The following is a 55,877-nucleotide window of genomic DNA, read 5'->3' as shown; positions in this document are numbered from 1 at the left end:
CGCCTGCCGGGTCAGGGCCTCGCGGGCCTCGCGGGCGTCGTGCCACAGCTGCAGGCGGTGGTAGCGCCCGGCCGCGTCCGCCGGGTCGTTGATGGCCCGCCAGGCCTGCGGCGCCGACTCGGCCAGCGCCGCCCCGATGTGCGAGACGACCAGGGCGTCCAGGTCGAGGCCGCCGATGTCGTCGATCCCGCGGTAGGCCAGCGTCTCGAACCCGGCGCCGGTGTGCTGCACGACGCTCGCATCGAAGGTGCCCGCACCCAGGTCGTAGACCACGAGGCTCTGCCCGGCGGCGACCCGGTTGCCCAGGACCGCGGTGAAGTAGGCGGCCGCCGCGACCGGCTCGGCCAGCAGCACCGGCGCGGGCAGCCCGGCCAGCCCGGCCGCGTCCACCAGCACCCGGCGCCGCGCCGGGCCCCACGCCACGGGGTGCGTGAGCGTGACGCGGTCGACCGGGCCGCCGGTGACCCGCCGGGCTTCGGCGGCGACTCGCTGCAGGGTCGCCGCGACGAGCTCCGCGACCGTGTGGACGCGGTCGCCGAGCAGCACGTCGAGCTCGTCGATGCGCCGCTTCGGGTTCGGCTCGAACCGGGCCGGGTCGGCGCGGGCGGCCCGCTCCGCGTCGCGGCCGACCAGGAGATGGCCCTCCGCGGTGGCGAACACCGCCGAGGGCAGCAACGGTGAACTGTCGAAGAGCAACGTCCGGCTTCGCCCGTCGGGCCATCGCAGCACCGCGACGGTATTGGAGGTGCCGTAGTCGATGCCCAGATGAATGCCGGTCACGCGCAGGAACCTTAAGCCACACGCCAGGTCGCTACATCGGCCGAACCGGCGCCGTCGATGGCATTGCCGGGCGGGGCATTCCGCGGTCTGCGGGCTCTCTTCCGCGCTCTGCCCTCGCAGTTCCGGACAAAACGCGGATACTGGACATGATCGCAGAAGGCTGGACTTGAAACATCCCGGGAGTAACGTGCCGGGGATACGAGAGGGGTGCCATGCTCGATCGGTTCAACACCCTCCCGCCCGAGGCGGCGGAGGAAGCCCTCCTCGCCTGCTGCGCGGCGCCCGGCTGGGCCGCCCGCGTCGCCGCCGCCCGGCCGTATGTCACCGAAGCCGACCTCGTCGTGGCCGGCGTCAATGCGTTCGACGAGCTCGGCTGGGGCGAGCTGCGCCAGGCCCTCGCCGCCCATGCGCGCATCGGGCACCGGCCCGACGGCGACAGCACCGATGCCGCCTGGTCCCGCCGGGAGCAGGCCGGCGTGCAGGGCGCGGTGCGCGAGCTGGACGAGGTCAACGAGGCGTACGAGCGGCGCTTCGGGCACCTGTTCCTCGTCTTCGCCAGCGGCAAGTCGTCGGCCGAGATCCTCGCCGAGGGCCGCGGGCGGCTGGGCAACGACGAGGAGACCGAGCGCACCGTCGTGCGCGGCGAGCTGCGCAAGATCGTGGAGCTGAGACTGGAGAGGCTGGCGGGCGCCGTATGAGCTTGTCGACCCACGTGCTCGACACCGCCCGGGGCATCCCGGCCGCCGGCGTGCCGATCCGGCTGGAGACCACCGAACGGATCTTCGTCGGCGACGGCGTCACCGACCTGGACGGGCGGGTGCGCTGGGACGACGTGGGCACCGGGCGGTACCGCATGATCGTCGACACGGCCGCGTACCTCGGCGCGGACGCGTTCTTCCCCGAGGTCGCGATCACGTTCACCGTCGCCGACGCCCGCCACCACCACGTACCACTGCTGCTGAGCCCCTTCGGCTACTCGACCTACCGGGGGAGCTGAGCGTGCCGGACTTCGAACTCGGGCCGAACCAGTACGGTAAGGCCCAGACCAGGCTCGTGCGCGTGCAGCGCGGGGCCGGCGGCGACCGCCTCACCGACCTCAACGTCAGCGTGGCCCTGCGCGGCGACCTCGCCGCCAGCCACCTCACCGGCGACAACGCCGCTGTGCTGCCCACCGACACGCAGAAGAACACCGTCTACGCCTTCGCCCGCGAGTTCGGCATCGACAGCATCGAGGCCTTCGCGGCGCGGCTGGCCGAGCACTTCGTCGCCTCGCAGCCGAGCATCCACGAGGCGCGGGTGTCCATCCAGCAGTACCCCTGGCAGGACGTCGACGGCGCGCACACCTTCCGCCGGGACGGCAGCGAGGTGCGCACCGCCACCGTCCACCATGGACACCACGGGACGCAGACCGTCTCCGGCGTCACCGGCCTCGTGCTGCTCAAGACGACCGGCTCGGAGTTCCACGGCTTCGTCAAGGACCGCTACACCACGCTGCCGGAGACCCGCGACCGCATCCTCGCCACCTCCGTCGACGCCACCTGGCGCGCCGCCGAGGGGCACCCGGACCCGGCCGCCGCCCGCGAGGCGCTGGTCGAGGCGTTCGCCGACACCCACAGCCTGGCGCTGCAGCAGACGCTGTACGCGATGGGCTCCCGCGTCCTGCAGCGCTGCCCCGAGGTGCTCGAGGTGAAGCTGTCCCTGCCCAACCGGCACCACTTCCTCGTCGACCTGGCCCCGTTCGGCCTGGACAACCCGGACGAGGTCTACTTCGCGGCCGACCGCCCGTACGGCCTCATCGAGGGCGTGGTGCGCCGCGCCGGCGTGGCGATCCCCGAGGAGGTCGTGTGGAGTTTCTGAGTCCGGCCAGCTGGGACGAGGCCCTCGCGGCGAAGGCCGCACACCCCGAGGCGGTGCCGATCGCCGGCGGGACCGACGTCATGGTGGAGCTCAACTTCGACCGCCGCCGGCCCGGCGCGCTGCTGGACCTCACGCGCGTCGCCGAACTCGGCGAGTGGGGGGCCGACGGGGAGCGGCTGCGCATCGGGGCCGGGGTGACGTACCGCAGCATCATCGACGAGCTCGGCGGGCGCCTGCCCGGCCTGGCCATGGCGGCCCGGACCGTCGGCTCGCCGCAGATCCGCAACCGCGGCACGATCGGCGGCAACCTCGGCTCGGCGTCCCCGGCCGGCGACGCCCACCCGCCGCTGCTGGCCGCCGGCGCCGTCGTCGAGGTCGCCTCCGTGCGCGGCGTGCGCCGCATCGCCGCGGCCGACTTCTTCACCGGCCCCAAGCGCAGCGCCCTGGCCGCCGACGAGCTCATCGCCGCCTTCCTCGTCCCGCCGGCCCCCGGCGCCCAGCAGTTCGCCAAGGTCGGCACCCGCAACGCCATGGTCATCGCCGTGTGCTCGTTCGCGATCGCCCTCGACCCGGCCCGGCGCGCGATCGGCACCGGCATCGGCTCGGCCGGCCCGACCCCGCTGTCGGCGCCCGAGGCCGAGGCGTTCGCGGCCGAGCTGCCGTGGGAGCGGCGCCTGCCGCTGCCCGACGCCGCCGTGCGCCGGTTCGGCGAGCTCGTCGCGGCCGCGGCCCGGCCGATCGACGACGTGCGGGGCAGCGCCGCGTACCGGCGCCACGCGCTGGGCGTGCTCGGCGGGCGGACGCTGCGCTGGGCCTGGGAGGAGTACCGATGCGGGTGAACGTGACCGTCAACGGCGAGGCGATGGCCGCCGACGACGTGTGGGAGGGGGAGAGCCTGCTGTACGTGCTGCGCGAGCGGCTCGGCCTGCCCGGCGCCAAGAACGCCTGCGAGCAGGGGGAGTGCGGCTCCTGCACCGTGTACCTGGACGGGACCCCGGTCTGCGCCTGCCTCGTGGCGGCCGGCCAGGCGCAGGGCCGCGAGGTGCGCACCGTCGAGGGCCTCGCGCCCGGCGGCGAGCTGCACCCGATCCAGCAGGCGTTCCTCAAGGCCGGCGCGGTGCAGTGCGGCTTCTGCACGCCCGGGCTCATCGTCGCCGTGCACGACCTGCTGACGCGGCAACCCGACCCCGCCGACGGGGACATCCGCGAGGCCCTGGCCGGCAACCTGTGCCGCTGCACCGGCTACGAGCACATCGTGGCCGCGGTGAAGCTGGCGGCCGCGCGATGATCGTCATCGAGGGCTGCGCGGTCGCCACCGTCGACGCCGCCGGCACCGAGCACGCCGACGGGCACGTCGTCGTCTCCGGCGACCGGATCGTCGCGGTCGGCGCCGGCCCCTACACCGGCGACGAGAGCGTCACCCGCGTCGACGGCCGCGGCTGCCTGGCCACCCCCGGCCTGGTCAACACCCACCACCACCTCTACCAGTGGGCCACCCGAGGCTACGCCCAGCAGGAGATCCTGTTCGGCTGGCTCACCGAGCTGTACCCCGTCTGGGCCCGCATCGACGCCGGCATCGTCCACGCCGCCTCGGCCGCCGGCCTCGCCCAGCTCGCGCTGTCCGGCTGCACCACGAGCACCGACCACCACTACGTCTTCCCGCGCGACGGCGGCGACGTGCTCGCGGCGAGCATCGACGCGGCCGCGACGGTCGGGCTGCGCTTCCACCCGACCCGCGGCTCGATGGACCTCTCGGCCAAGGACGGCGGCCTGCCGCCCGACGCCGTCGTCGAGGACACCGACGCCGCGCTCGCCGCGACCAAGGCGGCGATCGACCGCTTCCACGACCGCTCGCCGGGCGCCATGGTGCGCATCGCCGTCGCGCCGTGCAGCCCGTTCTCGGTCTCGCCGCGGCTCATGCGCGAGGCCGCCGAGCTGGCCCGCGCCGAGGGCGTGCGGCTGCACACCCACCTGGCCGAGACGGTCGAGGAGGAGTCGTACTGCCGGGAGGCCCACGGCTGCACCCCGGTCGAGTACGCCGACTCCCTCGGCTGGCTCGGCGACGACGTATGGCTGGCCCACGCCGTGCACCTCGACCCGCCCGCGGTCGCCCGCCTCGGCGCGACCGGCACCGGCGTGGCCCACTGCCCCAGCTCCAACGGCCGCCTCGGGGCCGGCATCGCCCCCGTCCGCGACCTGCTCGACGCCGGCGTCCCCGTCGGCCTCGGCGTCGACGGCGCCGCCTCCCAGGAGGCCGGTCAGCTCGGCGCCGAGCTGCGCCAGGCGCTGTACCTGGCCCGGCTGCGCGGCGGCCCGGCCGCGCTGAGCGCCCGCGAGTCCCTGGCCCTGGGCACCATGGGCGGCGCCCGCTGCCTCGGCCGCGCCGACGACCTCGGCTCGCTGGAGCCCGGCAAGCTCGCCGACGTCGCGCTGTGGGACCTCGGCGGGCTCGGCCACGCCGGCATCGACGACCCGGTCGCCGCCCTCGTGCTCGGCCCGGCCGCGCCGCTGCGGCTGCTGCTCGTCGGCGGCCGCGCCGTGGTCCAGCACGGCGTGCTGTCCACAGTGGACGAGGCGAGCCTCGCCACCGGGCTGGCCCGCGCGGCGAAGGAGCTGCGGTGAGCGTATCGACGAGGCAGGAGACCGCCGGCGGCATCGGCACGTCACCCGTGCGCCCCGACGGCATCCTCAAGGTGACCGGCGAGTTCGCGTTCTCCTCCGACCTGTGGGCCGACCGGATGCTGTGGGGCGCCACCCTGCGCAGCCCCCACCCGCGGGCCCGCATCAACGGCATCGACCTCACCGCGGCCCTCGCACTGCCCGGCGTGCACGCCGTGCTCACCGCCGAGGACGTGCCCGGCGCCAAGCGCTACGGCCTCGAGCACCGCGACCAGCCGGTCCTCGCCATGGGCCAGGTCCGCTACGCCGGCGAGCCGGTCGCCATCGTGGCCGCCGACCACCCCGAGACGGCCCGCCGCGCGGCCGCCCGCATCGCCGTGGACTACGAGGTCCTCGCCCCGGTCGTCGACGGCGAGGCGGCCCTGGACCCGGCCGCCGAGCGGGTCCACGAGGGCGGCAACCTGCTGCGGCACGTGCCGATCCGCAAGGGGCCGCAGGACGTCACCGCGGCGGTCGTCGTCACCGGGGAGTACGAGGTCGGGATGCAGGACCAGGCCTTCCTCGGCCCCGAGTCCGGCCTGGCGATCCCGGCCGAGGACGGCGGCGTCGACCTGTTCATCGCCACGCAGTGGCTGCACGGCGACCTCGGCCAGGTCGCCGACTGCCTCGGCCTGCCGCCGGAGAAGGTGCGGCTGAGCCTGGCCGGGGTCGGCGGCGCGTTCGGCGGCCGCGAGGACGTCTCCATGCAGGTCCACGCCTGCATGCTCGCGCTGCACACCGGCCGGCCGGTGAAGATGGTGTACTCCCGCGAGGAGTCCTTCTTCGGGCACGTGCACCGCCACCCCGCGCGGTTGCGGTACGAGCACGGGGCCGACGCCGGCGGCCGGCTCGTCTACGTGAAGGCCCGCATCGTGCTCGACGGCGGCGCCTACGCGTCCACCTCCATGGCCGTCGTCGCCAACGCCACGACGCTGGGCATCGGGCCGTACCGCGTCCCGTCCGTGACCATGGACGGCTACGCCGTCTACACCAACAACCCGCCCTGCGGCGCGATGCGCGGCTTCGGCGCCGTGCAGGCCTGCTTCGCCTACGAGTCGCAGATGGACAAGCTCGCCGCCGCCGTCGGCCTCGACCCGGTCGAGCTGCGCGCCCGCAACGCCCTCGAGCCCGGCGACACCATGCCGACCGGGCAGGTCGTCGAGGGCCCGGCCCCGGTCGCCGAGCTGCTGCGCCGCGTCCGCGACCGGCCCCCGTGCGACGAGGTCGACCCCGACCCGCGGGCGCGGCCCGGCGGCGTCGCCAACACCACCCACGGCGAGGGTGTGCGCCGCGGCGTCGGCTACGCCATCGGCATCAAGAACGTCGGCTTCTCCGAGGGCTTCGACGACTACTCCACCGCCCGGGTCCGCCTCGAGCTCGTCGGCGGCGAGCCGGCCGCGGTCGTCCACACCGCCGCCGCCGAGGTCGGCCAGGGCCTGGTGACGGTCCTGGCCCAGATCGTGCGGACCGAGCTCGGGGTGCAGCGGGTGACGGTGGCCACCGCCGACACGACGATCGGCAGCGCCGGGTCCTCGTCGGCGTCGCGGCAGACCTACGTCACCGGCGGCGCCGTCAAGGCCGCCTGCGAGGCGGTGCGCCGGGAGCTGCACCGCCGGGCCGGCGGCGCCGGCCTCACCGACCTCGTTGCCGCGCTCGCGGGCGGGCCGGTCGAGGAGACCGTCGAGTGGCGGCACCGGCCCACGTTCCCGCTCGACCCGGCCACCGGGCAGGGCAACGCGCACGTGCAGTACGCGTTCGCCGCGCACCGGGCCACCGTCGACGTCGACGTGGAGCTGGGGCTGGTGCGCGTGGTCGAGATCGCCACCGCGCAGGACGTCGGGCGGGCCCTGCATCCGCAGTCGGTGCGCGGGCAGATCGCCGGCGGCACCGCGCAGGGCCTCGGGCTGGCCGTCATGGAGGAGATCCAGGTCGTGGACGGGCTGATCCGCAACCCGTCGTTCACCGACTACCTGATTCCCACCATGCTTGACGTACCACCGATGCATATCGATGTCCTGGAGCTCGGCGACCCTTCGGCCCCGTACGGCCTGCGCGGGGTCGGTGAGCCGCCGACCATCTCCTCCACCCCGGCCATCGTCGCCGCGATCCGCGCCGCCACCGGTCTCGACCTGCGCCGCGTCCCCGTCCGCCCCGAGCACCTGACGGGCACCTGACATGGCGCTGCGCGAGCGCGACCTGGAGGAGCTGCAGGCCCACGCCGCCGCCGCGCCGTTCGTGCCGCGCTTCCCTGCCCAGCCCGTGCACACCGTCTACGTGCCGGCCGACCGGTTCACCGCCACGACGGTGCGCGACTGGGCGCAGGAGGCGCGCCACCTGGTGCGCGACCACGGCCGCCCGCCGTTCCCCGACGACATCGTCGAGATGGTCCTGGCCAAGCTCGTGCGCGAGCCGATCGAGGACGTGCGGGTCGACTTCGAGGACGGCTACGGCAGCCGCCCCGACGAGGAGGAGGACGCGCACGCCGCCGCGGCCGGCGCCGCCCTGCGCGAGGACCGGCCGCTGTTCTTCGGCCTGCGCGTCAAGAGCCTGGAGCCGGCAACGGTACTGCGGGCCGCGCGCACCCTGGATGCGTTCCTCGGCGCCCTCGGCCCCCCGCCGGCCGGCCTGCGGATCACGTTCCCGAAGGCGGGCTCGGCCGCGTACGCGGACACCGCCGTCCTGCTGTGCCGGCAGCTGGAGCACGCCCACGGCCTCGACGAGGGTCTGCTGCGCTTCGAGCTGCAGGTCGAGACCCCGCCGGCGATCCTCGGCCCGGACGGCCGCTCGCCGCTGCCGGAAATGATCGCCCGCGCGCACGGCCGCCTCACCGGCCTGCACTACGGCACGTACGACTACAGCGCCGCGATGGGCGTCGCCGCCGGCTACCAGAGCCTCGAGCACCCGGTCGCCGACCACGCCAAGGCCGTCATGCAGGTCGCCGCGGCCGGCACCGGCGTCGCGGTCAGCGACGGCTCCACCAACGTCATCCCGGCCGGCACCGGCGAGGAGGTCCACCGCGCCTGGGCCCTGCACGCCCGGCTGGTCCGCCGCAGCCTCGAGCGTGGCATCTACCAGGGCTGGGACCTGCACCCCGGGCACCTGGTGACCCGCTGGGGCGCGACGTTCGAGTTCTACCGCGACGGCGCCGAGGAGGTCGCCCGCCGCCTCGGCCACTACCTCGGCCGCCGGGTCCGCGGGCACCTCGACGAGCCCGCCACCGCCCGGGCCATGGCCGCGTTCCTGCTGCGCGGCCTGCGCTGCGGCGCCCTGCAGCCGGGCGACGTCCGGCACCCCCGCGACGTTCTGGAGGCCCTGTGACGTTCTCGCTGCGCTCCCGGCAGGTGTACCTCCCCGGCGGCCCGCGCGCCGCGACCGTCACCGTGCACGACGGTCGCATCGCCGCCGTCGCCGGCTACGACGAGGACGTGGCCGGCCCGGTCACGGACCTTTCGGGGCTGAGCCTGCTGCCCGGCCTCGTCGACACCCACGTGCACGTCAACGAGCCCGGGCGTACCGAATGGGAGGGCTTCGCCACCGCGACCCGCGCCGCGGCGGCCGGCGGCATCACGTCCATTGTGGACATGCCGCTGAACTCGCTGCCGCCGACGACCAGCGTCGCCGCCCTGCGCGAGAAGCAGGCCGCCGCCCGCGGCCGGTGCCACGTCGACGTCGGCTTCTGGGGCGGTGCCGTGCCCGGCAACACGGCCGACCTGCGCCCGCTGCACGAGGCCGGGGTGTTCGGCTTCAAGAGCTTCCTCGTCGACTCCGGCGTGCCCGAGTTCCCGCCCCTGGACCGCGCCGGCCTGGCCGCCGCCTTCGCCGCCGTCGACGCGCTCTTCGTCCTGCACGCCGAGGACCCGTGCGGGCTGCTCGCCCCGGACGCGTCGCGCGCCTACGCCGACTTCCTCGCCTCCCGCCCCCCGGCCGCGGAGGTCTCCGCGGTCGAGATGGCCCTCGCGACCGCCGCCGAGGCGGGGGCCCGGGTCCACATCCTGCACCTGTCCGCGGCCGACGCCCTGCCGGCGCTGCGCGGCTCCCGGGCCACCGCCGAGACGTGCCCCCACTACCTGGTGTTCAACGCCGCCGAGGTGCCCGACGGCGCCACCGAGTTCAAGTGCTGCCCGCCGATCCGCGACGCCGGCAACCGCGACCGCCTCTGGGCGGGCCTGGCCGACGGCACCATCTCCATCGTCGTGTCCGACCACTCGCCGTCGACCCCGCAGCTGAAGCGCCGCGACACCGGCGACTTCGCCGCCGCCTGGGGCGGGATCGCCTCGCTGCAGCTGGGCCTGCCGGCCGTGTGGACCGCCGCCCGGGAGCGCGGCTTCACCCTCGCCGACGTGGTGCGCTGGATGGCGAGCGGCCCCGCCGACCTCGTCGGCCTGCGACGCAAGGGCCGCATCGCGCCGGGCGCCGACGCCGACCTCGTCGCCTTCGACCCCGACGGCGCGTTCGTCGTCGACCCGGCGGCGCTGCACCACCGCCACCCGGTCACCCCGTACGCGGGCCGCGCGCTGACCGGGGTCGTGCACACCACGTGGCTGCGGGGCGTACCGACCGATGGCGAGCCGAACGGGGAGTTCCTGCTGCGATGAGTTTTACGGACCTGCCGGACCTGGCTGCGCGCGTCCTCGGGGGCGGCGTGGTGGACGCCAACGACGAGTTCTTCGCCGCCCGCGACAACCTCGTCAACCCGGAGCCGTCGACGTTCGAGACGTGGACGTACGGCCCGAAGGGCAAGGTGTACGACGGCTGGGAGACCCGTCGCCGCCGTACACCCGGCCACGACTGGGCGGTGGTCCGCCTGGGCGCGCCCGGGATCGTGCGCGGCGTGGTCGTCGACACGGCCCACTTCACCGGCAACTACCCGCCGCACGTCTCGGTCGAGGGCTGCGTGGCCGACGGCCACCCGTCCCCCTCGGAGCTGGCGGACGCCGAGTGGGTCACCCTCGTCGCGAAGTCCTCCGTCGAGGGCGACACCCGCAACCCCTTCGAGGTGACCCACCCGCACCGGGTCACCCACGTGCGCCTCAACATCTACCCCGACGGCGGCGTCGCGCGGCTGCGGGTACACGGCACCGTGGTGGCGGACCCGCGGCTGCTGTACGGCATGACCGTCGACCTGGCCGCCGCCGAGCTCGGCGCCGTCGTGGCCGGCTGCAGCGACATGTTCTACGGCTCGCCCGGCAACCTGCTGCTGCCCGACCGCGCCCGCCAGATGAGCGAGGGCTGGGAGACCGCCCGCCGCCGGCGCGAGGGCAACGAGTGGGTCGTGGTCCGGCTGGCCGCGCCGGGCCGCATCCGCCTGGCCGAGCTGGACACCACCCACTTCAAGGGCAACGCGCCCGGCTCCGCCTCGCTCACCGCGTCGACGGGGGAGCCGCTGCTGGCGCGGACCCGCCTGCAGCCGGACACGCGGCACCGTTTCCACCTGGACTCGTCGCCGGAGGTCGCCGAGGTCCGCCTGGACATCTACCCCGACGGCGGCCTGTCCCGCCTTCGCCTGTTCGGTGAGGCCACGCCGCCCGCGGGTACCGTTGGGGCGTGACCATCGCCGCCATCGACTCGGGCTTGTTCCGCCGGGTTCTCCGCCGGCACGCCGCAGCCGTGGTGGTCGTCACCGCACCGGGCCCCGCCGGCTTCACCGCGACGTCGTTCACGTCGGTGTCGCTGGACCCGCCGCTCGTCTCCTTCTGCGCCGCCCGCGCGGCCTCGACCTGGCCCAGCGTGAGCGCGGCCCCGGTGGTCGGGGTCCACGTGCTGACGGCCGGCCAGGAGCGCGTCGCCCGGGCCTTCGCCACCCCCGGCATCGACCGCTTCGCCGCGCACGAGTCCATCGGCGCCTGGCACGAGGGCCCGCACGGCGTACCGTTGCTCGACGGCGCGCTGGCGGTCCTGATCTGCCGCGTGGTCAACCAGGTCAAGGCCGGCGACCACGCCATCGTCGTCGCCTCACCCATCCACGCCGAGCACCACAACGACGCCGACGCCACCCCGCTGGTCTACCACGACGGCACCTACGTCGGGCTCGGCTGACCGGCTTGGCGGAGCTGCGCTACCCCGACCCGCCGCTGACCGACGGCACCGTCCTGCTGCGCCCGTGGCACCCGGCGGACGCCCGCCAGCGCTTCGAGGCCTTCTCCGACGAGCTGTGCCAGCGCTTCTCGTCCCCGCGGCTCGAGCCGACCACCGAGCCCGAGGTCGCCGCCGCGTTTGCCCGCAACGAGCAGGAACGCCTGGCCGGCACCGCGCTCAACCTGGCGATCGTCCCCGCCGACGACCCGGAGCGCATCTGGGGCGCGGCATCGGTGTACGACGTCGACCCGGTCCACGCCCGCGCCGCCGTCGGCTACTGGCTCGCCCCATGGGCCCGCGGCCGCGGCGCCGCCACCCGCACGGTGCGCCTGCTGGCATCCTGGACGTTCGGTACGCTGGCCGTGCAGCGCCTGGAGCTGACGTGCGCCCCGGACAACGCCGCCTCGATCCGCGTCGCCGAGCGCTGCGGCTTCACCCGCGAGGGCGTCCTGCGCTCCCACCTACGCTTCAAGGAAACCCGCCGCGACACGGTGATGTTCAGCCTGTTGCCGTCGGATAGCGCACGGTGACCGGAAAACCCGGCGATTTGGTGGGGTCGGGTAGGATGTGCTTTAGGAAGGAGGAGGCGCGCACGACCGTCCTCACCTCCTTCAGCTGAACTGATCCGTCATTCCCGCCGCGTAGGGCAGATCGATCACGAACCGGTGCGGCCGCCCGCGCGGATACAGCACTCCGACGGTCTCCCCGGTCGCGCACCGGCGCGGGAAGTCCGCCGGGCCCGTCCCGTCGAACCGGTAGTCGCGGCGCCCGCCGCGAAACGCCGGCCAGCTCACCCGCACCGTGTACCGCACATCGGCCTGCCGCCCACCGACCCGATGCACGTCGAGCCGCTCGACAGTGCCCGCATTCGCAGGCCTAGCACTCATCGCGCCTAGCACCCATCGCGCGGCGCGGCTGCAGACTGTGGTCGCGAGGATCAGGCCGGTTGCGACGCCGACGAACGTGAGCACCTCTCAGGCCTGCGGTCCGGCGGCTCACTGTGTATTCGCCGCCGTCGTCGCAATCGCTTTGACCGCGGTCGCTTTTACGGCCGTCATGTTCGTCCTTTCGTCTCCGCCCTCGCCGCGGTCCTTGCCGCCGTCGTCGCGGCGTGGTCGCGGCCGGGCCGCGCCGTGGTCGCGTGGCGCCTCATCGGGGCGGCGCGATCTTGACCTGCGGTATCGGTTTGATCTGCATCGCTGGGCCCGTTTCGAGCGTGAAGCCGAGGCGCTCGTACAGCGGCAGGCCGTCCACCGAAGCCCGCAGCCGCACCTGTGGCACGGCCAGTTCGGCGAACCAGGACAGCAGCGCCGTCACGCACGCGGTGGCGTAACCGCGGCGGCGGAAGGCGGGATCCGTGGCCACGTTGAACATGTACCCGACGAGGCCGCCGGGGTTGGCGGGCGAGCCGAGGCGCTCCTCGACCACGCCGGTCGCGCACGCCGCGAGGCCCTCGCCATCGGGGCGATCCACGACGAATGCGGCGATCCAGGCGTCGGGAGCCGGCAGGCGGCGGCGCAGGGACTCGGCCGCGCGCTGGGACCACTCGCCGGGCGGTACCGGGGTGCCGTCCATCGCCGACAGCATCACGGTCCGGAGACGGATGAGTTCCTCGGCGTCGTCCGCGCCGGCCCGCCGTGCCCCGCCATCGATCGTCACGCCGGGTAAGGTACCGCGCGGGCGGGCGTGGACGGTGCCGAATATCACGGGCTACGCGAAGATCAAGCTGCTGCGATACTTCGGGCATGGAGGAGTCCGCCGAAGCCGATCAGCCCCAGTCCGAGGCCGCCGCCGAGTCCGGACAGCCCGAGCCTCCGCACGCTCAGCCTCAGCCCGCACAAGCCCAGCCCGCGATGCCCAGGGCCGAGCAGCCGCACGCCGGGACCGCACCGCAAGCCGGGCCCCAAGGCGTGCACCACCGGCCCGACGCCGCTCAGCCTCAAGCTGACCTGCCGCAGCCCGGGGCCCCGGCCGCGCAGCCGTCGCAGCCGCAGGCCGCGCAGCCGCAGGCGGGGGGCGCGCAGGCTCGGTTCCAGTACGCGGGGGCGCCGCCGGGGTATCAGATGCCGCCGCCGCAGTACCCGTATCCCTACCCGCCGCAGGTGGTGTACCTCGCGGCGCCGCCGACGAACACGTACGCGATTCTGGCGCTCATCTTCGCCTTCGTGATGTTTCCGCCCCTCGGCATCTACTTCGGGTACAAGGCGCGCAAGCAGATCGCCGAGAGCGGCGAGCGCGGCAGTGAGATGGCCACCGTCGGCATCGTCGCCGGCTGGATTCACAGTGCGCTGCTTGGCGTCGGGCTGGTCATCTGGTGCGGCATGTTCGGGCTGTTCTTCGTGGTGCCGCTGCTGGCCGGCCGCTGAGCACTCAACTGCCCCACGGCCCGGCCGATGGCCGCCGTTCACGGTCCTGTTCCTCGACCTCGACGGCTTCAAGCGGGTCAACGACAGCGTCGTCCACGCCGCCGGCGACCGGCTCCTCGCCCACGTCACGGCGGCCTCGACACCGGCATGAACCCGGCCGGCCCCGGCGGCCGCGACGTTCGCCACCGTGACGGCGCTGGGCCACTACGGCACGCCGGACGACCGGCCGCGGTGTCCTACCTGTGCGGCGACGGCGCACGGTACGTCACGGGCACCGCGCTGACGGTCGACGGGGGCTTCGCCGCCTGAGGCGGGCCGCTACTGTCGCGCGGGTGGACGAAGATCTTCCGCCGCTGCCCCGCGACCTGGCCGCGCTGCTGGTGCGGCTGAGCCCCGGCGGGGAGGGGCACCGCGCCTTCGCCGAGCTGGAGCGGGACCTGTGGCGGCTCCACGCGCACGAGGCGGCACCGCAGCTGGTCCGGCGGCTGTACGCGGTGATGGCGCTGCCCGGCAACGAGAACCGGGCGCTGCTCGTGCGCCTGGTCGCCCAGCTGGCGTGGTCGCACCGCCACGCGTGGCCGGCGCCGGCCGTCGAGCGGGAGCTGCGGGCCGGGGTGCCGGTGCTGGCCGGGTTCGCCGGGGACGCCGACGCGCAGGTGCGGCGGGTCGTGCCGTACGCCCTCTGCGAGATCGTCACCGGCGAGTCGGGCCTGGCCGGGCTCCTGCGCGACCGCGCCGCGGTCGAGGACGACGCGCTCGCGCTGGCCGGCCAGGTGCGGGCGCTCGACGAGCTCGGGCACGCCTCCGGGGGCGGGTCGACGCCGCCGGCGTGGTTCGCCGCGTGGCTGGGGCACCCGAGCCCGGAGGTCCGGCTGGCCGCCGTCGGCGCGGTCGCGCGCCGTGGCGGCGCCGCCGGCCTCGGCGCGGCCGCGGTCGACGCGCTGGCGGCGGCCGGGCCGCAGCCGTGGGCCGGCTCTCCGTGGCTTCCGCGGCCCCGGCACGGCATGCTCGGCCAGATGGCGCGGCGGCTGGCCGAGGTCCCGGACGAGGCCGAGCGGCTCGTCCTGGCGGCGTACTCGAGCGGCGGCGCGGACGCGCGGTTGCGGGCCGCCGGGGCCGCGGCGGAGACGCTGCACCGCTGGCGGCGGCCGATGCCGCGGGTGTGGGCCGCGGTGGCGGGCGGCCTGCGGGACCGGGACTCCGTGGTCCGGCAGGAGTCGGCGCGGCTGCTGGCCACCGGCGGCGCGGCGGTGCGGCCGCACGCCGACGCGCTGCACGACGTGATCGGGCCGCACGACACCGCGACGTCGCAGTTCGCGACCGTCGCGCTGGCCGGGCTCGGCGACCCGCGGGCGCTGCCGCCACTGTCGGCCTGGATCGCCGCGCAGCAATGGTTCCAGCACCCGATCGTGCTCAGCGACGTGCTGATCCCGCTGCGGGAGCACGCGGCCGGGCTGCTGCCGGCGATCCGCACCGCGCTGCGCGGCCCCGCGCGGGAGCACGAGCATCTGCTGCGCGCCCTGGCCGCGTGGGGCCCGGCGGGCGCCGACGCCGTGCCCGAGCTGATCGCGCTGCTCGGCACGCCCGGCGCGGCCCTCGCGTGCGTCGCCCTCGGCCGCATCGGCCCGGCCGCGGCCCCGGCGGCCGCGACCTTGGAGGACCTCGCCCGCGGCCGGCTCCGGGTGTCCCGGGCGTGGACCGGCGCACAGGACGCGGCGTGGGCGCACTGGCGGGTCACCGGCGACCCGGCGCTCGCGCTGTCGGTGCTGGCCCCGGCGGTCCGCCACGGCGCCGGGCGCCCGATGCTGCCGCACCTGGCCGACCTGGGCCCGCTCGCCGCCGGCTGCGCCGACGACGTGCGGCGCCTGTTCGACGTGCCGGGCGGCGACTGGACCCGGCTCGAGGCCGCCCACGCGTGGTGGCGCATCACCGGCGACCCGGCCCCCGCGGTGCCGGTCCTGGTCGCGACCCTGCGGCCGCTGTACTCCCGCCGATCCAGCGCGGCCGTGCGGGCGGCGATCCGTCATCTCGGCGCGATCGGCGGCCCCGCCCGGCCGGCGCTGGCGCCGCTGGAGCTCGCGCTGAGCGGCGAGCGCCGCTGCGCCGACCCGCGCGGCCGCGACCCGATCACGGACGACGACGCGCTGGTCGCCGACGCGCAGTCCGCCTACGCGCGGATTCAGGCCGTGTAGCCGGCGGCCTGCGGGGTACGGGGTGGGGGGAGACGCATCCGAGAGGAGGACGTCAGCAATGGATGTCGCGTTTCTGGTCTCCAAGGAAGGCATCGAGCAGGTCGAGCTGACCGAGCCCTGGAAGGCGGTCGAGCACGCCGGGCACATCCCGCGGCTGGTGTCGCCGGAGCCGGGGCGGGTCCGGGGGTACCACCACCTGGACCCGGCCGACACGTTCGACGTCGACGTGACCGCCGGCGACGCGCGGGCCGAGGACTATGCGGCCCTGGTGCTGCCCGGCGGCGTCGCCAACGGCGACCTGCTGCGCTGGCAGGCGCCGGCGGTGGAGTTCGTGCGCGCCTTCACCGCGACCGGCAAGCCGATCGCGGTGATCTGCCACGGCGGCTGGGTGCTCATCGAGGCCGACGCGGTCCGCGGCCGCCGGCTCACGTCGTGGCCGTCGCTGCGGACGGACTACCGCAACGCCGGCGCGACCTGGGTCGACGAGGAGGTCGTGGTGGACGGCAACCTGATCAGCAGCCGCAAGCCCGACGACCTGCCCGCATTCTGCGACCAGCTCGTCAAGGCGCTCGCCGCCTGACATTCGAAAGGGCCGGCCGCCGCGTCCGCGGTGGCCGGCCCTCGCGCGCCGGTTCAGCTCTTCTTGACGCCGCGGCCGGAGCGGAACAGCTTCACCATGCCGGCGAAGAAGCGCTCCATCTCCGAGCCGAACGGGTTGTCGCTGACCACGTACGTCCACGTGGCGCTCGGGCGGACCAGGCCGGCGTCGGCGGGCTCCCAGTCCGGGCCCTCGATCTCCAGCTCCTCGAACTCGGAGACCGTGCGGTTGTCGATCTCGGCCAGCAGGCCGCGGAACGCCGGGATCGCCTCGCGGTGGAACTCGTCGAGGGGGTCCTGCGAGCCGAGGACGCGCAGGTGGATGCCCTCGCGCAGCTCGCTCATGTCGGCCAGGTGCTCCGACCACGCGTTGTCGGCGTGGAACAGCGCGATCTGGCGGCCGATGCGCAGCACCGTCTCCTCGCCGAGCTCCTCGGACAGCTCGTTGTACTTGTCCGGGGCCCGCTCGGCGAGCAGCTCGCCGGCGGCGTCGGTGGTGAGCAGCTCCTCGCGGCGCTTGCCGTGCAGCTGGCGGTGCTGGTCGAGCAGGTAGTTGTACCGCCACGTGTTGCGGTGGATCTCGAGGTTGACGGTCTCGGCGACCCGCTGGGCGGAGCCGATCGCCCACCGCACGTCCTCGTCGTCGATCGCGCCGTCGGCGTCGGCCTGCCCCATCGGCATGGGCTCCGGGCCGTACCGCTGGATCAGCTCGTCCTCGAGGCTCACGAAGAACATCGACTCGCCGGGGTCGCCCTGGCGGCCCGCGCGGCCGCGCAGCTGGTCGTCGATGCGGCGGGAGTCGTTGCGGGCGGTGCCGATCACGAACAGGCCACCGAGCTCGGCGACGCGCTCGCGCTCCTTCTCGTCGCTGCCGCCGAGGCGGATGTCGACGCCGCGGCCGGTCATCTGGGTGGAGACGGTCACCGCGCCGACCGCGCCGGCCTCGGCGACGATGGCCGCCTCCGCCTCGTCGTTCTTCGCGTTGAGCACCACGCACTCGACGCCCTCCTCGGCGAGGGTGGCGGCGAGGCGCTCCGACTCGGCGACGCTCAGCGTGCCGACGAGCACCGGCCGGCCGGTCGCGTGCATCGCGGCGATCTCGGCGACGACGGCGATGTCGCGCTCCTCGGCCGAGGCGTAGACGCGGTCGGGCCAGTCCTTGCGGATGTTGGGCAGGTGCGGCGGGATCACCGCGACCTCGAGCTTGTAGAACTCGCGCAGCTGGTCACCGACCGGGATGGCCGTGCCCGTCATGCCGCAGATCTTCTTGTACTGCGTGAGGAACGCCTGCACCGTGATGGTCTGCAGCACCGTGCCGCCGCCGCTGCTGCGGATCTTCTCCTTCGCCTCGACCGCGGCCTGCAGCCCGTCGGGCCACCGGCGGCGCTGGGCGACCCGCCCGCGGAACTCGTCGATGAGCTCGACGCGCTCGTCGCGCACGATGTAGTCGACGTCGCGCACCAGCAGCGCCTCGGCGTGCAGCGCCAGGTTGACGGCGGTCAGCGTGTCGACGTTCTCCTCGGCGTACAGGTCGACGCCCAGGGCCGCCTCGACCCGCTGGAGCCCCCGCGTGGTCAGGTGCACCGTGCGCCCCTCGTCGACGACCTCGTAGTCGTGGTCGCGGTGCAGCCCGCCGATGATCTCGGCGATCGCGACCGGCTGGTCCTCGCCGGCGATGGTCGACCCGGCCAGCACCAGCGGCACGCGCGCCTCGTCGATGAGGATCGAGTCGGCCTCGTCGATGATCACCGTGCCGAGCTCGCGGTGCACCCGGTCGTTCGTGTCCGTCACGATCGAGTCGCGCAGCAGGTCGAACCCGGCCTCGCTGACCGACACGTACGTGATGTCCTTCGCGTACGCCTCCCGGCGCTCCTCCGGCGTCGACGACTCGTTGACCCACCCGACCGTCAGGTCGAGCAGCTCGTACACCGGGCGCATCCACTCCGCGTCGCGCCGCGCCAGGTAGTCGTTCACGGTGATCACGTGGACGGGCCCCTGCGCGGCATATCCGGCGGCGGCGATCGCGGCCGTCAGCGTCTTGCCCTCACCGGTGGCCATCTCGACCACGTGCCCGGCGAGGAGCACCTGGGCGCCGAGGAGCTGCACATCATACGGCCGCTCGTCCAGCGCCCGCTTGGCCGCCTCGCGCCCGAGCGCGCACGCCTCGACGAAGTCCTTGGGGTCTTCCCGCTGGTGCAGCGCCTTAGCGGCGGCGCGCAGCTCATCGTCGGTGAGCTCGGACAGCTCGGCCTCGCGCTCCTCGATCTCCGGCAGCAGCGCCCGCATCGGCTCGAGGTCGATCGTGGTGCCCGGCTGCTCCTGCAGCTTGCGCCGCCAGGCGTTGAATTTGCTCACCAAACCCATGCCGACACGATACTGTGCTATCCCCGCTGGGGGAGCCTGGCTCCACCCGAACCTCCTGAACACCCGCGACGGCTGGGCGTTTGGTCCCTCCCCGACAAGTCGGGCGCTCCGCGCCGCGACTTGTCGGTTTTATACCCGACCAGGCGAAATATCGGATATCTCGTGAAAGTGGCCGAAGGGGAGGAAGGCGGAACGCGAGGCAGGATTGGTGCCGTGGAACAGACTGTGGAGGCGCTGAGCCGGCTCGTCGGCAAGGGCGGGGTCCTGGTGCTCAGCGGCGCGGGCCTCTCCACCGAGTCCGGCATCCCCGACTACCGCGGGCCGAGCGGGATGCGGCGCAACGCGCAGCCGATGACGTACCAGACGTTCACGCGCGACCCGATCGCCCGGCGGCGCTACTGGGCGCGCAGCCACCTCGGCTGGCGCAACATCGCCCGGGCCGCGCCCAACGCCGGGCACCTGGCGGTCGGCCGACTGCAGGCCCGCGGCCTGCTGGCCGGGATCATCACGCAGAACGTCGACGGCCTGCACCAGGCGGGCGGGGCCGGCGACGTCGTCGAGCTGCACGGGGCGCTGGACCGGGTCGTGTGCCTCGACTGCGGTGAGCTGTCGGGGCGCACCGAACTGCACGCGCGGCTGGCCGAGGCGAACGAAACTTTCACGGCGACGAGCGACCAGATCAACCCGGACGGCGACGTCGACCTCACCGACGAGCAGGCGGCCGGGTTCGTCGTCGCGGACTGCCGCCGCTGCGCGGGGATGCTCAAGCCCGACGTGGTCTTCTTCGGCGAGAGCGTGCCCGCCCAGCGCGTCCAGCACTGTTTCGACCTCGTCGAGCGCTGCGCCGGCCTGCTCGTGCTCGGGTCGTCGCTGACCGTCATGTCGGGGCGGCGGTTCGTCGTACGCGCGGCGAAGCTCGGGCTGCCGATCGCGATCGTCAACCAGGGGCCCACGCGCGGCGACGCGCTCGCGACGATCCTCCTCGACGCGCCGCTCGGCGCGGTGCTGTCCGCCGTCGCCTGGAACCTACGCTGACGCCGCCGCCGACCACACCGACAGCGCGAGCCGGACGAGCTCGGCGTTGTCGGCGACGGGGGCGCCGTCCGGGCCGGTGAGCGTGTCCTCCAGGCCGATGCGGGTCGGCAGGCCGAGCCGGCCGGCGAGCGCGACCATCGGCCAGCACAGCTCGCCCTCGCCGTGCAGCAGCCGCCGGCCGGGGACGCCGGCCTCGTCGAGGCGGGCCAGGATCGCCTGCGCGTCCACGCCGGGGCGCATGACCTCGACGAGCAGACGGGGCAGGTCGGCGGCGATCGGCAGGGCGCCGGCGTCGGCGACGCTCCACACGCCGGCTTCGACGGCGACGCCGAGCTCGTCGAGGGCGTCGAGCAGGGCGGTGAAGCCCGGCTCCGAGACGTTGACCGAGGCGAAATCCGGCCTCTGGTACCGCTGAAGCCTCCCCCAGCCGCGCACCGCGACCAGCCGGGTCCCGGCGTCGCCGCCCGTGATCCACAGGCCGGTGGTCACGCCGATCGGGGTGGCGGGGCAGGCCTCGCGCACCGCGGCGACCGCGGCGCCGACGTCATCGGCGTCGAGCGACTCGGCGCCGGAGGCCGCGCGGGGGTGCAGGTGGACGGCCTCGGCCCCGGCGGCGACGGCGGCCCGGGCGGCGGCGGCCAGCTCGGCGGGCGTGCACGGCAGCGCGGGATGCGACCCGGGCGGCCGGCCGCCGTTGAGCGCGACCTTGATCCGGGCGATCGGGGCCAGCATCGGACAACTGTGACACGGGCGCGGCGGCGGGCGCGCGAGAAGTACCTGGACGTGCGAATCCCCGGCTCCGGGAGGCCGGGGCCGGGGAATGCGGAAGTGCAGGTCAGGAGATGTGGCTGGGGGGCTCGGGGGTGGCCTGGGACCGGTACGTCCAGACGCCACCGGCGACGCCCAGACCGCATATGGCCAGCACCGTGGCGGGGACGCTGCCGGCGCCGAGCCCGATGACGGCCCCGATGACCGCAGCGATGGCGATGATCACCGAGGTCACCCGGCGGGGCGTGATCCGGCGTGTCATGGCCCGGTTGAATCCATTGACGAAGCGCGTGTCGTTGCGCAGTGCGGCTTCGATGTCCGCGAGCCGCTTCTGCTCGCTCTCGCTGAGCATGACGCCCAACCTCCTCCGACGGGCCTGCCCGGTTCGCGATGGGTACCCGCTGCGATCGATCGTCACACAGAAAGTCCCCGAGTGGGTCGGCCAGTTGGCGCCAACTGTGATTCAGCAGCTCAACGGCCAGGCGTTTCGCGGCTTTTGTCGGATCGCGCGACCTGCGAAAGATCCCGGTGTATGCCATTCTCGACGGCGAATGGCGCGGATCGCCCGCGTGAACATTGAGAGGCGTCTTGTCGCCGCGCGCCCGGACGGCGACATGGGGGAGGAACGAAACGTGGACCCGAGCAGGCAGTGGCAGCAGCCCGATCCCAGCGGAGGCTACGGCCGGACGCCGCCGGGCGGCTACCCGCCCCAGCCACCCTACGGTCAGCCGCAGCAGCCGCAGTACCCGCCGCCGCAGTATCCCCCGCAGCCTCAGGCGCCTCAGCCGCAGTACCCGCCGCAGCAGTACCCGCAGCCGGCCCAGCCGCAGTATCCGCAGCAGGCGCCGCCGTACTCCGCCGTGCCGTACGCGACGCCCTACAGCGCCCCGCCCGCGTACCAGGCGGCGCCGCAGTCCGGGCCGCCGGTCGAGCTGGGCGCGCCGATGGTCCCGCAGCGCCGGCGCAACCGCTGGTTCGCCGCGCTGATCGTGAGCTCGGTGCTGCTCGTCGTGCTCGTCGTGGCGATCGTCGTCGTCGCGCTCAACCGCGGCTCGAGCGACCCCACGCCGCCGGTCGCCGCGTCGCAGGGCCCGGTCGACTCGTGCCTCATCGGCACGTGGAAGCAGACGACGTACCAGCACATCGTCGACCTCACCGGCACCGACGTCGGCACGCGCGAGAAGCTGACCAAGATCAAGTTCAGTGGCGGCGGCAAGGTCTGGGAGATCCGCGCCGACGGCAACGCGGTCGAGGACGACACCAAGACGGTGTACAGCGGCAAGACCGACGACGGCCGCAACGTCACGGCCACGTGGGAGGGCCGCACCGAGTGGAAGCTCACGACGAAGGACGGCGTCATGTCCTTCGCCGGCGGCGAGGCCACCACGGTCGTCACCATCAACGTCGACGGCTCGCCCAAGGGCCGCATCGAGCTGCAGCCCAACCTCGACCCGTCGCCGTACACCTGCAACGGCGACATCTGGCGTACGAGCAGCAAAGACAACGACGACGACTTCGCCCGCTACGACCGGGAGAAGTAGCCGCAACGGCCCCCGGCCTCGGTATCCCTCGATCGGTTGACCCCGCCCGATCGGGGGTACTGGCCGCCCATGACGACGTGGTTCACGCAGGTCGGCGAGCGCGCCCGGACGCGGCTGAGCACGGCGCGCCGCGCGCCGCTGTTCCCCTCCTCCGTGGAGGTCCGGCCGGCGTCCACAGTGGAGGACGGGATCCCGCCCGGGATCAAGGTCGCCGCCGCCTGGGCCTGGCGCATCGTCCTGTTCGCCCTCGCCGGGTACCTCCTGCTGCGCCTCATCGCCGCCCTGCACCTCATGGTGATCCCGGTCGTCGTGGCGATCCTGCTCGCCGCGCTGCTCGAGCCGGTCGCCGGCTGGCTGCGCGGCCGCGGCCTGCACCGCTCCCTGGCGGCCGCGATCGTGCTCGTCGGCGGCCTCGTCGTGGTGTTCGGCGTCCTGGGCGCCATCGTGTACACCTTCATCGCGCAGTTCAACAACGTCGCCGGGCAGGCCCGCGGCGGCCTGAACGAGATCCGCGCCTGGCTCGCCCACGGCCCGCTGCACATCTCCGAGCGCCAGCTCGACAACATGATCAACTCGCTGGAGCACCAGATCGCGGCCAACCGGGGCGCCCTGACCTCCGGCGCGCTCAGCACCGCGACGACGCTCGGCGAGTTGCTGACCGGCTTCTTCCTGGTGCTCTTCACGCTGTTCTTCTTCCTGCGCGACGGCGGCCAGATCTGGACGTTCCTGTGCCGCCTGCTGCCCGGCCAGGCCGAGCAGCCCGTCGCCCGCGCCGGCCGTTACGCGTGGTTCACCCTGGTCTCCTACGTCCGCGCGACGGTGCTGGTCGCGTTCGTGGACGCGGTCGGCATCGGGATCGGCGTGACGGTACTGCGGATACCGCTCGCCCTCCCGCTGGCCGCCCTGGTGTTCCTCGGCGCGTTCATCCCCGTCGTCGGCGCCACCCTCTCGGGCGCCGTGGCGGTGCTCGTCGCGCTCGTCACCCACGGCCCGGTCAGCGCGCTGCTGGTGCTGGGGGTCGTCATCGCCGTACAACAGCTGGAGGGTCATGTCCTGCAGCCGCTCATTATGGGCCGCGCGGTCGCCCTGCACCCGCTCGCCATCATCCTCGCCATCACCACGGGCGTCGTGGCCGCGGGCATCATCGGCGGCCTCGTCGCCGTGCCGCTGCTCGCGGTCGGGAACACGGCCGTGCGGTACCTCGCCGAGCACCCCCACGGCGAGCCCACCGAGGACCGGGAACCGCCCGGCACCGAGCCCGCCGAGGAGGACGAGAACAAGGCGGAAGACGATTCGGGGCCGCCGGCCGAGGGTAGCGTCGAAGGCGATATCAAGGAGAAACCGTCGTAAGGAGCAGCTATGCCGCTGACCGGTGAGTACGAGCCGAGCCCCACCGACTGGTCCCGCGACCAGGTCGAGGTCTTCGAGCGCACCAACGGCGCCGAGGGCAACACCATGCGGGGCCGCCCGATCATCGTCCTCACGTCGCGCGGCGCCAAGAGCGGCAAGCTGCGCAAGACCCCGCTGATGCGCGTGGAGCACGAGGGGCAGTACGCGGTCGTGGCGTCACTGGGCGGCGCCGCGAAGCACCCGGTGTGGTACCACAACCTGCAGGCCAACCCGCACGTCGAACTCCAGGACGGGCCGGTGAAGCGCGACTACGACGCGCATGAGGCTACGGGGGAGGAGAAGGAGCTGTGGTGGAAGCGCGCCACGGCGACCTGGCCGGACTACGACGAGTACCAGGCCAAGACCGACCGCACGATCCCGCTCTTCGTCCTGACCCCGCGCCCCTGACCGTCGCCCGCAACACGTGAGGCCGCTCAATGCTGTCGAGCGGCCTTTGCTTTCCCCGGGTGTCGGTTCCACTCGCCGCTCGCTTGGCGGCGCGACATGTCGGGCGCTCCGCGCCACGACATGTCGGATTTTTCGCCTGTCAGGGTATAAATCCGGCATGCACCGAGCCGGGCGTGGTCGTTGACCTTGGCAACTGCCTGACCTGGCGGAAACGTCGTAGCCACGGCAGCCACCGGCGGGCTGGCGGCGTGAGGCGGCAGCAGTTGGCGGCAGGCCCTGCGATGAGCCAGGGGGCGGGCCGGGGCGGCGCGGCCAGTGAGGGCCAGCGGCGTCGGCAGCCACCGGCAATGGCGGACTGGCGCTGCAGGTGCGGCGGTGGGCGGCCGCAGGTTGGCGGCGCGGGTGGGCAACCGCGGCCTCGCCGCGCGCGGCTGGCGGTGCGGTGGCGGCTTCGGGCCGGCCGCGCGGGTGGGCAACCGCGGCCTCGCCGCGCGCGGGTGCGGCCTGGCGCGCGCGGCTGGCGGTGCGGTGGCGGCTCGGGTGGGCAACCGCGGCCTCGCCGCGCGCGGGTGCGGCCTGGCGCTCGCGCGGCTGGCGGTGCGGTGGCGGCTTCGGGCCGGCGGCGCGGGTGGTGATGGGTCCGCGGCGCCGGGGTGAGCGGTTGGAAGCGGTGCGTACAGTGTGCGAGTGGCTTACCGGCTCGGTATCGATCTGGGCACCTCGACAACCGTGGCCGTGCTGGCCGTACCGAGCGGCGGCCCCGTCCGCCCGCTGTTGTTCGACGCCTCGCCGCTGCTGTCCTCGGCCGTCTTCGCCGGGGCCGGGCCCGAGCTGCTGACCGGGCTCGACGCCGAGCGGGCCGCGACCGCGCAGCCCGCCGGGCTCGAGGCCAACCCCAAGCGGCGCATCGATGACGGGACCGTGTGGCTGGGGGAGCGGGAGTACCCGATCGCGGAGGTCCTCGCGGCCGTCCTGCGGCGTGTCGGGGACGAGGCGCGGCGGGTCGCGGGGGAGCCGGTCACCGAGGTGGTGCTGACGCATCCGGCGGCGTGGGGGCGTACGAGGCTCGGGCTGCTCGCCGACGCCGCCGCGCGCGCGGGGCTGGGCGAGCCGGGCCTGGTGCCCGAGCCGGTGGCCGCGGCCGCCTACTTCGCCACCGTGCGGGAGCTCGATGCCGGGCAGTGCCTGGTGGTGTACGACCTGGGGGCCGGCACATTCGACGTCAGCGTGGTCCGGCGGCTGGCCGGCGGGTTCGAGGTCGTCGCCGCGGACGGGCTCGCCGACGTGGGCGGGCTCGACCTCGACGCCGCCGTGGTGCAGCACGCCCGCGGGCTCACCGCCGGGGCGACCGAGGCGTGGGGGCGGCTCGACTGGCCGCAGAACCACGCCGACCAGCAGGCGCGGCGGGCGCTGTGGACCGGGGCCCGGGCGACCAAGGAGCAGCTGACCCGGCACGCGACCGCGGACCTGCATCTGCCGCTTGTCGACACCGCCGTACACCTGACGCGGGAGGAATTCGAGCACGCCGCGCGGCCGTATCTGGACCGGACCGTCGCCCTGACCGTGAAGGTGCTGCGCGACGCGGGGGCCGCGCCGGAACGCATCGGCGGGGTGTTCCTGGTCGGCGGGTCGTCGCGGATTCCGCTGGCCGCGACGTTGCTGCACCGTACGCTGCGGATCGCGCCGACGATCGTGGAGCAGCCCGAGCTCGTCGTCGCCGAGGGGAGCCTGCTCGCGCCGACCACCCGCGCGGAGTACGCGCCGCCGACGGCCGAACTGCACCCGGTCGTCGCGCCCCCGGTCTCCCCGGCGGCTCCGGTTCCGGTGGTTCCGGCGGCTCCGGTGTCACCCGCAGTGTCCACAGTGGACGCACCGCCCAAGCCCCAGCCGCCGAAGCCAGCGACGCCGAAGCCAGCGACGCCGAAGCCAGCGACGCCGAAGCCCCAGCCGCCGAAGCCGGTGGCGCCGAAGCGCGGCAGGGGGCGGCTCGTGCTCGTCGCGCTCGTCGTGGTGGCGCTCGCGGCCGTGGGCGGCGGCGTGTACTGGTGGCGCGGTCGAGGGCCGGTCGTCGCCGAGCTGGAAGGGCACGCCGGCGCGGTGCGAGCCGTCGCGTTCAGCCCCGACGGCACGCGCCTGGTAACCGCGGGCGACGACAAGACGGTACGGCTGTGGAACGTCTCCAAGCGCTCCGCCGACGGCGCGCCGCTCACCGCCGCGGGCCCGCTGCGCGCCGTGGCGTACAGCCCGGACGGCAAGCTCATCGCGGCGGCCGGCGACGACCAGAAGATCCATGTGTGGAACGCCGCGACCCGCGCCGAGCTCGACCCGATCCCGCGCCCGAGCCGCACGTTCGTCGTCAACGCGCTGGCCTTCGACGCGAGCGGCGCCATGCTCGCGGTCGGCGGCGAGGGCGGGGTGGCCATCGTGTACCGCCTGGCCGACGGGTCGCCGGCGGCCGAACTCGACCCGCTGCCCAGCGGCGCGATCACGGCGCTCGCGTTCAACCCGCGCCAGGCCGACCGCATCGTGGTCGGGGGCGACCGGCCGGAGATCATCCGGTACACCACCGCCTCCGGCGCCGCCGCCCTGCCCGTCGAGACGGTCATCAAGCACAGCGGCACCATCCGCGCCGTGGCGTCCAGCCCCGACGGCGTCACGGCCGCGAGCGGCGGCACCGACGGGGCCGTGCTGCTGTGGCCCGACCAGGCGGGCGTGGCGGCGAGCAAGCTGACCGGCCACTCGGGCGCGGTGAACGCGGTGGCCTTCGACCGTACGGGCGCCCGCCTGGCCAGCGGCGGCGACGACGGCACGGTGCGCATCTGGAACACCTCGGGCCGCACGGCGATCGGCAGCCCTTACGCCCAGTCCGGCAGCCCGGTCGAGGCGCTGTCCTTCAGCCCGACGGACGCGAACGTGCTGGCCACGGCCTCGAAGGACGGCGTGGTCCGCCTCTGGGACCTTTCCTGACCATGAGGCCCGTGCCACGCCGCGAGCACGGTTCGGCCCCGCGGCGGCTTACGGTCGCCGCGGGGCTGCCCCGGTCGCAGCTGCGGGCAACGGACGCGAGCGTGCTGGCCACGGCCTCGAAGGTTGGCGTCGTCCGCCTCTGGGACCTCTCCTGACCATGAGGCCCGTGCCACGCCGCGAGCACGGTTCGGCCCCGCGGCGGCTTACGGTCGCCGCGGGGCTGCCCCGGTCGCAGCTGCGGGCAACGGACGCGAGCGTGCTGGCCACGGCCTCGAAGGTTGGCGTGGTCCGCCTCTGGGACCTTTCCTGACCATGAGGCCCGTGCCACGCCGCGAGCACGGTTCGGCCCCGCGGCGGCTTACGGTCGCCGCGGGGCTGCCCCGGTCGCAGCTGCGGGCAACGGACGCGAGCGTGCTGGCCACCGCCTCGAAGGACGGCGTGGTCCGCCTCTGGGACCTCTCCTGACCTTGAGGCCCGCGCCACGCCGCGACCGCGGTTTGGCCCCGCGGCAGCCGCGGGCAAGCGTTGACCTGCCGTAACTGGGGGCGTGCCCGAAATGTCCGGCGCTGGCGCGCCTGACATTTCGGACTTATACCCCGATACCGTATAAATCCGAAAAATCTGGCGCGCCAGCGCCGGATTTTTCGTGCCACGGCACAAAATGGCGGGCCGCCGGGGTCAGCTGGGCTCGCCCTCCGCCAGCTCGTCGGCGGACACGCGTCCGGCCTCGGCGACCCGCTCCAGGAACGATGCCAGCAGCTCCAGCTGCGCGTCGTCGTACCCGGCGCACAACTCGTCCATGCGGCCGTTCATGCCGGAGAACAGCTGGTACACCTCGGCGGCGCGGTCCTTCAGCGCGCGCACCACGACCGCCCGGCGGTCCGACGGGTCGCGGTCGCGGGCGATCCAGCCGCCCCGCTCGAGGCGGTCCAGGACGCCGGTCATCGTCGCCGGGTGCAGGCCGGCGCGGCGGGCCAGGGCGCTCGGGCTCAGCGGGCCGAAGCGGCTGACGAGGTCGAGGCAGTCGAAGTCCACGTCCCGCAGCTCCAGTCGGGTGCCCACCTGATGGTTGAGCACCGACAGCTGCGTGCTGAGGGTCCGCAGCGACTCCTTGATCGCGTTCGTCGTGCGCCGCCGCGGAGGTGATACGGAACTCATATCTTCTTGATCCTCGACCCGTATATTATGAAACTCGTAAGATATCGCCGTCGAACCCAGGATACGGGAAGGGACCGCCATGATCCTCGTAACCGGCGCCACCGGCACGATCGGCCGGCATCTCGTCGCCACCCTCAACGCCGAGGGCGTGGCCGTGCGGGCCGTCAGCCGGGCCGCGAACACCACCGTCGAGGGCGTCCTGGGCGCCGCCGCGCCCGGCGAGATCGCCGCGATGTTCCTGCACCCCCGGGTCGCGGGCGACCGCGCGGCGCAGATCCTGGCCCTGGCCGCCGATCAAGGTGTACGCCGGGCAGTCGTCCTGTCCGCCATGAACGTCGACGACCCCCTCGACCAGCAGCCCTCACGCCTGGCCGGCGACCGCAACCGCGAGATCGACCGCGCCGCCGCGGCGAGCGGCCTGTCGTGGGTCAGCCTGCGCGCCAGCTCGTTCGCCAGCAACACCACCCGCGCCTTCGGCCCGCAGCTGCGCTTCGGGGACGTGGTGCGGTACCCCTTCCGCGGCTTTGAGGAATCCCTCATCGACGAGCGCGACGTGGCCGAGGTCGCGGCGCGAGCCCTGCTCGGGGAGGGCGACGGCATCCTGGAGCTGACCGGCCCGCAGTCGCTCACGCACGGCGAGCAGGTCGCCGTCCTGGGCGCCGTGCTCGGCCGCCCGCTGCGCTTCGAGGAGGTCACGCCCGAGGCCGCGGCCGCCCAGATGACGTCGCGCGGCCTGCCGCCGGCGTTCGTCGAGGCGCTGATGGCCCGGTACCGCCGCCACCTCGCCGCACCGCAACACCCCCCGACCCCGACGGTCGAGGAGGTGCTCAAGCGCCCGGCGCGCTCCTTCGCGCAGTACGTCGCCGAGCACCGCGACGCCTTCTGATGCCCCCGCTGCACCTCGCCCTGGCGCTGCACACCGATGTCCTGGTCCCGGCCCTGGTCGATTTGGCGCCGGGCGAGGCGGAGGCGAGCCCCCGCTACGAGGACGAGGTCCTGGTGACTCCGTCCGGCCGCAGCGGCGCCGCTCGGTCGCCGGTGACGCCGTCCGTTCGCGGTGACCGGGCGCGCGTTGTGCCCGGGCGCCGCGTTGGTGCCGCGGCGGCGCCCGCGTCGGCGTGCCGAGCCGGGCCGGCGCAGGTGGGGCCCGGGCGCCGCGCTGGTGCCGCGGCGGCGCCCGCGTCGGCGTGCCGAGCCGGGCCGGCGCAGGTGGGGCCCGGGCGCCGCGTTGGTGCCGCGGCGGCGCCCGCGTCAGCGCGCCGAGCCGGGCCGGCGCAGGTTGGGCCTGGTCGGGCGCGGATTACGGCGTGATCAGCGGTTGCGCTGACGCCAGGTGGCCATGCCCGCCTCGATACGGCGCTGGTTGCGGGGGGTGCCGAGACTGCGCTTGGCCCGCCCGTAGAGCCAGAGGGCTCCACCGACGACAACCGCGCCGATGAGCAGATAGAAGATGCTGCCGAGCAGCACGTGGAACAGCCAGCTGGCGATCGCGCCGACCACGAAGAGGCCGACGACAACCGCGATGGCACCTACCAGGAAACGACCCATGCATCCAGCATGCGCCCCTCGCGCCACCGCCGTCATCAGGGCTTTCCCCGACCCCATGCCCCCAAGTCGCCAATCGATCACCGTCGGCATCGATCATGAAAGCGGGCCCGCCGCGCGCAACGCCCCGCACCGATGGTGCTTTCAATGCGCGGGAAAGGGCGCTGCTTGGCCAGGCCGCATGGAGTGCCAAGCCCGAAGGCCGCGGAGAAGCCGTGGACAGCGGCCCATGTGGTGGCCCCGAGGGACGGCGGTGGCGGTGGCGAAGGCCGTGGCGGTGGCGAGGGCCGTGGCGAGGGCGGTGGCGGTGGCGAGGGCGGTGGCGGTGGCGAGGGCCGTGGTGAGGGCCGTGGCGGTGGGCGAAGGCGGTGGCGAGGGCGGTGGCGAAGGCGGTGGCGGTGGCGAGGGCCGTGGCGGCGAAGGCCGTGGCGCCGCTGGAACGGGCGGCCGCGGGTGGATCGGCGCGGCGGTGAGGGGGACGGGCGCGGTGGTGCGGATGGGCGCGGCGGCGGGGGAGGGGGAGGGACACGGGGTGATGGGAAGGCCCGCGGGCGGGCCGGGCGGTTACGAGGCCAGCGTGGCGTAGGTGCCGGCGGCCGACAGCAGGGACGAGTGCGTGCCCTGCTCGATGACGCGGCCGTGGTCGATCACGGCGATCTGGTCCGCGTCGCGGACGGTGGAGAGGCGGTGGGCGATCGTGATGGTGGTGCGGCCGCGGGCCAGGTCGTCGAAGGCGCGCTGGACGGCGCGCTCGGTCTCCGTGTCCAGGGCGCTGGTGGCCTCGTCGAGCACGAGGATGCGCGGGTCGCGCAGCAGGGTGCGGGCGATCGCGATGCGCTGCTGCTCGCCGCCGCTGAAGCGGTGGCCGCGGGAGCCGACGACCGTGTCGTAGCCGTCGGGCAGGGACGCGATCAGGTCGTGGATGCGGGCGGCGCGGGCGGCGGACTCGAGCTCGGCGTCGGTGGCGTCGGGCTTCGCGTAGCGCAGGTTTTCGCGGACCGTGGTGTGCAGCAGGTAGGTCTCCTGGCTCACCACGCCGACCACCGCGGCGAGGTCGTCCAGGCGCAGGTCGCGCAGGTCGACGCCGTCGATGGTGATGCGGCCGGCGGTCGGGTCGTGCAGGCGGGCGATCAGCGCGGCGATCGTGCTCTTGCCCGAGCCGGTCTCGCCGACCAGGGCGAGCGAGCTGCCGGCCGGCACGTCGAGCGAGACGCCGGCGACGGCCGCGGCGTCGGAGCCGGGATAGGTGAACGTGACGTCCTCGAAGCGCAGGTGGCCGCGCACGTCGCCGAGCGGCACCGGGCGGGCCGGTTCGGCGACCTCGACGGGCAGGTCGAGGTACTCGAAAATGCGCGCGAACAACGCCAGCGAGCTCGTCAGCGCGACGCCCACACCGAGCAGCCCCATGAGCGGCCGGAACAGCCCCGCCTGCAGCGCGGTGAACGCGACCAGCGTGCCGATGCTCAGCGTGCCGGCGGTCATCGGCAGCCCGGCGCTGAGGTAGATGATCGCCGGGATCGCGGCGAAGATGATGCTCATCGACGCCATCCGCCAGCGGCCGGCCAGCTCGGAGCGCAGCTCGAGGTCGATCAGGCGCTCGGAGGAGGCGGAGAAGCGGGCGACCAGCGCGCTGCCGGCGCCCATGGTCTTGCTCAGCCGCACGCCCGAGATCGACAGGCCCTCCTCGATCGTCACGTTGAGGTCGGCCAGCTCGCGCTGGCGCTGGGCCGTGATCTCGCGGCGCATGCTCGCGACCTTGCGGGTCAGGTAGATCGCGGGCGGCAGCACGACGAGGGAGACCAGCGAGAGCCGCCAGGACAGCGCCGCCATGGCGACGGCGGTCGCGACCGCGGTGGTCAGGTTGGACGCGATGGACGTGGCGGTGTTGGTGACGACCGCCTCCATCCCGCCGATGTCGTTGGTGATGCGGGACTGCACCTCGCCGGTGCGGGTGCGGGTGAAGAAGCCGATCGACTGCCGCTGCAGGTGGGTGAAGACGTCGGTGCGCAGCCGGTGCATGACGAGCTGGCCGACCTGGGTCGACAGCCACGTCTGGATCACGCCGAAGGCGGCGGTGACGGCGGCCACGGCGACCATGCCGAGCACGAGCCAGACGAGCAGCCGGGTGTCGCGATCGGGCAGGGCGCGGTCGATGACCTCGCGGAGCAGGAACGGCGACGCCATCGACAGGACCGACGACGCCACGATGATGAGCACGACGACCGAGAGACGGCCGCGATGTGCGGTGAACAGACGGCCGATGCGGGCCAGTGAGACCTGCTTGGCCTGCGCCTTCTCGGCGGCGCTGACCTTCCGGGACCCGCGGGCGCGGGTGGGGCGGTTGGGCTCCAAGGGGAACACCTTTCTGTCGGATGTACTGAGGTTACCTCACTATGAGGCAACAACACCATCCCCTGCTACTGTGTTCCCGTGGAGGACGAGAGCCTCTCCGAGCTTTTCTGGAGCGTGGCCCGCCTGCTGCGGCATCAGTCACATGCGTCGCTGCAGCCGTGGGGCATCACGCCGGGACAGGCGCGCGCCCTGAGCGTGCTGGCCCGGCACGGCACCATGCGCCCGAGCGAGCTCTCCGAGCACCTCAAGATCGCGCCGCGCTCGACGACCGAGGTGGTCGACGGGCTGGAGGAGCGCGGCCTGGTCGAGCGCCTCCCCGACCCGGCCGACCGCCGGGCGACGCTGGTGGAGCTCACGGGCTCGGGAACCACCGTCGCGGGAAAGATCCGTGCGGAGCGCGGCGCTCAGGGTGAGCGCTTCTTCGCGGCCCTGCCGGCGGCCGACCGGGAGGACCTCGCCCGCATCCTCGCGGCGCTGCGGGCGGCAGACCCTTCGTGAGGCCGCCCGCATCCTCACGGCGCTGCGGGCGGCAGACCCTTCGTGAGGCCGCCCGCATCCTCACGGCGCTGCGGGCGGCAGACCCTTCGTGAGGCCGCCCGCATCCCCACGGCGCTGCGGGCGGCAGACCCTTCGTGAGGCCGCCCGCATCCTCGCGGCGCTGCGGGCGGCAGACCCTTCGTGAGGCCGCCCGCATCCCCACGGCGCTGCGGGCGGCAGACCCTTCGTGAGGCCGCCCGCATCCTCACGGCGCTGCGGGCGGCAGACCCTTCGTGAGGCCGCCGCATACTCCCGGCGCCGCGGCTGGAAGGGCCCAGTGATCAATGCACGCGAGCGGGCGGCAGACCGTTCGTGAGCCCGCCCGCATACTCCCGGCGCCGCGGGTAGAAGGGCCCGGTGATCAACGCACGCGAGCACGGCCTCGCCGGCGACGGGGTCACCAACGACCAGCCGGCCCTGCAGCGGCTCGTCGACGCCTGCCCGCCCGGCGAGGTGATCTACTGCCCCGCCGGCACGTACGCGATCCGCGACGCCGGCACCGTCTGGCGCACCGGCGTGTCGCTCATCGGCGACGGCCCCTCGGCCACCCGGTTCGTGCTGTCCAACCCGGGCGCGCCGGCCACCGCCGTGCCGCTGGCGTTCTGGACCGCGCTGCAGCACGGCGCGTCGACCGGCCGCGCGATCGCCGACGTGACGTTCGCCGGGTTCGAGATCGACGGCTCGCAGATGACGCTGCCGGCGTACGACGTGCTGGCCAAGGGCCTGGGCCTGCAGTACGTGCTGCGCGGCTCGTTCCGCGACCTCTACATCCACCACACGCCGGCGACCGGCTTCGGCTGCGACTTCCTGCAGGACACCGCGGTCGAGCGGGTCGTCGCCGTCCACTGTGGACGGCTCGACTCGGGCTGGGAGAAGGGCGGCGCCGGCATCGGCATCGGCGTCGGCGGCTGGGGCGCGGTCGAGCGACTGACCATCAGTGAGTGCGTCACGCTGTACAACGGGACCAACGGCATCTTCGTCGAGCTGCAGGACGCCTCGTGGACCCCGCCGCGCGGCATCCGCATCCAGGGCTGCCACGCGGAGGCCAACAAGTACGGCATCTCGGACTGGGGCGCCGACGGCCTGCTCGTCTCGGGCTGCACGATGATCGGCAACCACACCGCGGGCTTCGACGTCTCCGGCCAGGGCACCACGCACGTGGCCGGGCGCTACGGCGTCGTCACGGGCTGTGTCGTGGACGACAACCCGGGCGACGGCGTCAGCATCGGCAACACCCCCGGCGGGTACACGGTGGCGGCGACGCGCATCAGCCGCAACGGCGGCAACGGCTACCGCCAGCACAACCTGCCCGGCGCGATCCGCATCCCGGCCGCCGACGTGGTCCTCGACGGCAACGACATCTGGGACAACGCGGGCGACGGCATCCGCATCGACGGCGCCCTGATCGACCCGTTCCTGGTCAACAACCGAATCCGCGGCAACGGTACCTCCCTGACCCCCGCCGCCGGCATCTCCGTCAACGCCCGCGTCACGGCGGCGACGATCCGCAACCAGCGAATCTGGGACCGCCACACCCCGCCGACCCAGACCGCCCGCCTGTCGGTGACGGCCCACGGCGAGCTGGCCGACCCCGTGTACGTGGACATGGAGCCGAGCGCCGACGTCACCGAGCCGTGACGCCCGCCCGTCGGGGGCCCGGCTTATCGCGCGGGGACCGACGGGCCAGAAGCGACGCGCGTCCGCGGGCATCTGCGGCATGCGGGCGGCGCGGCCGGACAGCACGCACAGCAGCAGATCGGTGATCGGCAGCGCCGTCCAGTAGAGGCGGACCTGCACGGCGGCGCCGCCGATGCCGGCGAGGAACCAGCACACCAGCGCCGCGCCGGCGACGGCCATCGCGGCCAGGACGGGGTCGCGTCTCATCCGGCGGGCGCCGGGTTGAGCCGGGCGAACGCGGCCTCGAGCTGCTCGGCCGGGCCGGGCCTGGCGAAGTGGTACCCCTGGGCCAGCCGGCAGCCCAGCGCGTGCAGCAGCTCGGCCTGCTCGGCGGTCTCGATGCCCTCGGCGATCGCCGGCAGCGAGCGGCTGGTGCCCAGCTGCAGCACCGCGCGGGTGAACGCGTGGTCGCCGGCGGCCTCGGCCGGCACGAACGACCGGTCGATCTTCAGGATGTCGACGGGGAGCTCGTTGAGGTACGACAGCGACGAGTACCCGGTGCCGAAGTCGTCGATCGCGATGCGGATGCCCTCCGCGCGCAGCCGCCGCAGCGCGACCGGCAGCGCGTCGGCGTCCCCGGCGAACACCGACTCGGTGATCTCCAGCACGAGCGCGCTTGCGGGCAGGCCCGTGCGGGCCAGGATCGCCAGCACGTCGTCGGCGAAGCCGGGCTCGGCGAGCTGGCGCACGGAGACGTTCACGGTCAGCGACGCGCCGAAGCGCCGGTGCCAGTCGCGGAAGTCGCGGCAGGCCTGCTCCAGCACCCACGCGCCGATCGGCACGATGACGCCGGTCTCCTCGGCGACCGGGATGAAGTCGTTCGGCGGCACCGGGCCGCTCGGCGGGTTCCAGCGCAGCAGCGCCTCGACCGCCACGATCCGCGCGCCCGGCAGCTCGACGACCGGCTGGTAGTGCACCGCCAGCTCGCCGCGCTCGATCGCGTGGCGCAGCCCGCCGCTGATGCGGGTGAAGGTCTCACGGGCGCTTCGCAGCTGCGTGCGGTACCGCACCACGCGGTCCCGCCCGCCCCGCTTCGCCGAGCGCAGGGCCAGCTCGGCGTCGGCGACGGCCTCGCGCGGGTCGTGGCCGTCGATGTGGACGAGGCCGATGCTCGCCGACAGGTGCACGACCCGCCCGCCGACCCGCAGCGGCGCCTTCACCTCGGCCCGCAGCAGCTCGGCGAGGTCCTCCGCCGCTTCGGCGCAGGCGTTCGCCTCCCGCCCGGACGCGTCGCCGACCGCGGACGGCGCGAACTCCACGAACAGCGCGAACTCGTCGCCGCCGAGGCGGGCCAGGGTGTCGCCGGGGGCGGCGAGGGTCCGCAGCCGGTACGCCAGCGCGATGAGCGCCTCGTCGCCGAACCCGATGCCGTGGGCGTCGTTGACGTCGGTGAACCGGTCGACGTCGAGCAGCAGCAGCGCGTGGCGGGACCGGGCGCCCGCGTCGGGGCGGCGCAGCGCCCACTCCATGCGCTGGGTCAGCAGCGCCCGGTTGGCCAGGCCGGTCACCGGGTCGTGCAGGGCGCCGTGGCGCAGCTGGTGCTCGAGGGTCTCGCGCTCGACGAGCGCGGCCGACAGGCGCCGCCCGTGCTCGTCCAGCTCGGCCAGGCGGCGCTGGGCCAGGCGGGCCAGGCCGCCGAGGCGCGTCACCAGCAGTACCGACAACACCGCCGTGAGGATCGCGGGCACGATGAGGTGGTGCCACTCTCCGGGGGCGACGGGCCCCTCGAACCCGGCCATGCGGACCAGGATGGCCGCCGGACCCAGCAGGGTCGCCGCGCCGAACAGCAGGATGCGCCGGGCCGACACGACGTCGTGCCCCTCGCCGGCGCCGCCGCGCTCGCCGAACAGCCGCGGGTGCAGGCCGGCGAGGCCGATCGCGACGTACGAGCAGATCCACAGCGCATTGTCGAGCACCGCGACCGAGCGCGTGCTGCCGTGCGCGGCGTGCGCGAAGTAGATCGTGTTGGCCGCCAGCAGCAGCCCGACCGAGCCGAGCATGAGCACGTTGGCCCGGTTGCGCACGGCCCCGGTGAACAGCGCCCGGATCGCGGCGGCGAACAGCATCAGGTCGCAGACGGGGTACACCAGCGCCAGGCTCAGCGCGAGCGGCCCCATCGAGGTGTGGTGCAGGTACGGGTGCAGCAGCGCGATCCAGTCGATGACGGCGACGCCGGCCGCGACGATCGACGCGTCGAGCAGGGCGCTGCGGGCCCGGCCGCCGGCGGCGCCGATGAGCCCGGCGACGAGCAGCGCGTACGAGGTCAGGTAGCCCAGGTCGTTCCAGGACGGGAAGGGCACGTCGCCGCGGTGCGCGAGCGCCTCGACCGTCCACACCACGTCCGACAGCAGCCGGGCGGCGAGCCCGGCGCCGACCAGCCGCCACGCGGGGGCGATCGAGCGCCGGCGGCGGACCAGCCGGGCCAGCATGGGCGCGGCGCACGCGGCCGCGCCGAGGATCCACACGATGCGGCTCAGCGTCGCCGGGGCCAGCGTCGATACGGCGATGGCGAGGGCGCCGGTGGCCGTGACGAGATACCGTGCGCGTCCGGGCATGTACTCCAGGTCACCGTACGGGAGTTGCCCCCGGGGGCCGCGCCGGGTGCGGTCGGGTTTCCGCTTGAACCTCGCTCCGGGTGGGAAAGAGGACCACGTGCGGTTGTTCGGCGGAAGGTACCGGTTGGAGCGCAAGCTGGGACAGGGCGGCATGGCCAGCGTGTGGCGGGCCCACGACGAGGTGCTGGACCGTGCCGTCGCCGTGAAGCTGCTCACGCCCGAGCACACCGCCGACCAGGGCGCGTTCGACCGGGCCCGCAACGAGGCCCGCTTCGGCGCCCGCTTCGCCCACCCCAACGTGGTCGCGGTCTATGACTTCGGTACCTCCCGGCGCGCCGGCCGCGGCACCGCATACCTGGTGATGGAGCTGGTGGAGGGCCAGGCCCTCGACGCCGTGATGCGGGGCGGCCCGCTCGACTGGCGGGTCGCCGGCCGGGTCTGCGCGGAGGTCGGCGCCGGCCTCGCGGCCGCGCACGGCCACGGCATCGTGCACCGCGACATCAAGCCGGCCAACGTGGTCCTGACCTCGGCCGGCGCGAAGATCCTCGACTTCGGCGTGGCCGCCGAGGCCGGGCAGCCGGACCGCCTGCCCGACGGCTCGCTGCTGGGCACGCCGACCTACCTGGCGCCGGAGCGGCTGGACACGACCGCCGAGTGGACGAGCACGGCGGCGGCGCCGATGGACGTGTACGCCGTCGGCGTCCTGCTGTACCAGTGCCTGACCGGCCGGCTGCCGTGGCCCGCCGACACCGACGAGCAGGTGCTGCGCTCCCACCGCCACGTCCCGCCGGCGCCGCTGCCGCGCATCGACGGGCTGCCGGCGGAGGTGGCCGAGGTGTGCGCGGCCAGCCTCGACAAGCTGCCGGAGGCGCGCCCGACCAGCGTGGCCCTCGCCCTGATCCTGTCGGCGGCGGTCGACGTGCCGGTGCACGTCCCGCCCGTGCTGCTGCCGGCCGCCAAGCGCAGCGCGCTGCACGCGCCGACGGAGGCGATTTCCGTCTGAGACGGAGGTTATTGCGCTTGACCAGTGTGTGATGGTCGTCGGGTGAGCGAATACCTCCGCCTCAACCGCGCCCAGTGGGACGAGCGCGCGCCGGCCCACGCCGCCTCGCCGGGCTACAACCTCGCGCGGTTCGCCGGCGACCCGCAGTACCTCAGCGACGTCGTCCGCTTCGACCGGCCCCGCCTCGGCGACGTGCGCGGGCTGCGGACCGTCCACCTGCAGTGCCACATCGGCACCGACACGCTGTCGCTGTACCGCCTCGGCGCCCGCGTCACCGGCCTGGACTTCTCCCCGGCGTCGCTGGCCGAGGCCCGCGCCCTCGCCGAGCGCACCGGCGCCGAGGTCGACTTCGTCGAGTCCGACGTGTACAAGGCGCTCGACGTGCTCGAGCCGGGAGCCTTCGACCTGGTGTACACCGGCGTCGGCGCCCTGTGCTGGCTGCCCGACGTCCGCCGCTGGGCGGCCGTCGTGTCCGGCCTGCTGCGCCCGGGCGGCCGGCTGTTCATCCGCGAGGGCCACCCGATGCTGTGGAGCATCGACGAGACCCGCGGCGACGGTGTGCTCGCCGTGCACTTCCCCTACTTCGAGCAGACCGACCCGCTGGTGTGGACCGACGCCAGCACGTACGTCGAGACCGAGGCGCGGTTCGAGCACAACACCACGCACCAGTGGAACCACGGCCTCGGCGAGATCGTCACCGCGCTGCTGGACGCGGGCCTGGAGCTCACCATGCTGCAGGAGCACGACAGCTGCCCGTGGGACCCGCTGCCGGGCTTCACGGTCGGTGACGAGGAGGGCGAGTACCGGCTGGCCGAACGACCGGGGCGGCTGCCGCTTACTTACACTCTTCAGGCACGCAAGCGTTCGCACTGAGGGAGAGCCGGGCCGTGACCGAATCGCAGGACGTCCACGAGATCGTCGCCGCCGCGGCCCGGGCCGCGCGCGCCGCCGCCGGCTCCCTCGCCGCCGCGCCGGCCAAGACGATCGACGAGGCGCTGCGCGGCATGGCCCGGCGCCTCGCCACCGCCCCGGAGACGGTCCTCGCCGCCAACCGGGCCGACGTCGAGGCCGCCGAGGCCGGCGGCATGAGCGGCGGCCTGCTCGACCGGCTCCGCCTCGACGAGGCCCGGCTGGCCGGCATGGCCGAGCAGCTCAACATCCTCGCCGACGTCGAGCCCGAGCCGGCCCGGCGCACCGTCCGCGAGCTCGGCGGCGGCCTGGTCCTGCAGGAGTGGCGGCGCCCGGTCGGCGTCATCGGCGCCAACTACGAGGCCCGGCCCAACGTCACCGTCGACGTCGCCTCCCAGCTGGTGAAGTCGCAGAACGGCGGCGTGCTGCGCACCGGCTCGGCCGCGCTGGCCTCCGCGTCGGCGATCATGGACGAGATCGTCAGCCCGGCCCTGGCCGAGGCCGGCCTCGACCCCGCCGCCGTGCAGCTCATCCGGGCGCGGGGCCGCGGCTCGGCCGACGCGCTCGTCGCCCAGCCGGGCCTGATCCCGCTGGTCATCCTGCGCGGCAGCGGCGAGAGCACCCGCACCCTGGCCGAGAAGGCCGCCCTGCAGGGTGTGCGGACCCTGGCCCACGCCGACGGGGGCGGGGTGCTGTACATCGACGCCGCCGCCGACCTCGAGAAGGCCCTCGCGCTCGTGGGCGCCGGCCTCGACCGGCTCGGCGTGTGCAACCGGCTCAACCTGCTGCTCATCCACCGCGACCACTACGACGCGCTCGTGCCCCGGGTCGAGGCCGCCGTCGGGCCCCGCATCGCGCTGTCGCTGCCGCCGCACGCGCACCCGCTGGGGTACGAGTGGGCGCTGGACTCCGACCGCGAGGCGACGATCACGCTCGCCCCGGTCGACGGGCCCCTCGACGCCGCCCGCGTCGCCAACGACGAGACGTCGGGCCTGGCCGCCGGCATCGTCACCGAGGACGCCGGCGCGGCCCGCGAGTTCCTGTCCGCCTACGCCGGCACCGGCGCCTTCTGGAACGCCACGACCCGCCTGCTGGACGGCTTCAAGCTGCTCAACGTCCCCGAGACCGGTATCAACATCGACCGCGTGCCCGGGCCCCGCGGCCCGGTCACCTTCCGGGACCTCTCCCTGCGGCAGTACACCGTCCTCCCGGCCGACCGCCTGGGCGACCTCTGAGTCTCAGGGGCCCTGCAGCGGGTACGGGATGAACGTGCTGCGGTTCTCGTCCAGGTCCAGGCGGCGGCTGATCGGCGCCGCCGCCCGCTGCGGGCAGGTCGCCCGCTCGCAGGTCTTGCAGCCCGGCCCGATCGGCATCGCCGCCGCTGCGTCGTGCAGGTCCATGCCGGTGGAGTAGACCAGCCGGGCGGCGTGGCGGATCTCGCAGCCCAGCCCGATCGCGTACACCTTGCCGGGCTGGCCGTAGCCGCCGTGGTGGCGGGTCACGGTGCGGGCGATCCACAGGTACCGCTGCCCGTCCGGCATCGCCGCCACCTGCGTCACCGGGCGGCCGGGGGAGCTGAACGCCTCGTACACGTTCCACAGCGGGCACGTGCCGCCGGTGCGCGAGAACGGGAAGCCGGTCGCGGACTGGCGCTTCGACATGTTCCCGGCCCGGTCGACCCGCACGAACGAGAACGGCACCCCGCGCGCCCGCGGCCGCTGCAGCGTGCTGAGCCGGTGGCAGACCGTCTCCCAGCCCATCGCGAAGTGCTCGGTGAGCAGGTCGATGTCGTAGCGGCGTTCCTCGGCCGCGCTCAGGAACTGCTCGTACGGCAGGATCAGCGCCGCGGCGAAGTAGTTGGCCAGCCCCACCCGGGTCAGGATCTGCGTCTGGACGTCGTCGAAGCGCTCCTCCTCGACGATCTCGTCGATCACGTCGGCGTACTCCAGCAGGGCCAGCTGCGCCGCCATGCGGGTGGCCTCCTGCCCGGCCTTCAGCGACGTCGACAGGTGCAGCGTGCGGGTGTGCGGCCGGAACCGGTGCAGCTCGCCGTCGAGCGTCTCGGCGTCGTCGTGGCGCAGCTGCACCCCGTGCCGCTCGGCCAGCCGGTCCTGCAGCGCCGCCCGCACCTGGCCCCGGCGCAGCCGCATCCGGGCGGCGAGCAGCTCGGCCGCCTCGTCGAGCTGGGGCACGTAGTTCTGCCGGCGGTAGAAGAACTCGGTCACCTGGTCGTGCGGGCTGCGCCCGAGCGGCCCGCGGTCCCCGACGAGCTCGGTGAGCTGGTCGGCGACCTGCCGGTAGCGGCGGTGCAGGTCGATGACCGACTCGGCGACATCCGGCAGCCGGGTGGCCAGCTCCGTGAGGTCGGCGACGCTGCCGGCCCCGGCGAGCGCCTCGCGCAGCCCGGCGACCAGCTGCGGGGTGTCGTGCGGGGCGAACACGGCCGGGTCGACGCCGAACAGGTCGGTGACCCGGATGAGCACCTGGGCGGTGAGCGGCCGCACGTCGTGCTCGATCTGGTTGAGGTAGCTCGGCGAGATGCTCAGATGGCGGGCCAGGTCCGTCTGGCTCAGGCCGCGCTCCTCGCGCAGCCGCCGCAGCCGCGCGCCCGAGAATATCTTGGCCATCGGACAACTGTATAACACCATTGTCAATAGTGATTTTCGCAAGTTAGCAAAACCCGTCCGGAAATTCGCAGGAATTGGCTTTTTCCGTCCCTCGACCGGCCGTCGCCGCACGTGTGACGGTTTGCGAAGGCGTCGTTGATGCGAGCGGAGCGAGCATGGGGGTCCGGGGTGGGAACCCCCGGCGCGCCCGAGCGAAGCGAGCGCCAAGGACGCTTTCAGCGCAGCGAACGAGGGAGTAAGACGATGACGGACGCAGTCGAACGTTTGCGGCAGGAATGGGACACCGACCCGCGCTGGCACGGGGTGCGGCGCGACTACACCCCGCAGGACGTCGTGCGGCTGCGGGGCGTTGTGCAGGAGGAGCACACCCTCGCGCGCCTCGGCGCCGAGCGCCTCTGGGCGCTGTTGCACGACGAGGACTACGTCCACGCCCTCGGCGCGCTCACCGGGAACCAGGCCGTGCAGATGGTCCGGGCCGGGCTCAAGGCCATCTACCTGTCCGGCTGGCAGGTGGCCGCCGACGCCAACCTGTCCGGCCACACGTACCCGGACCAGAGCCTCTACCCGGCCAACTCGGTGCCGGCGGTCGTGCGCCGGATCAACAACGCGCTGCTGCGCGCCGGCCAGATCACCACGGCCGAGGACGCGTCCGCGCCGCACTGGATGGCCCCGATCGTCGCCGACGCCGAGGCCGGCTTCGGCGGCGTGCTCAACGCCTACGAGCTCATGACCGCGATGATCGTCGCCGGCGCGGCCGGCGTGCACTGGGAGGACCAGCTCGCGTCGGAGAAGAAGTGCGGCCACCTCGGCGGCAAGGTGCTCATCCCGACCGGCCAGCACGTGCGCACGCTGCAGGCGGCCCGGCTCGCCGCCGACGTCGCCGGCGTGCCCTCGATCGTCGTGGCCCGCACCGACGCCCAGGCCGCGACGCTGCTCACCACCGACGTCGACGAGCGCGACCGGCCGTTCGTCACCGGCGAGCGCACCGCCGAGGGCTTCTACCGCTTCCGCAACGGCGTGGACGCGTGCATCGCCCGCGGGCTGGCCTACGCGCCCTACAGCGACCTGCTGTGGATGGAGACGAGCACGCCGGACCTCGAGGTCGCCCGGCGGTTCGCCGACGCGGTCAAGGCGCAGTACCCCGACCAGATGCTCGCGTACAACTGCTCGCCGTCGTTCAACTGGCGCAAGCACCTCGACGAGGCCACCATCGCCAAGTTCCAGCGGGAGCTCGGGCACATGGGGTACAAGTTCCAGTTCATCACCCTGGCCGGCTTCCACGCGCTGAACTACTCGATGTTCGACCTGGCCCGCGGCTATGCGGCCGAGGGCATGCCCGCCTACGTCGCACTGCAGGAGCGGGAGTTCGCCGCCGAGGCCGACGGCTACACGGCGGTCAAGCACCAGCGCGAGGTCGGCACCGGCTACTTCGACCTGATCAGCACCGTGCTCAACCCGGCCGCCGAGACCACCGCGCTGCGCGGCTCGACAGAGACGGAGCAGTTCGCATGAGGTACAAAGTCATCGGGCCCATGCTCGAGCGATTCGACGAGGTCCTCACCCCCGAGGCGCTGGACTTCCTGGTCGCCCTCGACGAGCACTTCGCCGCCCGGCGGGTCGCGCTGCTCGACACCCGCCGCGCCCGGCGCGCCCGCTTCAGCACCGGCCAGTTCCCGGACTTCCGCGCGGAGACGTCGTCCGTGCGGTCCGACCCCTCCTGGCGCGTGGCCGCGCCCGCGCCCGGCCTGCTCGACCGGCGCGTCGAGATCACCGGCCCGCCGGACCGGCGCATGACCGTCAACGCGCTCAACTCCGGCGCCAAGGTGTGGATGGCCGACTTCGAGGACGCCACCGCCCCCACGTGGGCCAACATCATCGGCGGCCAGCTCAACCTGATCGACGCCCACGCCGGCCGGATCGACTTCACCGACGAGCGCGGCAAGCGGTACGCCATCGGCCCCGACCCCGCCACCATCGTCGTGCGCCCCCGCGGCTGGCACCTGGTGGAGAAGTGGATCGCCGTGGACGGCCGCCCGATCGCGGCGTCGCTGGTCGACTTCGGCCTCTACCTCTTCCACAACCGCCACCGGCCGTACTTCTACCTGCCGAAGCTGGAGGAGCACCGCGAGGCGCGGCTGTGGAACGACGTGTTCGTCTTCGCCCAGCAGTACCTCGGCCTGCCCCAGGGCACCATCCGCGCGACGGTCCTCATCGAGACGATCACCGCCGCGTTCGAGATGGAGGAGATCCTCTACGAGCTGCGCGAGCACTCGTCGGGCCTCAACGCGGGCCGCTGGGACTACATCTTCAGCATCATCAAGAACTTCGGCCAGTGGTCGGACTTCGTCCTGCCCGACCGCGCCGAGGTCACGATGACGGTCCCGTTCATGCGCGCCTACACCGAGCTGCTCGTCTCCACCTGCCACCGCCGCGGCGCCCACGCGATCGGCGGCATGGCGGCCTTCATCCCCAGCCGCGACCCGGACGCGAACGCGGCGGCCGTCGAGAAGGTGTCGGCCGACAAGCGCCGCGAGGCCGGCGACGGCTTCGACGGCTCGTGGGTCGCCCACCCGGGCCTGGTGCAGACCTGCCGCGACGCCTTCGACCCGGTGCTGGGAGCCCGGCCCAACCAGCTGGACCGCCTCCGCGACGACGTCGACGTCAGCGCCACCGACCTGCTCGCCGTCGACAAGACCCCCGGCCAGGTGACGGCGGAGGGCCTGCGCGCCAACGTGTCGGTCGCGCTGCGGTACATCGACGCCTGGCTCGGCGGCACCGGCGCCGTCGCCCTGTCGAACCTCATGGAGGACGCCGCCACCGCGGAGATCGCCCGCTGCCAGGTCTGGCAGTGGCGGCACCACCACACCCCGCTGGCCGGCGGCGGCATCGTCACCGACGACCTGGTCCGCAGCCTCCTGGCCGAGGAGCTGGCCGCGCTGCTCACCGACCGCGACGAGCCGGAGCGCGCCCGCGCCGTGGCGGCCGCGGGCATCGTCGAGCACACCGCCCTTTCGGAGGACCTTCCCCCGTTCTTCACCACCGAGGCGTACGCCCTCCACCTCGCCCCGTGCGGTTCCCCCGGCTGACGGACGGGTTGGGCCGTCCGCCCGATGACGGTGGGGCGCAACGGCCGTAGGGTTACTCACGGTGATGGGGATGCTGGTGGGTGAACTCGAAATCGCGACCGTTGCGCCGCGGGGCGCCGAGCGCCTCGTGCGGCTCAGCGTGGCCGGGGAGCTCGACGCGGCCACCGTGCCGCGGCTGCGGGCCGCCCTCGCCGACGTCGTCGGGCGGCGGCCCGCCCGCGTCGAGCTGGACCTCGCCGGGGTCACGTTCTGCTCCAGCGCGGCCGTCACGGCGCTTCGGGTCGCGCAGCGCGCGATGCCGGGGCGGCTCGTGATCACCGATGCGCGGCGGCCCGTCCGGCGGGTGCTCGAGCTGTGCGGCCTCACCGAGTCGTTCGGGCTCACGCCGGTGGCGCAGCCCGGCGGGTGAACAGCTCGCGTTCCGTCTCGTTCCTGGTCAGCTCGGCGGCGCGGGCGAACTGCGCCCGCGCCTCATCGGCCCGGCCGAGGCGCTCGAGCAGCTCGCCGCGGGCGGCTGGCAGGTGGGGATAGCCCGGCAGGTCCAGCCCGTCCAGGATGGCCAGGCCGGCCGCGGGGCCCTCGGCCAGCCCCACCGCCACGGCCCGGTTGAGCTCGACCACCGCCGACGGCGCCACGTGCGACAGCAGGCGGTACAGCGCGGCGATGCGCCCCCAGTCCGTGTCCTCGGCGCGCGCCGCGCGGGCGTGCACGGCGGCGATCGCGGCCTGCAGGCCGTACGGCCCCAGGGTGCCCAGCCGCTCGGCCCGTCCCAGGGCCGCCAGCCCGCGCCGGATCAGCAGCCGGTCCCAGCGCCGCCGGTCCTGGTCGAGCAGCAGCACGGGGCGCCCGGCGGCGTCGGTGCGGGCGGCCATGCGCGACGCCTGCAGCTCCATGAGCGCCGTCAGGCCGTGCACCTCGGGCTCGCCGGGCAGCAGCCCGGACAGGACCCGGCCGAGGCGCAGCGCCTCCTCGCACAGCTGGGGGCGGGACCAGTCGTCGCCGGCCGTCGCGCTGTAGCCCTCGTTGAAGATGAGGTACACGGTGCCGAGGACCGCGGCCAGGCGGGCCGGGACCTCGGAGACCGGCGGCAGCTCGAAGCGCACGTGCTGCCTGGCCAGGGTCTTCTTGGCGCGCAGGATGCGCTGGGAGATCGTCGCCTCGGTGGTCAGGAAGGCGCGGGCGATCTCGTCGGTACGCAGGCCGCCGAGCATCCGCAGCGTCAGCGCGACCTGCGACTCGGTGGTGAGCGACGGGTGGCAGGCGGTGAAGATGAGCCGCAGCAGGTCGTCGCCGATGTGGTCGTCGAGCGCGTCGACGATCGCGGGCTCGGCCGAGGCCTGCTCGGCGAGCTCGACGTCGCGGCCGACGACGGCGAGCTTGCGGCGGTAGTTCTCCTGGCGGCGCAGGTGGTCGATGGCCCGGTGCTTCGCCGTGGCCATCAGCCACGGGCCGGGGTCGTCGGGCACGCCGCGCTCCGGCCACTGCTCCAGCGCCGCCACGAGCGCGTCCTGCGCCAGCTCCTCGGCCAGCCCGACGTCACGGACCAGCCGGGCGAGGGCGGCGATGATCCGCGCGGACTCGATGCGGTACACCGCCTCGACCACGCGGTGCACCGCCGAAGGCAGGGGCCCAGGATCGGCGGCCGTCACGTCCACCGATCCTGCCACCCCGAGATCAGAAGTCCTCGGGCCCCATCACCTTGAGGATGCGGCACTCGCCTTCCCAGCCCGCCCAGAGGTCGCGGTGCAGCTTCATGAACCGCGAGGACCACTCCACCGCCTCCTCCTTCGTGCGGGTCTCGTACAGCGCGTAGCTGATCAGCTCCTTGGTCTCCGCGAACGGGCCGTCGGTGACGCTCAGCCCGCCCCCGGCCACGGTGACCTTCGCCCCGGCCGCGCTGGGGGCCAGGCCGGCGTTCTCCAGCAGCGCGCCCGCCGCCGTCGCCTCCTCGCCGAGCTTCATGATCGCGGCCATGAGCTCGGCCGGCGGCGGCGTCGCGGGCTGGGTGGCCTCGAGCAGCATCACGTAGCGCATCGTCGTCTCCTCTGCGTGGCCGGGCGTTTCCCGGCCTATATCCCGTCCTCGAACGGCGCGGGCCGGATCCGACACGCGGCCCGGAGAAATTTCGGCTCAGGCGTTGCGCGTGATGTCGGCGACCTCGGCCGGCGTCAGGTGGATGCCGGCGGCGGCCACGTTGTCCTCGAGATGCTCGACCGAGCCGGTGCCCGGGATCGGCAGGATCATCGGCGAGCGCGCGAGGAGCCAGGCGAGCACGATCTGCCGGGCCTCGGCCTCGTACTTCTTCGCGATCGCCTCGATCGCGGCGTTGCCCTCGAGGTTCTGGATCGGCGCCCACGGCAGGAACACGATCTGCTCCTGCTCGCACAGGTCGACCAGCGACTCCGAGCCGCGGTCGTCGACGTTGTACCGGTTCTGCAGCGACACGATCGGGGTGAGCGCCTGCGCGACCCGCAGCTGCTCCTCGGTGAAGTTCGACACGCCGATGTGGCGGATCTTGCCCGCGGCCTTCAGCTCGACCAGCGCGCCGATCGAGTCCTCCAGCGGCACCCGCGGGTCGGGGCGGTGGAACTGGTACAGCGGAATCTGCTCCAGCTTCAGCTTGCGCAGGCTGCCCTCCAGGGCCTCGCGCAGGTGCTCCGGCCGGCCGTCCGGCTCCCACTGGTTGGGGCCGGGGCGGACCAGGCCGCCCTTGGTGGCGATGACGAGGTCCTCGGGGTACGGGTGCAGGGCCTCGGCGATCAGCTCCTCGCTGACGTCCGGCCCGTAGGAGTCGGCGGTGTCGATGAAGTTCACGCCGAGCTCGACGGCGCGGCGCAGGACCGCCTTGGCCGTCCCGCGGTCGCGGGGGGCGCCCCAGATCCCTTCGCCGGTGATGCGCATCGCGCCGAAGCCGAGCCGGTTGACGGTCAGGTCGCCGCCGACGTCGATGGTTCCGGCGTTCCGCGCGCTGCTCTGCTCTGACATGCGTCAGGTCTCCTTAGCGGTCGAGATTGTGCTCTCAACCGAAATCTATCCACGCGCACGGGTCAGCGGCATGTGATGCGCGCGCCTTGCCGTTCCTCTTTCACCCTGGGCGGCCTTGACCCTGTACATCGCCTCGTCCGCCCGGCGGATCAGCTCGTCGGCGCCGGTGCGCCCGTCGGAGGCGACCGCGCCGATGCTGGCCCCGACGGTCACCGGCTCGCCCGCGACCTCGAACGGCTCGGACAGCGCCGCGCGGATGTGGCCGGTGAGGCGGCGCACGGCGGCGTCGCGGTCCGCGGCCCGGGCGAGCAGGATGAACTCGTCGCCGCCGTAGCGGGCCACGGTCTCCCCGGCGCGCAGGCCGGCCCGCAGCCGCGCGGCGAGCGCCACGAGCAGCTCGTCGCCGGCCGCGTGGCCCAGCCGGTCGTTGATCGGCTTGAACCCGTCCAGGTCACAGAACAGCAGTACGACATCCGGCTCCTGCTCGTGCTCCTGCGCCAGCGCGGCGTCCAGCCGGCGGTGCAGCTCGGCCCGGTTGGGCAGGCCGGTGAGCTCGTCGTGGCCGGCCTGGTGGGCCAGGGCCCGCTCGGCCTGCTCCCGCTGCCGGGCCAGGCCGTGGATGCGCAGCATGACCAGCGGCGCCAGGGCGAGGGTGCCGACGGCGATGAGCACGCCGTCGGCGGCCAGGCCGAACATCTGCCGGGCGCCGCCGGCGACCGGGTCGAGGGTGATCGCGGCGCCGAGGAAGATCAGGCGCCCGCCGCTGATGCGGTCGACCGGCGACGGGCCGGGACGGGTCAGCTCGGCGGCGTCGGGGTGCAGGGCGGCGAGGCCGACGCAGAGGTACGCCACGAGGAAGCACACCTCGACGACCGGCAGCCGGTCCACGACCATCGCGCCGGTGGTCATGGCGAGCGTGGTGTTGCCGGCCAGGGCCAGCAGCAGCGCGGCGATCATGAGCTCCAGTGAGCGGAAGCGGCGCGGCGCGGTCACCCACAGCCGGCCGAGCGCGCCGAGGACGCCGGTGAGCACATACACGCTGACCAGCAGCGCGACGCGCGCACCGACGGTCGAGTGCACCGCCTCCAGATGGGGCTGGAGCAGGCCGATCCACAGCAGGGTGCCGATGCCCATGAGCGCCACGGAGGCGTCGAGCAGCCCGCCGGTGTCGTTGCGCCCGCGCCGCACGACGAGCGTCAGCGCGGCGGCCAGCAGCACGCCGTGGCCGATCGTCACGCCGAACTCGGCGGTCATCTTCTGGCCGCGGCCGAACACGGCGATGACGCCGTTGGCGGCGGTCAGCACCGTCATGGCGGTCGCGAGCAGCAGCCACGGCCAGCGGCCCGCGCCGGGCTGCCGCCGCAGGCGCAGCGCGATCGGCCCCAGCGTCCCCGCCGAGAACAGCGTGAAGGACGCGGGCCGCCAGTCGTGCGGCAGCATCGGGTGTGCGACGGCGGCGACGGCGCAGACGGCGGCGTACGCGCTGAAGGCTCGCCTGTCGCTGCGCGGTCCGGACATGACCGGGTCATCGGCCCGGCTGTGAAAATCTGCAGGACTATTCCTATGGATTAGCCCAGATCACCCTGGGTATCGTCAGCCCACTCGCCAGCCGAACCGAACCCTGGAGTGGATTCGCATGAACGCGTTCGACCCGACCGGCATCGACCCGGACAGCGACGAGGGCCGCGCCCGCGAGGCGGCGCGCCGCGAGGCCGAGCGGCAGCAGAGCCTCGAGCACCAGCTGGCCCAGGGCGGCCTGGTCGACGACGGCGCCGTCGACTCGACCGGCCGCGCCATCCGCGACCCGCGCCGCGGCACGCAGCTGGACGAAGACATCTGAAGCCGGACCGCGCCGGGTGCATTGTCGCAATGCACCCGGCGCGGGTTCCGATATATCGCCGATATGCGTAACGTCCCCGGGCATGAAGCTCTGGGAGAGACTCTTCGTCCGCGCGAGCGTGGCCGAGGCCGAGACCGCCGGGCGGTTCCGGCGGCTGCGGCTGCGGGCCCCGGCGCTGCGCGGCGCCGCGTGGGTCGCCGGCCAGCAGGTCCGGGTCGACGTCGCCGCCAAGGGCGCGATGACGCCGCTGCTGCGCACGTACTCCGTCTGGGACCGCGCCCACGACTGGGTCGACCTGCAGGCGCTGCTGCACGGCGACGGGCCCGGCGCGCAGTGGATGGGCGCGGCCGCCGTCGGCGACGAGGTCCTCATCAGCAAGCCCAAGGGCGACTTCGTGACCCGCCCGGCCGCCTACCACCTGTTCGTCGGCGAGGAGACCGCGTCCGTCGCGTTCGGGCCGATGCTGCGCGCCCTGCCGCGGGAGCAGCGCACGGCCAGCCGGGCCGTGGTCGAGATCGCCGGGCCGGCCGACCGGCTCGCGCTCGACGGCGACGTCACCTGGGTCGAGCGCCGCGGCGATGCGGTGTCGCCCTCGCCGTCGCTCGTCGCCGCGGTCGAGGCGCTCGACCTGCCCGGGGAGCCCGGCCAGGCGTACGTCGCGGGGGAGGCCCGCACGATCCAGGCCGTCCGGCAGCACCTCGTGCGCGAGCGGGGCTGGCCGCGGCGGTCCGTGCTCACCAAGCCCTTCTGGACACCGGGCAAGCGCGGCATGGAGTAACGTCACTACCCACGAACTTCAATACGGGGGACAAGCGTCTGGCCTGGGCCGGACTGGCCGCGCTGTCGGTGGCCGTCGCGGCCTTCGTCATGGTGTCCGCGCGCTGGCACGGGCTGTTCGACCTGCACGTCTACATCGGCGCGACCCGGCAGTGGCTGGACGGCGGCGACCTCTACGGCTACCGCCAGCCCGGCCCGGCGCGCGCCTACGGGTTCACCTACCCGCCGTTCGCCGCGATCGCGCTGGCGCCGCTGGCCTGGCTGCCGTTCCCGGCCGCCGCCGCGGTCGTCGTCGTCCTGTCGGTCGCCGGCACCGCGGCCCTGCTGTGGGTCTGGTTCCGCCGCCCGCTGCCGGTCGTCGCCGGCCTGGTCGTGCTGGCCGCCGTCGAACCGTGGCGCGACACGCTGAGCTTCGGCCAGATCGACCTCATCCTGGTCGCGCTCGTCGGGCTCGACCTGCTCGTGCTGCGCCGCGGCCCGCTCGTCGGGCTGGCCGCCGCGCTCAAGCTCGCGCCGGCGCTGTTCATCGCGTACCTCATCATCGCCCGCCGCTACCGCGAGGCCGCCGTCGCCGCCGCGGTCGCCGCGGCCGCCACCGGCATCGGGTGGCTCGTCGCGCCCGGGGCCTCCGCGCGGTACTGGGGCGGCCTGTTCTGGCAGGTCTCCCGCGTCGGCGAGGTCGGCGAGCCGGCCGACCAGTCCCTCGCCGGCGCGCTGCACCGCCTGCACACCCCCGACGCGGTGTGGCCGCTGCTGGCCCTCGCCGTCGTGCTGTTCTGGACCACCCGCCTGCAGCCGGCCGGCGACTGGGCCGGGTTCGCCCTCACCGGCGTCGCCCTGTGCCTGATCAGCCCGCTCTCCTGGGTGCACCACCTGGTCTGGGAGCTGCCGGCGGTACTCGTCCTGCTCGACCGCCGCCGCCCGCTCGCCGCGGCCGTCCTGGCGGTGATGGCGCTGCGGCTGGTGTGGCTGGTGCCCGCCCTCAGCCTGCTGACGCTGGTCGGTCTCGTGCTGCTGGCCGCGGTACCGCGAGAACGAACATCGGATGTTTCGACCTGACGGGACCCTTGCGCACGCCCGGACGCGCCTGATAGACAGCAATCCTCCGATGTATGGGAGGATCTGTGAACGGTGAGTTTGACGGTCTCGCCGCCGTCGTGACCGGCGGCGCGTCCGGGATCGGCCTGGCCACGGCGCGGCACCTGGCCGCCCGCGGCGCCCGGGTCGCCAGCCTCGACCTGCGCGCCGACGGCCTGCCCGAGGGCATCGACGGTTTCGTCGCCGACGTCACCGACGACGCCGCCGTGCGCGCCGCCGTCGACGCGGCCGCGCAGCGCCTGGGCGGCATCGACATCCTGGTCAACAACGCCGGCATCGGCGCCGTCGGGACCGTGGAGGCCAACTCCGACGCCGACTGGCACCGGGTCTTCGACGTCAACGTCGTCGGGCTGGTGCGGGTGAGCCGGGCGGCGCTGCCGTACCTGCGCCGCTCCCAGCACGCCGCGATCGTCAACACCGGCTCGATCGTCGCGCACACCGGGCTGCCCGACCGCGCCCTGTACAGCGCCACCAAGGGCGCCGTGCAGGCGCTCACCGCCGCCATGGCGGCCGACCACCTGCGCGACGGCGTCCGCGTGTGCTGCGTCAACCCCGGCACCGCCGACACCCCGTGGGTGCGCCGCCTGCTCGACCAGGCCGCCGACCCCGGCGCCGAGCTCGCCGCGCTGCAGGCCCGCCAGCCGACCGGCCGCCTGGTGAGCGCGGAGGAGGTCGCGCACGCCATCGCGTACCTCGCCAGCCCCCTGGCCAGCGCCACCACCGGCACCGTGCTCTCCGTCGACGGCGGCATGCACGGCCTGCGCGTGAGGCCCAACCCGTGAGCCTCGGCCTGGGCTGCGCCCAGCTGGGCAACCTCTACCAGGAGCGCACCGACGACGAGTGCGCCGCGATCGTCGACGCCGCCTGGGACGCCGGCATCCGCTACTTCGACACCGCGCCGCACTACGGCCTCGGCCTGTCGGAGCGCCGCCTCGGCGCCGCGCTCGCCGCCCGCCCCCGCGACGCGTACACCGTCAGCACGAAGGTCGGACGTCTGCTGGAGCCGGCGGACGAGGGCGGCGACGACCTCGCCGACGGCTTCGCCGTGCCCCGCACCCATCGCCGGGTGTGGGACTTCAGCCGCGACGGGGTGCGCCGCTCGATCGAGGAGAGCCTGCGCCGGCTCGGCCTCGACCGCATCGACATCGCCCTGCTGCACGACCCGGAGCACCGCCCGGACGCGGCGCTGCGCTACGGCTTCCCGGCCCTGGCGGAGCTGCGCGCCGAGGGCGTCGTCGGCTCGATCGGCGCCGGCTCCAAGGACGCCGGGATGCTCGCGCGGATCGTCGCCGAGTGCGCGCCCGACGTCGTCATGGTCGCCGGGCGGTACACGCTGCTGGAGCAGCCGGCCGCCGCCGAGCTGCTGCCGGCCTGTGCGGCGGCCGGCGTGGGCGTCCTCGCCGCCGGCGTGTTCAACAGCGGGCTGCTGGCCGAGGACAAGCCGCGGGAGGGGCTGCCGTACGAGTACGGCGCCGCGCCCTCGGCCCTGCTGCGCCGCGCCGCGGAGCTGGCCGAGGCCTGCGCCGCCCACGGCACCACGCTGCCGTCCGCGGCGATCGCCTTCGCCGCCCGCCACCCGGCCGTGGCCGCGGTCGTGGTCGGCGCCGACTCGGCCGGCCAGGTCCGCCGCAACGCCGCCCTGTTCGCCGCGCCCCCGCCGGACGCCCTGTGGCCGGACCTGGCCGAGCGGGGCCTGCTGTGATCGTCGACGCGCACCACCACCTGTGGAACGTCGACGAGGGCTACGACTGGCTCGACGCGCCCGAGCTGGCGCCCATCCGCCGCACCTTCGGCCCCGAGGACCTGCGCCCCGAGCTCGCCGCCGCGGGCGTGGCGCACACCGTGCTCGTCGAGGGCGGCCGCTGCGACGCCGGCGAGGCCGCGCTGCTGTTCGAGCACGCCGCCGGCACCCCCGAGATCGCCGGCGTGGTGGCCTGGGACGACCCGGCCGCGCCGGTGTTCTCCGCGTACCGCGACCTGGCCGGCGCCGAGTGCCTCGTCGGCCTGCGCGCCCAGGTCCAGGCCGAGGACGCCGGCTACCTCGACCGCGACGACGTGCGCGCCGGCCTGCGCCGCATCGGCGCCGCCGGCCTGGTCTTCGACCTCGTCGTGCGCCCCGACCAGCTCGAGTCGGCCGCCCGCGCCGCCGCCGCGCTGCCCGACGTCCGGTTCGTCCTGGACCACCTGGGCAAGCCGCGCATTCGCACCGGCGGCCTCGAGCCCTGGCGCGCCGCGGTCGCCGCCCTCGCCGCCCGCCCGAACGTGGCGGCCAAGCTGTCCGGCCTCGTCACGGAGGCCGACTGGGAACACTGGAAACCACAGGACCTGCAGCCGTACTTCGAGCAGTCCCTCGAGCTGTTCGGCCCCGACCGGCTGATGTTCGGCTCCGACTGGCCGGTCTGCCGGCTGGCCGCCGGCTACGGCCGCGTCCTGGCCGTGGCCACCTCGTTGATCGAGCCGCTGACCACACCGGCGGAGCGATCGCGGGTGTTCGCCGGCACCGCCGCCGAGGTCTACCGGCTTGATATTGGCGATAACGGGATACAGTCGCCGCGGAGGCATGGATGGCACTGACCGACGAGGCAATCGACAAGATCAAGGGCATGATCACCTCGGGCGAACTCGGCCCGGGCGACCGCCTGCCCAAGGAGGCCGACCTGGCCGAGCGCCTGGGCCTGTCGCGCAACTCCCTGCGCGAGGCGGTCAAGGCGCTGTCGATGATCCGCGTGCTCGACGTCCGCCAGGGCGACGGCACCTACGTCACCAGCCTTGAGCCCAACCTCCTGCTCGACGCGCTCAGCTTCGTGGTCGACTTCCACCGCGACGACACGGTCCTGGAGTTCCTGGAGGTCCGCCGCATCCTCGAGCCCGCCGCGACGGCCCTGGCCACCCAGCGCATGAGCGAGGAGGACGTGATCAAGCTGCAGGCGGTCCTGGACCAGCTCGGCGACGACCCGACGATCGAGGCCCTGGTCGCCAACGACCTGGAGTTCCACCGCCTGATCGCCGCCGGCTCGGGCAACGCCGTGCTGTGCTCCCTGATCGACGGCCTCTCGGGCCCGACGACGCGCGCCCGCATCTGGCGCGGCCTGACCCAGGAGGGCGCGGCGGCCCGCACCCGCGAGCAGCACCAGGCCATCGTCGACGCGATCACCGCCCGCCAGCCGGACCTGGCCCGCTCCTGGGCCTCGATCCACGTGGCCGGCGTGGAGGAGTGGCTCCGCCGCGCGCTGACGATTTAGCTGGCTCGCTTCGCTCGCCGTGGGGGAGCTCCGCTCCACCCACACCCCCTCAAACCTGCAGCGGCGCTCCCGGCGAGGAAGGGGTTCTCTGGCCGGCTCGGCTCGCTCGCCGAGGTTCGTGGCGACTACGCCGAGGCCGAACGCCGCTACCAATAGGCCTCACCATCGACGAGCAACGTGACGACTGGCCGCCTGTACCCTTCCCGCTCGACCTCGCCGTCGCCGAGGCGACGTGCGTCTATGGTGGAGCGGCCCCACGGGCCTTTGCGGGGTCCGGTGCTCCGGCGCCACTCCCGGGCGTCGTCTTCCGGATGGCCGGGCGCGTGTTCTCGTGGACCTGACGGATGCCGGTGCGTGCTGGCACACTGCCCGTCATGAACGAGGTGTTGTTGCGCGACCTGGTCGAGGCCGACCTCGAGCTGCTCTATGAGCAGCAGCGGGAGGAGGAGGCGGTGCGCCGGGCGCAGTTTCCCGCCCGCGATCGGGAGCCCTTCATGACGCACTGGCGCACCAAGGTGCTTGCCGACCCCGCCAATCACGTCCAGATTGTCGTGGCCGGCGGCGAGACGGCCGGCAACTTCATGGCCTGGTGGCGAGACGATAGGCGCTTCATCGGCTACTGGCTCGGGCAGCGTTTCTGGGGACGGGGCATCGGCACGGCGGCCCTGCGCCAGTTCCTGCAGCGCGAACAGATCCGGCCGCTCTACGCCGACACGTTCATCGGAAACACCGCCTCCGTGCGACTCCTGCAGCGGTGTGGCTTCCGCCGGGTGGGCACCGACCACGAGGGTGATCTCGAGTTCGCGGTGCTCATGCTCGCCGACTCCGGCGAACGGGAGGTGGACGAGGAATCGACCACCGCGAATTAGATCCTTCGGGGATGGCGACCAGCTCGCGTAGCACCGCGACCGGTCAGGGGCGGCCGAGCTGGTGGCGGGTGGTGAGGCCGCCGGCGCGGCTCAGCAGTGCGCCGAACGCGGCCAGGACCGGCGTCAGGAACACGGTGGCGCCGATCAGGCCGTGGTTGATGTACGCGCGCATCGAGGACGCGCCGCGCTCGGCGAAGCCGGTGACCTTCTGCGGCCGGCGGGCCACGATGCCGAGCCACACGTTGTCGACGACGGCGAACGTGGCGGCGGCGGCCGCGCAATCCCTCAAGAACGCACCATGCCCGCCGATGTAGGCGTCAGTGAACGTGGTGCGGGAGGGCGGACGCGTGGCGGGCGAGAAGAGACGGTGGCTGGCCGACCAGCCGATGGCGCGCAAGCTCATGCTGCTCGTGCTCGTGGGCTGCGCCGTCGGGGCGGTCGTGCTCGGCGTCGGCGTGTACAGCCTGGAGAAGGTCAACCAGCGGGCCGACCAGCTGTACAACATCAATCTCGTGCCGGCCTCGCACCTGGCCAAGCTCAACGAGGCGGCGCTGCGCGTGCGCAACGACGTCGCCAACCTCGCGCTGTCCAACGGGCCCGTCGCCAGCAAGGCGTTCACC

General features: G+C 74.1%; 57 protein-coding genes and 1 pseudogene (2 of these 58 only partly in view). 42 read left to right on the top strand and 16 right to left on the bottom strand.

All coding sequences use genetic code 11. The features are described 5' to 3' along the window. On the bottom strand, positions 1 to 780 hold the start of the coding sequence (locus tag ACQEVU_RS38150) for an ABC transporter substrate-binding protein (RefSeq protein ID WP_433332433.1). Its footprint begins 2,334 nt before the window's first position; only the first 780 of its 3,114 coding nucleotides appear in the window; it begins with the start codon at positions 778 to 780; the stop codon falls past the left edge of the window. Positions 781 to 992: 212 nt separating this feature from the next. Between ACQEVU_RS38150 and uraD the strand changes: the two genes are divergently transcribed. From uraD to ACQEVU_RS38090, 12 genes are read left to right on the top strand one after another with little or no spacing between them, the layout of a single operon-like run. After that, positions 993 to 1,478: a 2-oxo-4-hydroxy-4-carboxy-5-ureidoimidazoline decarboxylase gene (gene uraD, locus ACQEVU_RS38145; protein WP_433332431.1), complete on the top strand. Its 486-nt coding sequence runs from the start codon at positions 993 to 995 to the stop codon at positions 1,476 to 1,478. Further along, positions 1,475 to 1,777 carry a hydroxyisourate hydrolase gene (gene uraH, locus ACQEVU_RS38140; RefSeq protein ID WP_433332429.1) on the top strand — a complete coding sequence of 101 codons (303 nt, stop codon included), beginning with the start codon at positions 1,475 to 1,477 and terminating at the stop codon, positions 1,775 to 1,777. Before uraD ends, uraH begins: the two co-directional genes overlap by 4 nt. A 2-nt stretch (positions 1,778 to 1,779) precedes the next feature. Next, entirely contained in the window at positions 1,780 to 2,637 is an 858-nt protein-coding gene (gene pucL, locus ACQEVU_RS38135) for a factor-independent urate hydroxylase (protein WP_433332427.1), read from the top strand. Then, positions 2,625 to 3,476 carry an FAD binding domain-containing protein gene (locus ACQEVU_RS38130; RefSeq protein ID WP_433332425.1) on the top strand — a complete coding sequence of 284 codons (852 nt, stop codon included), beginning with the start codon at positions 2,625 to 2,627 and terminating at the stop codon, positions 3,474 to 3,476. The genes pucL and ACQEVU_RS38130 overlap by 13 nt, the downstream gene beginning before the upstream one ends. Then, the gene (locus ACQEVU_RS38125) at positions 3,467 to 3,925 is read left to right on the top strand and encodes a (2Fe-2S)-binding protein (RefSeq protein WP_433332423.1); all 459 of its coding nucleotides are present in this window, start codon (positions 3,467 to 3,469) and stop codon (positions 3,923 to 3,925) included. Before ACQEVU_RS38130 ends, ACQEVU_RS38125 begins: the two co-directional genes overlap by 10 nt. Then, positions 3,922 to 5,259 (top strand): 8-oxoguanine deaminase, encoded by a 1,338-nt coding sequence (locus ACQEVU_RS38120; protein ID WP_433332421.1) that lies wholly within the window; start codon positions 3,922 to 3,924, stop codon positions 5,257 to 5,259. Before ACQEVU_RS38125 ends, ACQEVU_RS38120 begins: the two co-directional genes overlap by 4 nt. Then, positions 5,256 to 7,469 (top strand): molybdopterin cofactor-binding domain-containing protein, encoded by a 2,214-nt coding sequence (locus ACQEVU_RS38115; protein WP_433332419.1) that lies wholly within the window; start codon positions 5,256 to 5,258, stop codon positions 7,467 to 7,469. The genes ACQEVU_RS38120 and ACQEVU_RS38115 overlap by 4 nt, the downstream gene beginning before the upstream one ends. Position 7,470: 1 nt before the next feature. Continuing rightward, complete coding sequence (locus ACQEVU_RS38110) at positions 7,471 to 8,613, top strand: DUF6986 family protein (protein ID WP_433332417.1); 1,143 nt, start codon at positions 7,471 to 7,473, stop codon at positions 8,611 to 8,613. After that, on the top strand, positions 8,610 to 9,890 hold the full coding sequence (allB, locus tag ACQEVU_RS38105; RefSeq protein ID WP_433332415.1) for an allantoinase AllB: 1,281 nt from the start codon (positions 8,610 to 8,612) through the stop codon (positions 9,888 to 9,890). Before ACQEVU_RS38110 ends, allB begins: the two co-directional genes overlap by 4 nt. Beyond that, positions 9,887 to 10,843 (top strand): allantoicase, encoded by a 957-nt coding sequence (gene alc / locus ACQEVU_RS38100; RefSeq protein WP_433332413.1) that lies wholly within the window; start codon positions 9,887 to 9,889, stop codon positions 10,841 to 10,843. Before allB ends, alc begins: the two co-directional genes overlap by 4 nt. Next, positions 10,840 to 11,331 (top strand): flavin reductase family protein, encoded by a 492-nt coding sequence (locus ACQEVU_RS38095; RefSeq protein WP_433332411.1) that lies wholly within the window; start codon positions 10,840 to 10,842, stop codon positions 11,329 to 11,331. Before alc ends, ACQEVU_RS38095 begins: the two co-directional genes overlap by 4 nt. Positions 11,332 to 11,336: 5 nt before the next feature. Then, the gene (locus ACQEVU_RS38090) at positions 11,337 to 11,900 is read left to right on the top strand and encodes a GNAT family N-acetyltransferase (protein ID WP_433332409.1); all 564 of its coding nucleotides are present in this window, start codon (positions 11,337 to 11,339) and stop codon (positions 11,898 to 11,900) included. Between the two features lie 81 nt (positions 11,901 to 11,981). On the opposite strand, the gene ACQEVU_RS38085 is transcribed toward ACQEVU_RS38090, so the two are convergent. Both ACQEVU_RS38085 and ACQEVU_RS38080 read right to left on the bottom strand, forming a co-directional pair. Next, positions 11,982 to 12,341, bottom strand: coding sequence for a hypothetical protein (locus tag ACQEVU_RS38085; RefSeq protein WP_433332407.1), 360 nt, complete (start codon positions 12,339 to 12,341; stop codon positions 11,982 to 11,984). A 178-nt stretch (positions 12,342 to 12,519) separates the two neighbouring features. Beyond that, positions 12,520 to 13,029, bottom strand: coding sequence for a GNAT family N-acetyltransferase (locus tag ACQEVU_RS38080; protein WP_433332405.1), 510 nt, complete (start codon positions 13,027 to 13,029; stop codon positions 12,520 to 12,522). 404 nt (positions 13,030 to 13,433) lie between these two features. Between ACQEVU_RS38080 and ACQEVU_RS38075 the strand changes: the two genes are divergently transcribed. The 4 genes from ACQEVU_RS38075 to ACQEVU_RS38060 all read left to right on the top strand — a co-directional run bounded on the left by ACQEVU_RS38075 (position 13,434) and on the right by ACQEVU_RS38060 (position 16,508). Further along, entirely contained in the window at positions 13,434 to 13,736 is a 303-nt protein-coding gene (locus tag ACQEVU_RS38075) for a DUF4190 domain-containing protein (RefSeq protein ID WP_433335230.1), read from the top strand. Beyond that, entirely contained in the window at positions 13,654 to 13,887 is a 234-nt protein-coding gene (locus ACQEVU_RS38070) for a diguanylate cyclase domain-containing protein (RefSeq protein WP_433332403.1), read from the top strand. Before ACQEVU_RS38075 ends, ACQEVU_RS38070 begins: the two co-directional genes overlap by 83 nt. 181 nt (positions 13,888 to 14,068) lie before the next feature. Beyond that, entirely contained in the window at positions 14,069 to 15,928 is a 1,860-nt protein-coding gene (locus ACQEVU_RS38065) for a hypothetical protein (protein WP_433332401.1), read from the top strand. Between the two features lie 58 nt (positions 15,929 to 15,986). Beyond that, a complete protein-coding gene (locus tag ACQEVU_RS38060) occupies positions 15,987 to 16,508 on the top strand; it encodes a type 1 glutamine amidotransferase domain-containing protein (protein ID WP_433332399.1) in 522 nt (173 codons plus the stop codon). Between the two features lie 53 nt (positions 16,509 to 16,561). On the opposite strand, the gene secA2 is transcribed toward ACQEVU_RS38060, so the two are convergent. Then, entirely contained in the window at positions 16,562 to 18,889 is a 2,328-nt protein-coding gene (secA2, locus tag ACQEVU_RS38055; RefSeq protein ID WP_433332397.1) for an accessory Sec system translocase SecA2, read from the bottom strand. A gap of 204 nt (positions 18,890 to 19,093) precedes the next feature. On the opposite strand from secA2, the gene ACQEVU_RS38050 reads away from it, so the two are divergent. Continuing rightward, positions 19,094 to 19,924 carry an NAD-dependent protein deacetylase gene (locus tag ACQEVU_RS38050; protein WP_433335228.1) on the top strand — a complete coding sequence of 277 codons (831 nt, stop codon included), beginning with the start codon at positions 19,094 to 19,096 and terminating at the stop codon, positions 19,922 to 19,924. Here ACQEVU_RS38050 and ACQEVU_RS38045 read toward each other — a convergent pair. Continuing rightward, positions 19,916 to 20,656 (bottom strand): 3-keto-5-aminohexanoate cleavage protein, encoded by a 741-nt coding sequence (locus ACQEVU_RS38045; protein WP_433332395.1) that lies wholly within the window; start codon positions 20,654 to 20,656, stop codon positions 19,916 to 19,918. The two genes, ACQEVU_RS38050 and ACQEVU_RS38045, sit on opposite strands and share 9 nt — an antisense overlap. 103 nt (positions 20,657 to 20,759) lie before the next feature. Continuing rightward, positions 20,760 to 21,044 (bottom strand): DUF3040 domain-containing protein, encoded by a 285-nt coding sequence (locus ACQEVU_RS38040; protein WP_433332393.1) that lies wholly within the window; start codon positions 21,042 to 21,044, stop codon positions 20,760 to 20,762. Positions 21,045 to 21,324: 280 nt separating this feature from the next. Between ACQEVU_RS38040 and ACQEVU_RS38035 the strand changes: the two genes are divergently transcribed. From ACQEVU_RS38035 to ACQEVU_RS38005, 7 genes are all read left to right on the top strand, one after another. Then, positions 21,325 to 22,233, top strand: a complete 909-nt coding sequence (locus ACQEVU_RS38035; RefSeq protein WP_433332391.1) for a lipocalin family protein — start codon at positions 21,325 to 21,327, stop codon at positions 22,231 to 22,233. 69 nt (positions 22,234 to 22,302) lie between these two features. After that, the gene (locus ACQEVU_RS38030) at positions 22,303 to 23,583 is read left to right on the top strand and encodes an AI-2E family transporter (RefSeq protein ID WP_433332389.1); all 1,281 of its coding nucleotides are present in this window, start codon (positions 22,303 to 22,305) and stop codon (positions 23,581 to 23,583) included. A gap of 9 nt (positions 23,584 to 23,592) precedes the next feature. Next, a complete protein-coding gene (locus ACQEVU_RS38025) occupies positions 23,593 to 24,030 on the top strand; it encodes a nitroreductase family deazaflavin-dependent oxidoreductase (RefSeq protein WP_433332387.1) in 438 nt (145 codons plus the stop codon). 687 nt (positions 24,031 to 24,717) lie between these two features. Further along, positions 24,718 to 26,997 (top strand): Hsp70 family protein, encoded by a 2,280-nt coding sequence (locus tag ACQEVU_RS38020; RefSeq protein ID WP_433332385.1) that lies wholly within the window; start codon positions 24,718 to 24,720, stop codon positions 26,995 to 26,997. A 2-nt stretch (positions 26,998 to 26,999) separates the two neighbouring features. Beyond that, complete coding sequence (locus ACQEVU_RS38015; RefSeq protein ID WP_433332383.1) at positions 27,000 to 27,152, top strand: hypothetical protein; 153 nt, start codon at positions 27,000 to 27,002, stop codon at positions 27,150 to 27,152. Between the two features lie 11 nt (positions 27,153 to 27,163). Next, positions 27,164 to 27,307, top strand: a complete 144-nt coding sequence (locus ACQEVU_RS38010; RefSeq protein WP_433332381.1) for a hypothetical protein — start codon at positions 27,164 to 27,166, stop codon at positions 27,305 to 27,307. 2 nt (positions 27,308 to 27,309) lie between these two features. After that, complete coding sequence (locus tag ACQEVU_RS38005) at positions 27,310 to 27,462, top strand: WD40 repeat domain-containing protein (protein ID WP_433332379.1); 153 nt, start codon at positions 27,310 to 27,312, stop codon at positions 27,460 to 27,462. Positions 27,463 to 27,675: 213 nt separating this feature from the next. Here ACQEVU_RS38005 and ACQEVU_RS38000 read toward each other — a convergent pair whose 3' ends face one another. After that, entirely contained in the window at positions 27,676 to 28,155 is a 480-nt protein-coding gene (locus tag ACQEVU_RS38000; RefSeq protein WP_433332377.1) for a MarR family winged helix-turn-helix transcriptional regulator, read from the bottom strand. A 79-nt stretch (positions 28,156 to 28,234) separates the two neighbouring features. On the opposite strand from ACQEVU_RS38000, the gene ACQEVU_RS37995 reads away from it, so the two are divergent. After that, positions 28,235 to 29,041 carry an NAD(P)H-binding protein gene (locus ACQEVU_RS37995; RefSeq protein WP_433332375.1) on the top strand — a complete coding sequence of 269 codons (807 nt, stop codon included), beginning with the start codon at positions 28,235 to 28,237 and terminating at the stop codon, positions 29,039 to 29,041. Positions 29,042 to 29,466: 425 nt separating this feature from the next. On the opposite strand, the gene ACQEVU_RS37990 is transcribed toward ACQEVU_RS37995, so the two are convergent. Together ACQEVU_RS37990 and ACQEVU_RS37985 are read right to left on the bottom strand one after the other, a co-directional pair. Then, positions 29,467 to 29,703: a hypothetical protein gene (locus ACQEVU_RS37990; RefSeq protein WP_433332373.1), complete on the bottom strand. Its 237-nt coding sequence runs from the start codon at positions 29,701 to 29,703 to the stop codon at positions 29,467 to 29,469. Between the two features lie 561 nt (positions 29,704 to 30,264). Continuing rightward, positions 30,265 to 32,052, bottom strand: a complete 1,788-nt coding sequence (locus ACQEVU_RS37985; protein ID WP_433332371.1) for an ABC transporter ATP-binding protein — start codon at positions 32,050 to 32,052, stop codon at positions 30,265 to 30,267. Between the two features lie 78 nt (positions 32,053 to 32,130). On the opposite strand from ACQEVU_RS37985, the gene ACQEVU_RS37980 reads away from it, so the two are divergent. Both ACQEVU_RS37980 and ACQEVU_RS37975 read left to right on the top strand, forming a co-directional pair. Beyond that, entirely contained in the window at positions 32,131 to 32,550 is a 420-nt protein-coding gene (locus ACQEVU_RS37980) for a MarR family winged helix-turn-helix transcriptional regulator (RefSeq protein ID WP_433332369.1), read from the top strand. A 396-nt stretch (positions 32,551 to 32,946) separates the two neighbouring features. Further along, a pseudogene (locus ACQEVU_RS37975) lies at positions 32,947 to 34,101 on the top strand (right-handed parallel beta-helix repeat-containing protein); the annotation flags it as partial. A gap of 368 nt (positions 34,102 to 34,469) precedes the next feature. Here the strand turns inward: ACQEVU_RS37975 and ACQEVU_RS37970 are convergent. Further along, on the bottom strand, positions 34,470 to 36,821 hold the full coding sequence (locus ACQEVU_RS37970; protein WP_433332367.1) for a putative bifunctional diguanylate cyclase/phosphodiesterase: 2,352 nt from the start codon (positions 36,819 to 36,821) through the stop codon (positions 34,470 to 34,472). Positions 36,822 to 36,945: 124 nt separating this feature from the next. On the opposite strand from ACQEVU_RS37970, the gene ACQEVU_RS37965 reads away from it, so the two are divergent. The 3 genes from ACQEVU_RS37965 to ACQEVU_RS37955 are packed head-to-tail and all read left to right on the top strand — an operon-like array spanning position 36,946 to position 39,968. Beyond that, a complete protein-coding gene (locus tag ACQEVU_RS37965) occupies positions 36,946 to 37,824 on the top strand; it encodes a serine/threonine-protein kinase (protein ID WP_433332365.1) in 879 nt (292 codons plus the stop codon). Between the two features lie 42 nt (positions 37,825 to 37,866). After that, on the top strand, positions 37,867 to 38,697 hold the full coding sequence (locus ACQEVU_RS37960) for a class I SAM-dependent methyltransferase (RefSeq protein ID WP_433332363.1): 831 nt from the start codon (positions 37,867 to 37,869) through the stop codon (positions 38,695 to 38,697). A 14-nt stretch (positions 38,698 to 38,711) separates the two neighbouring features. After that, positions 38,712 to 39,968, top strand: coding sequence for an aldehyde dehydrogenase family protein (locus tag ACQEVU_RS37955; protein ID WP_433332361.1), 1,257 nt, complete (start codon positions 38,712 to 38,714; stop codon positions 39,966 to 39,968). A gap of 3 nt (positions 39,969 to 39,971) precedes the next feature. Here the strand turns inward: ACQEVU_RS37955 and ACQEVU_RS37950 are convergent, their stop codons facing one another. After that, positions 39,972 to 41,360 (bottom strand): short-chain fatty acyl-CoA regulator family protein, encoded by a 1,389-nt coding sequence (locus ACQEVU_RS37950; protein ID WP_433332359.1) that lies wholly within the window; start codon positions 41,358 to 41,360, stop codon positions 39,972 to 39,974. Positions 41,361 to 41,603: 243 nt separating this feature from the next. On the opposite strand from ACQEVU_RS37950, the gene aceA reads away from it, so the two are divergent. From aceA to ACQEVU_RS37935, 3 genes are all read left to right on the top strand, one after another. Next, complete coding sequence (gene aceA / locus ACQEVU_RS37945; protein ID WP_433332357.1) at positions 41,604 to 42,872, top strand: isocitrate lyase; 1,269 nt, start codon at positions 41,604 to 41,606, stop codon at positions 42,870 to 42,872. Then, positions 42,869 to 44,446, top strand: a complete 1,578-nt coding sequence (gene aceB / locus ACQEVU_RS37940) for a malate synthase A (protein WP_433332355.1) — start codon at positions 42,869 to 42,871, stop codon at positions 44,444 to 44,446. Before aceA ends, aceB begins: the two co-directional genes overlap by 4 nt. Before the next feature lie 76 nt (positions 44,447 to 44,522). Then, on the top strand, positions 44,523 to 44,855 hold the full coding sequence (locus ACQEVU_RS37935) for an STAS domain-containing protein (RefSeq protein ID WP_433332353.1): 333 nt from the start codon (positions 44,523 to 44,525) through the stop codon (positions 44,853 to 44,855). Here the strand turns inward: ACQEVU_RS37935 and ACQEVU_RS37930 are convergent. The 4 genes from ACQEVU_RS37930 to ACQEVU_RS37915 all read right to left on the bottom strand — a co-directional run bounded on the left by ACQEVU_RS37930 (position 44,827) and on the right by ACQEVU_RS37915 (position 48,949). Beyond that, complete coding sequence (locus ACQEVU_RS37930) at positions 44,827 to 46,113, bottom strand: RNA polymerase sigma factor (RefSeq protein WP_433332351.1); 1,287 nt, start codon at positions 46,111 to 46,113, stop codon at positions 44,827 to 44,829. The genes ACQEVU_RS37935 and ACQEVU_RS37930 overlap by 29 nt on opposite strands. Positions 46,114 to 46,120: 7 nt before the next feature. Then, positions 46,121 to 46,480, bottom strand: a complete 360-nt coding sequence (locus tag ACQEVU_RS37925) for a YciI family protein (protein ID WP_433332349.1) — start codon at positions 46,478 to 46,480, stop codon at positions 46,121 to 46,123. A gap of 96 nt (positions 46,481 to 46,576) precedes the next feature. Continuing rightward, complete coding sequence (locus ACQEVU_RS37920; protein ID WP_433332347.1) at positions 46,577 to 47,431, bottom strand: aldo/keto reductase; 855 nt, start codon at positions 47,429 to 47,431, stop codon at positions 46,577 to 46,579. Between the two features lie 45 nt (positions 47,432 to 47,476). Further along, positions 47,477 to 48,949, bottom strand: a complete 1,473-nt coding sequence (locus ACQEVU_RS37915) for a diguanylate cyclase domain-containing protein (RefSeq protein ID WP_433332345.1) — start codon at positions 48,947 to 48,949, stop codon at positions 47,477 to 47,479. 118 nt (positions 48,950 to 49,067) lie between these two features. On the opposite strand from ACQEVU_RS37915, the gene ACQEVU_RS37910 reads away from it, so the two are divergent. From ACQEVU_RS37910 to ACQEVU_RS37875, 8 genes are all read left to right on the top strand, one after another. Continuing rightward, on the top strand, positions 49,068 to 49,271 hold the full coding sequence (locus ACQEVU_RS37910; RefSeq protein WP_433332343.1) for a hypothetical protein: 204 nt from the start codon (positions 49,068 to 49,070) through the stop codon (positions 49,269 to 49,271). An 82-nt stretch (positions 49,272 to 49,353) separates the two neighbouring features. Next, positions 49,354 to 50,049: a siderophore-interacting protein gene (locus ACQEVU_RS37905; RefSeq protein WP_433332341.1), complete on the top strand. Its 696-nt coding sequence runs from the start codon at positions 49,354 to 49,356 to the stop codon at positions 50,047 to 50,049. A 68-nt stretch (positions 50,050 to 50,117) separates the two neighbouring features. Beyond that, a complete protein-coding gene (locus ACQEVU_RS37900; RefSeq protein ID WP_433332339.1) occupies positions 50,118 to 51,107 on the top strand; it encodes a glycosyltransferase 87 family protein in 990 nt (329 codons plus the stop codon). Between the two features lie 65 nt (positions 51,108 to 51,172). After that, complete coding sequence (locus ACQEVU_RS37895) at positions 51,173 to 51,928, top strand: SDR family NAD(P)-dependent oxidoreductase (protein ID WP_433332337.1); 756 nt, start codon at positions 51,173 to 51,175, stop codon at positions 51,926 to 51,928. Next, a complete protein-coding gene (locus ACQEVU_RS37890; RefSeq protein WP_433332335.1) occupies positions 51,925 to 52,848 on the top strand; it encodes an aldo/keto reductase in 924 nt (307 codons plus the stop codon). The genes ACQEVU_RS37895 and ACQEVU_RS37890 overlap by 4 nt, the downstream gene beginning before the upstream one ends. Continuing rightward, positions 52,845 to 53,720: an amidohydrolase family protein gene (locus tag ACQEVU_RS37885; protein ID WP_433332333.1), complete on the top strand. Its 876-nt coding sequence runs from the start codon at positions 52,845 to 52,847 to the stop codon at positions 53,718 to 53,720. Before ACQEVU_RS37890 ends, ACQEVU_RS37885 begins: the two co-directional genes overlap by 4 nt. Then, positions 53,711 to 54,388, top strand: coding sequence for a FadR/GntR family transcriptional regulator (locus ACQEVU_RS37880; protein WP_433332331.1), 678 nt, complete (start codon positions 53,711 to 53,713; stop codon positions 54,386 to 54,388). Before ACQEVU_RS37885 ends, ACQEVU_RS37880 begins: the two co-directional genes overlap by 10 nt. A 374-nt stretch (positions 54,389 to 54,762) precedes the next feature. After that, positions 54,763 to 55,257: a GNAT family N-acetyltransferase gene (locus ACQEVU_RS37875; protein ID WP_433332329.1), complete on the top strand. Its 495-nt coding sequence runs from the start codon at positions 54,763 to 54,765 to the stop codon at positions 55,255 to 55,257. A gap of 43 nt (positions 55,258 to 55,300) precedes the next feature. Here the strand turns inward: ACQEVU_RS37875 and ACQEVU_RS37870 are convergent, their stop codons facing one another. Further along, positions 55,301 to 55,546, bottom strand: coding sequence for a hypothetical protein (locus ACQEVU_RS37870; RefSeq protein WP_433332327.1), 246 nt, complete (start codon positions 55,544 to 55,546; stop codon positions 55,301 to 55,303). A gap of 58 nt (positions 55,547 to 55,604) precedes the next feature. On the opposite strand from ACQEVU_RS37870, the gene ACQEVU_RS37865 reads away from it, so the two are divergent. Continuing rightward, positions 55,605 to 55,877, top strand: partial view of a methyl-accepting chemotaxis protein gene (locus tag ACQEVU_RS37865; protein WP_433332325.1) — the 5' portion only. 1,332 nt of this gene lie beyond the right edge of the window; the window shows 273 of its 1,605 coding nt (coding positions 1-273); its start codon is at positions 55,605 to 55,607; its stop codon lies off the right edge, out of view.

Source organism: Dactylosporangium sp. CA-139066 (assembly GCF_050936175.1).
Lineage (GTDB): Bacteria > Actinomycetota > Actinomycetes > Mycobacteriales > Micromonosporaceae > Dactylosporangium.
This window is presented reverse-complemented; position numbering and strand designations above follow the sequence as displayed.

Bases quoted from the DNA above. Each gene is read 5' to 3' on its own strand.
- ACQEVU_RS38075 (WP_433335230.1), top strand. From the start codon at position 13,434: ATGCCGCCGCCGCAGTACCCGTATCCCTACCCGCCGCAGGTGGTGTAC.
- ACQEVU_RS38060 (WP_433332399.1), top strand. From the start codon at position 15,987: ATGGATGTCGCGTTTCTGGTCTCCAAGGAAGGCATCGAGCAGGTCGAG.
- ACQEVU_RS38045 (WP_433332395.1), bottom strand. From the start codon at position 20,656: ATGCTGGCCCCGATCGCCCGGATCAAGGTCGCGCTCAACGGCGGCCGG.
- secA2 (WP_433332397.1), bottom strand. From the start codon at position 18,889: ATGGGTTTGGTGAGCAAATTCAACGCCTGGCGGCGCAAGCTGCAGGAG.
- ACQEVU_RS38030 (WP_433332389.1), top strand. From the start codon at position 22,303: ATGACGACGTGGTTCACGCAGGTCGGCGAGCGCGCCCGGACGCGGCTG.
- ACQEVU_RS38005 (WP_433332379.1), top strand. From the start codon at position 27,310: ATGAGGCCCGTGCCACGCCGCGAGCACGGTTCGGCCCCGCGGCGGCTT.
- ACQEVU_RS37880 (WP_433332331.1), top strand. From the start codon at position 53,711: ATGGCACTGACCGACGAGGCAATCGACAAGATCAAGGGCATGATCACC.
- ACQEVU_RS38040 (WP_433332393.1), bottom strand. From the start codon at position 21,044: ATGCTCAGCGAGAGCGAGCAGAAGCGGCTCGCGGACATCGAAGCCGCA.
- ACQEVU_RS38025 (WP_433332387.1), top strand. From the start codon at position 23,593: ATGCCGCTGACCGGTGAGTACGAGCCGAGCCCCACCGACTGGTCCCGC.
- ACQEVU_RS37875 (WP_433332329.1), top strand. From the start codon at position 54,763: ATGAACGAGGTGTTGTTGCGCGACCTGGTCGAGGCCGACCTCGAGCTG.
- ACQEVU_RS38125 (WP_433332423.1), top strand. From the start codon at position 3,467: ATGCGGGTGAACGTGACCGTCAACGGCGAGGCGATGGCCGCCGACGAC.
- uraD (WP_433332431.1), top strand. From the start codon at position 993: ATGCTCGATCGGTTCAACACCCTCCCGCCCGAGGCGGCGGAGGAAGCC.
- ACQEVU_RS37915 (WP_433332345.1), bottom strand. From the start codon at position 48,949: ATGTCCGGACCGCGCAGCGACAGGCGAGCCTTCAGCGCGTACGCCGCC.
- alc (WP_433332413.1), top strand. From the start codon at position 9,887: ATGAGTTTTACGGACCTGCCGGACCTGGCTGCGCGCGTCCTCGGGGGC.
- aceA (WP_433332357.1), top strand. From the start codon at position 41,604: ATGACGGACGCAGTCGAACGTTTGCGGCAGGAATGGGACACCGACCCG.
- ACQEVU_RS37920 (WP_433332347.1), bottom strand. From the start codon at position 47,431: ATGTCAGAGCAGAGCAGCGCGCGGAACGCCGGAACCATCGACGTCGGC.
- ACQEVU_RS37995 (WP_433332375.1), top strand. From the start codon at position 28,235: ATGATCCTCGTAACCGGCGCCACCGGCACGATCGGCCGGCATCTCGTC.
- ACQEVU_RS37905 (WP_433332341.1), top strand. From the start codon at position 49,354: ATGAAGCTCTGGGAGAGACTCTTCGTCCGCGCGAGCGTGGCCGAGGCC.
- ACQEVU_RS37950 (WP_433332359.1), bottom strand. From the start codon at position 41,360: ATGGCCAAGATATTCTCGGGCGCGCGGCTGCGGCGGCTGCGCGAGGAG.
- uraH (WP_433332429.1), top strand. From the start codon at position 1,475: ATGAGCTTGTCGACCCACGTGCTCGACACCGCCCGGGGCATCCCGGCC.
- ACQEVU_RS37990 (WP_433332373.1), bottom strand. From the start codon at position 29,703: ATGGGTCGTTTCCTGGTAGGTGCCATCGCGGTTGTCGTCGGCCTCTTC.
- ACQEVU_RS38015 (WP_433332383.1), top strand. From the start codon at position 27,000: ATGAGGCCCGTGCCACGCCGCGAGCACGGTTCGGCCCCGCGGCGGCTT.
- ACQEVU_RS38110 (WP_433332417.1), top strand. From the start codon at position 7,471: ATGGCGCTGCGCGAGCGCGACCTGGAGGAGCTGCAGGCCCACGCCGCC.
- ACQEVU_RS37910 (WP_433332343.1), top strand. From the start codon at position 49,068: ATGAACGCGTTCGACCCGACCGGCATCGACCCGGACAGCGACGAGGGC.
- ACQEVU_RS38120 (WP_433332421.1), top strand. From the start codon at position 3,922: ATGATCGTCATCGAGGGCTGCGCGGTCGCCACCGTCGACGCCGCCGGC.
- aceB (WP_433332355.1), top strand. From the start codon at position 42,869: ATGAGGTACAAAGTCATCGGGCCCATGCTCGAGCGATTCGACGAGGTC.
- ACQEVU_RS38000 (WP_433332377.1), bottom strand. From the start codon at position 28,155: ATGAGTTCCGTATCACCTCCGCGGCGGCGCACGACGAACGCGATCAAG.
- ACQEVU_RS37970 (WP_433332367.1), bottom strand. From the start codon at position 36,821: ATGCCCGGACGCGCACGGTATCTCGTCACGGCCACCGGCGCCCTCGCC.
- ACQEVU_RS37925 (WP_433332349.1), bottom strand. From the start codon at position 46,480: ATGCGCTACGTGATGCTGCTCGAGGCCACCCAGCCCGCGACGCCGCCG.